At 70.9% G+C, this 57,476-nt stretch carries 50 protein-coding genes (2 of these 50 running past the window's edge); 25 read left to right on the forward strand and 25 right to left on the reverse strand.

The genetic code is table 11. From position 1 onward, the window contains the following. Nucleotides 1-1,814 carry the 3' portion of a polysaccharide lyase 8 family protein gene (locus tag H4W80_RS28685; RefSeq protein WP_192787926.1) on the forward strand. It extends 526 nt beyond the left edge of the window, so the window shows 1,814 of its 2,340 coding nt (coding positions 527-2,340); its start codon lies off the left edge, out of view; it ends in the stop codon at nt 1,812-1,814. Here the strand turns inward: H4W80_RS28685 and H4W80_RS28690 are convergent. The 6 genes from H4W80_RS28690 to H4W80_RS28715 all read right to left on the reverse strand — a co-directional run bounded on the left by H4W80_RS28690 (nt 1,774) and on the right by H4W80_RS28715 (nt 6,669). Then, nucleotides 1,774-2,328, reverse strand: a complete 555-nt coding sequence (locus H4W80_RS28690; protein WP_192787927.1) for a DNA-3-methyladenine glycosylase I — start codon at nt 2,326-2,328, stop codon at nt 1,774-1,776. The two genes, H4W80_RS28685 and H4W80_RS28690, sit on opposite strands and share 41 nt — an antisense overlap. Further along, entirely contained in the window at nt 2,325-3,104 is a 780-nt protein-coding gene (locus H4W80_RS28695; RefSeq protein ID WP_192787928.1) for a hypothetical protein, read from the reverse strand. The genes H4W80_RS28690 and H4W80_RS28695 overlap by 4 nt, the downstream gene beginning before the upstream one ends. An 82-nt stretch (nt 3,105-3,186) precedes the next feature. Next, nucleotides 3,187-3,771, reverse strand: a complete 585-nt coding sequence (locus tag H4W80_RS28700; protein ID WP_192787929.1) for an LOG family protein — start codon at nt 3,769-3,771, stop codon at nt 3,187-3,189. Nucleotides 3,772-3,782: 11 nt separating this feature from the next. Continuing rightward, a complete protein-coding gene (locus H4W80_RS28705) occupies nt 3,783-4,580 on the reverse strand; it encodes an LOG family protein (protein ID WP_192787930.1) in 798 nt (265 codons plus the stop codon). A 200-nt stretch (nt 4,581-4,780) separates the two neighbouring features. After that, nucleotides 4,781-5,836 carry a succinyl-diaminopimelate desuccinylase gene (dapE, locus tag H4W80_RS28710; RefSeq protein ID WP_192787931.1) on the reverse strand — a complete coding sequence of 352 codons (1,056 nt, stop codon included), beginning with the start codon at nt 5,834-5,836 and terminating at the stop codon, nt 4,781-4,783. Then, entirely contained in the window at nt 5,836-6,669 is an 834-nt protein-coding gene (locus H4W80_RS28715) for a 2,3,4,5-tetrahydropyridine-2,6-dicarboxylate N-succinyltransferase (protein ID WP_192787932.1), read from the reverse strand. Before H4W80_RS28715 ends, dapE begins: the two co-directional genes overlap by 1 nt. A 38-nt stretch (nt 6,670-6,707) precedes the next feature. On the opposite strand from H4W80_RS28715, the gene H4W80_RS28720 reads away from it, so the two are divergent. After that, nucleotides 6,708-7,529, forward strand: a complete 822-nt coding sequence (locus H4W80_RS28720; protein ID WP_318787102.1) for a hypothetical protein — start codon at nt 6,708-6,710, stop codon at nt 7,527-7,529. On the opposite strand, the gene H4W80_RS28725 is transcribed toward H4W80_RS28720, so the two are convergent. The 3 genes from H4W80_RS28725 to fdxA all read right to left on the reverse strand — a co-directional run bounded on the left by H4W80_RS28725 (nt 7,526) and on the right by fdxA (nt 9,766). Next, nucleotides 7,526-8,182 (reverse strand): DUF4178 domain-containing protein, encoded by a 657-nt coding sequence (locus H4W80_RS28725; RefSeq protein ID WP_225963715.1) that lies wholly within the window; start codon nt 8,180-8,182, stop codon nt 7,526-7,528. The two genes, H4W80_RS28720 and H4W80_RS28725, sit on opposite strands and share 4 nt — an antisense overlap. Nucleotides 8,183-8,273: 91 nt before the next feature. Then, nucleotides 8,274-9,344, reverse strand: a complete 1,071-nt coding sequence (gene dapC, locus H4W80_RS28730) for a succinyldiaminopimelate transaminase (RefSeq protein ID WP_192787933.1) — start codon at nt 9,342-9,344, stop codon at nt 8,274-8,276. A gap of 95 nt (nt 9,345-9,439) precedes the next feature. Continuing rightward, the gene (fdxA, locus tag H4W80_RS28735; RefSeq protein ID WP_106240826.1) at nt 9,440-9,766 is read right to left on the reverse strand and encodes a ferredoxin; all 327 of its coding nucleotides are present in this window, start codon (nt 9,764-9,766) and stop codon (nt 9,440-9,442) included. 105 nt (nt 9,767-9,871) lie between these two features. Between fdxA and H4W80_RS28740 the strand changes: the two genes are divergently transcribed. The 7 genes from H4W80_RS28740 to cysS all read left to right on the forward strand — a co-directional run bounded on the left by H4W80_RS28740 (nt 9,872) and on the right by cysS (nt 19,646). Continuing rightward, on the forward strand, nt 9,872-10,102 hold the full coding sequence (locus H4W80_RS28740; protein ID WP_192787934.1) for a putative acetyltransferase: 231 nt from the start codon (nt 9,872-9,874) through the stop codon (nt 10,100-10,102). A gap of 17 nt (nt 10,103-10,119) precedes the next feature. Next, nucleotides 10,120-11,190 (forward strand): ABC transporter substrate-binding protein, encoded by a 1,071-nt coding sequence (locus H4W80_RS28745; protein WP_318787103.1) that lies wholly within the window; start codon nt 10,120-10,122, stop codon nt 11,188-11,190. A gap of 102 nt (nt 11,191-11,292) precedes the next feature. Beyond that, nucleotides 11,293-12,069, forward strand: coding sequence for a class I SAM-dependent methyltransferase (locus H4W80_RS28750; RefSeq protein ID WP_192787935.1), 777 nt, complete (start codon nt 11,293-11,295; stop codon nt 12,067-12,069). 112 nt (nt 12,070-12,181) lie between these two features. Beyond that, nucleotides 12,182-14,521, forward strand: coding sequence for a hypothetical protein (locus H4W80_RS61165; RefSeq protein ID WP_225963716.1), 2,340 nt, complete (start codon nt 12,182-12,184; stop codon nt 14,519-14,521). A 4-nt stretch (nt 14,522-14,525) separates the two neighbouring features. Beyond that, nucleotides 14,526-16,346 (forward strand): UvrD-helicase domain-containing protein, encoded by a 1,821-nt coding sequence (locus H4W80_RS28765; protein WP_192787938.1) that lies wholly within the window; start codon nt 14,526-14,528, stop codon nt 16,344-16,346. Between the two features lie 50 nt (nt 16,347-16,396). Beyond that, complete coding sequence (locus H4W80_RS28770) at nt 16,397-18,241, forward strand: sigma factor-like helix-turn-helix DNA-binding protein (protein ID WP_192787939.1); 1,845 nt, start codon at nt 16,397-16,399, stop codon at nt 18,239-18,241. A 49-nt stretch (nt 18,242-18,290) separates the two neighbouring features. Then, the gene (gene cysS, locus H4W80_RS28775) at nt 18,291-19,646 is read left to right on the forward strand and encodes a cysteine--tRNA ligase (protein ID WP_192787940.1); all 1,356 of its coding nucleotides are present in this window, start codon (nt 18,291-18,293) and stop codon (nt 19,644-19,646) included. A 37-nt stretch (nt 19,647-19,683) separates the two neighbouring features. On the opposite strand, the gene H4W80_RS28780 is transcribed toward cysS, so the two are convergent. Further along, nucleotides 19,684-20,913, reverse strand: a complete 1,230-nt coding sequence (locus H4W80_RS28780; RefSeq protein WP_192787941.1) for a serine hydrolase domain-containing protein — start codon at nt 20,911-20,913, stop codon at nt 19,684-19,686. A 654-nt stretch (nt 20,914-21,567) separates the two neighbouring features. Between H4W80_RS28780 and H4W80_RS28785 the strand changes: the two genes are divergently transcribed. Beyond that, nucleotides 21,568-24,054, forward strand: a complete 2,487-nt coding sequence (locus H4W80_RS28785; protein ID WP_225965364.1) for a penicillin acylase family protein — start codon at nt 21,568-21,570, stop codon at nt 24,052-24,054. 78 nt (nt 24,055-24,132) lie between these two features. Continuing rightward, nucleotides 24,133-24,984, forward strand: coding sequence for a hypothetical protein (locus tag H4W80_RS28790; protein WP_192787943.1), 852 nt, complete (start codon nt 24,133-24,135; stop codon nt 24,982-24,984). Between the two features lie 8 nt (nt 24,985-24,992). On the opposite strand, the gene H4W80_RS28795 is transcribed toward H4W80_RS28790, so the two are convergent. From H4W80_RS28795 to mshB, 5 genes are all read right to left on the reverse strand, one after another. Next, on the reverse strand, nt 24,993-25,415 hold the full coding sequence (locus H4W80_RS28795) for a hypothetical protein (RefSeq protein WP_192787944.1): 423 nt from the start codon (nt 25,413-25,415) through the stop codon (nt 24,993-24,995). A gap of 313 nt (nt 25,416-25,728) precedes the next feature. Continuing rightward, nucleotides 25,729-26,460, reverse strand: a complete 732-nt coding sequence (locus H4W80_RS28800; protein ID WP_192787945.1) for a hypothetical protein — start codon at nt 26,458-26,460, stop codon at nt 25,729-25,731. A 91-nt stretch (nt 26,461-26,551) separates the two neighbouring features. Then, nucleotides 26,552-27,046, reverse strand: a complete 495-nt coding sequence (locus tag H4W80_RS28805; RefSeq protein WP_318787104.1) for a flavin reductase family protein — start codon at nt 27,044-27,046, stop codon at nt 26,552-26,554. A gap of 18 nt (nt 27,047-27,064) precedes the next feature. Beyond that, a complete protein-coding gene (locus H4W80_RS28810; RefSeq protein ID WP_192787946.1) occupies nt 27,065-27,481 on the reverse strand; it encodes a DUF6113 family protein in 417 nt (138 codons plus the stop codon). Nucleotides 27,482-27,492: 11 nt separating this feature from the next. After that, a complete protein-coding gene (gene mshB, locus H4W80_RS28815) occupies nt 27,493-28,398 on the reverse strand; it encodes an N-acetyl-1-D-myo-inositol-2-amino-2-deoxy-alpha-D-glucopyranoside deacetylase (protein WP_192787947.1) in 906 nt (301 codons plus the stop codon). A 71-nt stretch (nt 28,399-28,469) separates the two neighbouring features. Between mshB and H4W80_RS28820 the strand changes: the two genes are divergently transcribed. The 3 genes from H4W80_RS28820 to H4W80_RS63815 all read left to right on the forward strand — a co-directional run bounded on the left by H4W80_RS28820 (nt 28,470) and on the right by H4W80_RS63815 (nt 34,437). Next, nucleotides 28,470-30,533 (forward strand): S9 family peptidase, encoded by a 2,064-nt coding sequence (locus tag H4W80_RS28820; RefSeq protein ID WP_192787948.1) that lies wholly within the window; start codon nt 28,470-28,472, stop codon nt 30,531-30,533. 977 nt (nt 30,534-31,510) lie between these two features. Further along, complete coding sequence (locus H4W80_RS28825) at nt 31,511-32,938, forward strand: alpha/beta fold hydrolase (protein WP_192787949.1); 1,428 nt, start codon at nt 31,511-31,513, stop codon at nt 32,936-32,938. Nucleotides 32,939-33,297: 359 nt separating this feature from the next. Next, nucleotides 33,298-34,437, forward strand: a complete 1,140-nt coding sequence (locus H4W80_RS63815) for a WD40 repeat domain-containing protein (protein ID WP_192787950.1) — start codon at nt 33,298-33,300, stop codon at nt 34,435-34,437. Nucleotides 34,438-34,826: 389 nt separating this feature from the next. Here H4W80_RS63815 and H4W80_RS63820 read toward each other — a convergent pair whose 3' ends face one another. After that, nucleotides 34,827-35,546: a MarR family winged helix-turn-helix transcriptional regulator gene (locus H4W80_RS63820; RefSeq protein WP_318787105.1), complete on the reverse strand. Its 720-nt coding sequence runs from the start codon at nt 35,544-35,546 to the stop codon at nt 34,827-34,829. A gap of 66 nt (nt 35,547-35,612) precedes the next feature. Here H4W80_RS63820 and H4W80_RS28840 point away from each other — a divergent pair, with 66 nt between their 5' ends. Then, complete coding sequence (locus H4W80_RS28840) at nt 35,613-36,497, forward strand: MBL fold metallo-hydrolase (protein WP_192787951.1); 885 nt, start codon at nt 35,613-35,615, stop codon at nt 36,495-36,497. 717 nt (nt 36,498-37,214) lie between these two features. Here H4W80_RS28840 and H4W80_RS28845 read toward each other — a convergent pair. The 3 genes from H4W80_RS28845 to H4W80_RS28855 form a co-directional block, all read right to left on the reverse strand. Further along, on the reverse strand, nt 37,215-39,104 hold the full coding sequence (locus H4W80_RS28845) for an ABC transporter ATP-binding protein (RefSeq protein ID WP_192787952.1): 1,890 nt from the start codon (nt 39,102-39,104) through the stop codon (nt 37,215-37,217). Nucleotides 39,105-39,258: 154 nt separating this feature from the next. After that, entirely contained in the window at nt 39,259-40,947 is a 1,689-nt protein-coding gene (locus H4W80_RS28850) for an ABC transporter transmembrane domain-containing protein (protein WP_192787953.1), read from the reverse strand. Nucleotides 40,948-41,024: 77 nt separating this feature from the next. Beyond that, nucleotides 41,025-42,227 (reverse strand): MFS transporter, encoded by a 1,203-nt coding sequence (locus tag H4W80_RS28855; protein ID WP_192787954.1) that lies wholly within the window; start codon nt 42,225-42,227, stop codon nt 41,025-41,027. A gap of 45 nt (nt 42,228-42,272) precedes the next feature. On the opposite strand from H4W80_RS28855, the gene H4W80_RS28860 reads away from it, so the two are divergent. Genes H4W80_RS28860 through H4W80_RS28880 form a run of 5 tightly spaced genes read left to right on the forward strand, consistent with a single transcriptional unit; the run spans nt 42,273 to nt 49,271 of the window. Further along, on the forward strand, nt 42,273-45,767 hold the full coding sequence (locus H4W80_RS28860; protein WP_192787955.1) for a nitrate reductase subunit alpha: 3,495 nt from the start codon (nt 42,273-42,275) through the stop codon (nt 45,765-45,767). Next, nucleotides 45,767-47,374 (forward strand): nitrate reductase subunit beta, encoded by a 1,608-nt coding sequence (gene narH, locus H4W80_RS28865; RefSeq protein WP_192787956.1) that lies wholly within the window; start codon nt 45,767-45,769, stop codon nt 47,372-47,374. Before H4W80_RS28860 ends, narH begins: the two co-directional genes overlap by 1 nt. Further along, on the forward strand, nt 47,371-47,925 hold the full coding sequence (narJ, locus tag H4W80_RS28870) for a nitrate reductase molybdenum cofactor assembly chaperone (RefSeq protein WP_192787957.1): 555 nt from the start codon (nt 47,371-47,373) through the stop codon (nt 47,923-47,925). Before narH ends, narJ begins: the two co-directional genes overlap by 4 nt. Then, nucleotides 47,922-48,602, forward strand: a complete 681-nt coding sequence (narI, locus tag H4W80_RS28875) for a respiratory nitrate reductase subunit gamma (protein ID WP_192787958.1) — start codon at nt 47,922-47,924, stop codon at nt 48,600-48,602. Before narJ ends, narI begins: the two co-directional genes overlap by 4 nt. 48 nt (nt 48,603-48,650) lie before the next feature. Further along, nucleotides 48,651-49,271 (forward strand): phosphotransferase, encoded by a 621-nt coding sequence (locus tag H4W80_RS28880; RefSeq protein ID WP_192787959.1) that lies wholly within the window; start codon nt 48,651-48,653, stop codon nt 49,269-49,271. 7 nt (nt 49,272-49,278) lie between these two features. Here the strand turns inward: H4W80_RS28880 and H4W80_RS28885 are convergent, their stop codons facing one another. After that, complete coding sequence (locus H4W80_RS28885) at nt 49,279-49,944, reverse strand: phosphotransferase (RefSeq protein WP_192787960.1); 666 nt, start codon at nt 49,942-49,944, stop codon at nt 49,279-49,281. A 10-nt stretch (nt 49,945-49,954) separates the two neighbouring features. Then, nucleotides 49,955-50,455: a GNAT family N-acetyltransferase gene (locus H4W80_RS28890; RefSeq protein ID WP_192787961.1), complete on the reverse strand. Its 501-nt coding sequence runs from the start codon at nt 50,453-50,455 to the stop codon at nt 49,955-49,957. 61 nt (nt 50,456-50,516) lie between these two features. Between H4W80_RS28890 and H4W80_RS28895 the strand changes: the two genes are divergently transcribed. Both H4W80_RS28895 and H4W80_RS28900 read left to right on the forward strand, forming a co-directional pair. Continuing rightward, complete coding sequence (locus tag H4W80_RS28895; RefSeq protein WP_192787962.1) at nt 50,517-51,596, forward strand: serine hydrolase domain-containing protein; 1,080 nt, start codon at nt 50,517-50,519, stop codon at nt 51,594-51,596. 86 nt (nt 51,597-51,682) lie between these two features. Next, entirely contained in the window at nt 51,683-51,898 is a 216-nt protein-coding gene (locus H4W80_RS28900; protein ID WP_192787963.1) for a hypothetical protein, read from the forward strand. Nucleotides 51,899-51,959: 61 nt separating this feature from the next. Here H4W80_RS28900 and H4W80_RS28905 read toward each other — a convergent pair whose 3' ends face one another. Next, nucleotides 51,960-52,202: a hypothetical protein gene (locus H4W80_RS28905; RefSeq protein ID WP_192787964.1), complete on the reverse strand. Its 243-nt coding sequence runs from the start codon at nt 52,200-52,202 to the stop codon at nt 51,960-51,962. Between the two features lie 18 nt (nt 52,203-52,220). Then, a complete protein-coding gene (locus H4W80_RS28910; protein WP_192787965.1) occupies nt 52,221-52,844 on the reverse strand; it encodes a TetR/AcrR family transcriptional regulator in 624 nt (207 codons plus the stop codon). A gap of 80 nt (nt 52,845-52,924) precedes the next feature. Between H4W80_RS28910 and H4W80_RS28915 the strand changes: the two genes are divergently transcribed. Both H4W80_RS28915 and H4W80_RS28920 read left to right on the forward strand, forming a co-directional pair. Continuing rightward, entirely contained in the window at nt 52,925-54,391 is a 1,467-nt protein-coding gene (locus tag H4W80_RS28915) for a DHA2 family efflux MFS transporter permease subunit (protein WP_192787966.1), read from the forward strand. Next, nucleotides 54,388-55,182: an SDR family NAD(P)-dependent oxidoreductase gene (locus tag H4W80_RS28920; protein ID WP_192787967.1), complete on the forward strand. Its 795-nt coding sequence runs from the start codon at nt 54,388-54,390 to the stop codon at nt 55,180-55,182. The genes H4W80_RS28915 and H4W80_RS28920 overlap by 4 nt, the downstream gene beginning before the upstream one ends. Here H4W80_RS28920 and H4W80_RS28925 read toward each other — a convergent pair. Together H4W80_RS28925 and H4W80_RS28930 are read right to left on the reverse strand one after the other, a co-directional pair. After that, nucleotides 55,170-56,324 (reverse strand): RtcB family protein, encoded by a 1,155-nt coding sequence (locus H4W80_RS28925; RefSeq protein WP_318787106.1) that lies wholly within the window; start codon nt 56,322-56,324, stop codon nt 55,170-55,172. The two genes, H4W80_RS28920 and H4W80_RS28925, sit on opposite strands and share 13 nt — an antisense overlap. A 153-nt stretch (nt 56,325-56,477) precedes the next feature. Continuing rightward, on the reverse strand, nt 56,478-56,765 hold the full coding sequence (locus H4W80_RS28930; RefSeq protein ID WP_192787968.1) for a DUF4287 domain-containing protein: 288 nt from the start codon (nt 56,763-56,765) through the stop codon (nt 56,478-56,480). Between the two features lie 92 nt (nt 56,766-56,857). Between H4W80_RS28930 and H4W80_RS28935 the strand changes: the two genes are divergently transcribed. Further along, nucleotides 56,858-57,476, forward strand: the 5' portion of a protein-coding gene (locus H4W80_RS28935; protein ID WP_192787969.1) for a winged helix-turn-helix transcriptional regulator. The gene runs 29 nt beyond the window's last position; only the first 619 of its 648 coding nucleotides appear in the window; it begins with the start codon at nt 56,858-56,860; its stop codon lies off the right edge, out of view.

Here is a 57,476-nt window from a genome sequence, read left to right on the forward strand (position 1 = left end):
CCGCCAGGCTCGACGCCTACCTGGCGGCCGTGGACCGGTTCTGCCCGGACGCCGACCGCCGGACCGGCAACCCGCAGGCGGGCGAGAGCGGCGCCAACCGGGCCGACAAGGCCTCCATCGTCGCCTTCCGCGGCATCGCGGGGCGCAGCGCGGACAAGCTGGCGCTGGCCCGCGACGGCCTGTCGGACGTGCGCGACGGCGGGCTCAGGAGCGTGTTCCGCCACGTCGAGTCCGGCGACGGCTTCTACCGCGACGGGTCGTTCATCCAGCACGAGTGCGTCGCCTACACCGGCTCCTACGGCCTGTCGCTGCTCGTCGCGGTCGCCGAGGCGCTCGCGCTCCTGGGCGGTTCGCCGTGGCAGGTCCGCGATCCGGGCCTGCCCGTGGTCCTGGACGCGGTCGAGCGGTCGTACGCGCCGTTCGTCCACGACGGGCTGCTCATGGACACGGTCAGGGGGCGGGCGGCCACGCGGCAGGCGTTCTCCGACGCCGTGGCCGGCCACGGCCTGATCGGCGCCGTCCTGCTGCTGGCCGGGAGCGCGCCCGAGCCGTACGCCGGCCGGTTCAAGGAGCTGGCCAAGGGGTGGATCGAGCGCGGCAAGGCCCGCCCGTACCTGGAGCACGCGGACGTGCCGGAGACCCGGCGGGCGGTCGCGGTGCTGCGTGACGGGAGCGTCGAGGCCGCGCCCGGGCCCATCGGGCACTTCGTGTTCCCCTCGATGGACCGGATCGTGCACCGGCGGCCCACCTGGTCGTTCGCGCTCAGCCTGTCGTCACGCCGGATCGCCGCGTACGAGGCGATCAACGGGGAGAACCTGCACGGCTGGTACACCGGCGACGGCATGACCTACCTCTACACGAGCGACCTGGGCCAGTTCGGAGAGGACTTCTGGCCGACGGTGGACCCGTATCGGCTGCCCGGGACCACCGTCGACGACCGCGAGCGCGCGGACCTCTCCTTCCGCGCCCACTGCCCGCCCGGCGCGTGGGCCGGCGGCGCGGTGCTCGGCGGCCGGTACGGGGCCGCCGTCATGGAGGTGACGAGCGAGGGCGTGAGCCTGCGGGCGCGCAAGTCGTGGTTCTTCCTCGACGCGGCCGTGGTGGCGCTCGGCAGCGGCATCACCGGCTCGGACGGGCGCCGGGTGGTGACCGTGGTGGAGAACCGCGCCACGGACGCGACGCCGCACGTCGGCGACGGCTGGGCGCACCTGCCCGGAGTCGCGGGCTACGTGCTGGACGGCGCTCAGTGCGCCGTGGAGACGCGTACGGGCAGGTGGCGCGACATCAACGCGGGCGACGACACCGGCGGCGCGGTCGAGCCCGTCACGCGGCGCTACGCGAGCCTCTGGATCGACCACGGCGTCAACCCCGTGAACGCCTCCTACGCGTACACGGTGCTGCCGGGCGCGGCGCGCGAGCAGACGCGGAGGTACCGGGGGCGGCGTCCCGTGCGGGTGGCCGCCAACACCGCCGAGTTGCAGGCCGTGCGGGCGCGGGGGCTGCTCGCGGCCGTGTTCTGGACGGCCGGGACCATCGGGGAGATCGCGGTGGACGCGCCGTGCGTGGTGATCGTGCGGCGCGCCGGCGGGCGGGTGGCCGTTGCGGTGGCCGACCCGAGCCGGACGGTGGACGTCGTGACGATCACGCTCGGCCACCCGGTGCGCGGGCTCATCAGGGCGGACGAAACCGTCACGGCACGGGCCGGGGAGCCGACCGCCGTGACCGTCGAGCTCGGCGGGTCGCTCGGCGCGACCCACACCTTCGAGTTCGGGCTCAGCGCGAACGGGCCACGCAGCCCTCGATGTGATCGTTGACCAGGCCGATGGCCTGCATCAACGCGTAGGCCGTGGTCGGGCCGACGAACCTGAAGCCGTGCTTCTTCAGCTCCTTGGCCAGCGCCTTGGAGCCGGGCGTGGTGGCGGGCACGTCGGCCATGCTCCTCGGCACGGGCGCGTCCGGGTCGGCGTAGCGCCACACCAGGTCCGACAGGCCCTCGGACAGGTCCATGGCGGCCCTGGCGTTGCCGACCACGGCCTCGATCTTTGCCCGGTTGCGCACGATGCCCTCGTCGCCGAGCAGGCGCTCGACGTCCTGCTCGGTGTACGCGGCCACCTTGACGATCGAGAACCGGTCGAAGGCCGCGCGGAAGTTCTCCCGCTTGCGCAGGATCGTCAGCCACGACAGGCCCGACTGGAACGCCTCCAGGGCCACTCGCTCGAAGACCGCGTCGTCGCCCGTGAGCGGGCGGCCCCACTCGTCGTCGTGGTAGGCGATGTAGGCGGCGTTGCCCGCCATGCCCGTCCAGGAGCAGCGGATCAGCTCGGTCACGGGCGCCGGTCCCCGTCCTTGCCCTGCGGGGCGGCCGGTGTGGCCTCCGCGCCGTCCTTGGACTCACCCACCGGCTCGGCGACCTCGCCTGTCTCGGCTTTCACGGTCTCGTCGGGCTTCTCGTCCGGATCTTCCTCCGGCTGCTCGTCGGCGGACGGCTTCACAACGGCAGCGGCTTCCTCAGCCGTTGTGGCCTCGGGCGTTGTGGTCTCGGGCGCGGTGGCCTCGCTGTGGGGAGACTCGGCCTCGGCCTTGTCGTCCGGGGCTGCCTGCTCGCCGTCGCCCGGCGGGATCCGCCACTCCGGCTCCTCCGGCGCCCGCCGCAGGTCCGGCGTGCCGTCCCAGGACACCGTGGCGCCGCTCACCTCCACAGGATCGCCGGACTCCGGCAGCTCGCGCGCCACCGCCGGGGCCTCGGGCGCGTGGTCGGTACGCAGCCCCGCCCCCGGCGCGGCGTAGATCTCCTGGCGCGCGTGCAACCGGCTCGACAGCAGCTCGGAGACCCGCTGCTCCAGCACCGCGATCCGCGTGTCACGCGCGCTGATCGCGTTGGCGGCCCTGCGCAGGGTCTCGTCGACGCTCGCCGTGTGGTAGCCGACCAGGTTGACCGGCAGTTGGAGCGCCATGAAGTCGACCGCCGTCAGCTGTCCGGGCTCGGGCAGGTCGAGGGGCGGCACATCCGGCGGGAACTCGGTCAGCTCACCGCCCCTACCGAGGGAGACCAAGACCACACACGCCAAGATGGCGATGGCGGCGATGGCGAGAATGACCAGCACATTGGCATCGTACTCACACCATCGGGGCATGAGGTCCCGCACTTGCCGCAGTCCGTGCCTCTCCGGGCGGTGAGCGCGCCGGTCAGCCGACCGCCTCGCCGAGTTCGGCGACGCTGGGCCGGACCGGCTGCGCACGCGCCTCCAGGTGGGCGAACGCCTCCTCCACCGTGGAGGTCCAGGAGATCGCGTCGAAGACGTCGGGCCGGGTGAAGCCCTCGTCGTACAGGTGGTTCATCAGCTGCTTGAGCGGGTCGTACAGACCCCAGGGGTCGAGGATCACCAGGGGGCGGTCGTGCATGCCGAGCACCCGCGCGGTCCAGATCTCGAACAGCTCCTCCAGCGTGCCGATGCCACCGGGCAGCACGAGGAACGCGTCGGAGCGGGCGTCCATGATCCCCTTGCGCTCGCGCATGTCGGTGGTGACGATCAGCTCGTCGGACTCCTCGTCCGCCACCTCGATGTCCACCAGCACCTGCGGGATCACGCCGATCGTGCGTCCGCCGCCCGCGCGGGCCGCGGAGCCGACCGCGCCCATGCAGGAGACGGTGGCGCCGCCGCTCACCAGGGTGTGGCCCCGCTTGGCGAGCTCGGCGCCCACGTGTCCGGCCAGGTCGATGTACTTCTTGTCGATGTTCAGGCTGGAGGCGCAGAAGACGCAGATATTCACATCGGGGAAGCCTACTGGGGCTCGGCGAACTGGGCCGCGGCGGCTTCCAGCTCCTCCTCGCGCTGCCTGGAGCGGGCCAGGTCGGCGTCCACGATGATGCGCACGGCCTCGTTCACGTCGTCGGTGACGGTGATCAGGTCGAGGTCCTGGGGGGCGATCTTGCCGGTGCCGAGCAGGGTGCCCTTGATCCAGTCGAGCAGCCCGCCCCAGAACTCCGAGCCCATCAGGACCACGGGGAAGGAGGTGACCTTGTGGGTCTGCACCAGCGTCAGCGCCTCGAACAGCTCGTCCAGCGTGCCGAAGCCGCCGGGCAGGGCGATGAAGCCGCACGAGTACTTGACGAACATCGTCTTGCGCACGAAGAAGTAGCGGAACTCGATGCCGAGGTCGACATAGTCGTTCATGCGCTGCTCGAACGGGAGCTCGATGCCGAGCCCGACCGACATCGCGCCGTCCACCTCGCTCGCGCCGCGGTTGGCGGCCTCCATGACGCCCGGGCCGCCGCCCGTGATCACCGCGTAGCCCGCCTCGGCCAGCGCCTGGCCGAGCTCGCGGCCCTGCCGGTATTCGGGCGTCCCGTCGGGGGTGCGGGCGGAGCCGAAGACCGTGACCGCCGGCGGCAGCTCGGCGAGCTGGCCGAACCCCTCCACGAACTCGGCCTGGATCCGCAGCACCCGCCACGGGTCCATGTGAACCCAGTCGGACGACCCCTGGCGGGCGAGCAGGCGCTGGTCGTGCGTGGAGCTGGGCACCAGGCGGCCGCGTACGACCGCCTGGCCCTGACGGCGTTCAGGACGTGACTGTTCCATGCTGGTCACGCTAGCCCTCTTCGGGCGGGATGGGCGTCCTGAGCGCGAACACCGCAGGTCAGGCCGGTGAACCCCGCCTCTAAAAAATCTTGAAAAAACCAGGGAACCGGATTTCGACCCCCCTGCGTCTAACGGACGAGGGTGCTGCTCGGGACTGAAAGTGGTCTTCCCCGCCAAATGGCCGGCGAGGAAGGCCACTTTCATTTTGTGAGCCAGTCGAGCATGGCCCGCTCGCTCTCGACGATCTTCGTCAGCGACACGTACTCGCCCTGCTGGTGCGCCAGGTTCGGATCCCCGGGACCGTAGTTCACGGCGGGCACCCCGAGCGCGGAGAAACGGGCGACGTCCGTCCAGCCCAGCTTGGCGCGCGGCGTGCCGCCGACGGCCGCGGTGAAGGCCGCCGCCACCGGGTGCGTCAGCCCCGGCCTGGCCCCGGGCGCGGCGTCCACGAAGCTCACCTCGAACCCGTCGAAGACCTCGCGTACGTGCTCCTGCGCCTGCTCGACCGTCAGATCGGGAGCGAACCGGTAGTTGACGGACACCACGCACAGGTCGGGGATGACGTTGCCCGCGACCCCGCCCCGGACGCCGACGGCGTTGAGGCCCTCGTGGTATTCGAGGCCGTCGACCACCGGCAGCCGCGCCTCGTACGCGTTCAGCCTGGCCAGGACCGGCTCGATCCCGTGAATGGCGTTGACCCCGAACCACGACCTGGCGCTGTGGGCCCGCTTGCCCCTGACGGTGACATCGGCGCGCAGCGTGCCCTGGCAGCCGCCCTCGATCGTCCCGTCGGTCGGCTCCATGAGCACCGCGAAGTCGGCCGCCAGCCAGTCGGGGTGGTCCCTGGCCACGCGGTTGAGGCCGTTGCGCTCGGCCTCGACCTCCTCGCAGTCGTAGAAGACGTACGTGACGTCCTTGTTGGGGGCGGGGACGGTGGCCGCGAGCTTGAGCGCGACCGCCACGCCGGCCTTCATGTCGGACGTGCCGCACCCGTAGAGCAGGTCGCCCTCCACCCGGCTGGGCAGGTTGGCGGCGACGGGGACGGTGTCGAGGTGCCCGGCGATCAGCACCCGCTCGGACCTGCCCAGCTCGGTGCGGGCCACGACCGTCTCGCCCGACCTGTCGACCTTGAGGTGCGGCAGCGCGGACAGCGCCACCTCGACCGCGTCGGCCAGCGCCCGCTCGTCGCCGCTCACCGACTCGATGTCCACGATCGCCGCGGTCAGCGCGCGTACGTCCTGTGTGAGATCAAGCATCAGGTGTTCACTCCGTGTTCGCGCAGCACGTCGTTGAGCGCCGCCTTGTCGTGTCGCTGCCCCGGCTCCAGGCGCTTGAGCACCAGCACGCACGGCAGGCCGAACGTGCCGCCGGGGAACTCCTTCTGCCGGGTGCCGCCGACCGCCACGCACCACGCAGGGACGTGGCCGCGGGCCAGCTCCTCGCCGGTCTGCACGTCGATCACCGGGATCGAGCCGGACAGGATCGTGCCGGCGCCGACGACCGCGCCCTCGCCCACCCGGGCGCCCTCGACGATCATCGAGCGGCTGCCGATCAGCGCGCCGTCGCCGACGACGACCGGCACGGCGTTGGGCGGCTCCAGCACGCCGCCGATGCCCGCCCCGCCCGACAGGTGGACGTTCTTCCCGATCTGCGCGCACGAGCCGACGGTGGCCCAGGTGTCCACCATGGTCCCCTCGTCCACGTACGCGCCGATGTTCGTGAACGACGGCATCAGCACCACCCCGGGCGCCAGGTACGAGCCCCAGCGGGCGATCGCGCCGGGCACCACACGCACGCCGTCGAGCGAGCTCTTGAGCGGGACCCGGTCGTGATGCTGGAAGTCGCCCACCTGCGAGCGCGCCATGCCGAGCACCTTGAAGCTGAGCAGGATGGCCCGTTTGGCGCGTTCGTCCACGACCACCTCGCCACCCTCCAGGCGCGCGGCCCTGGCCTCGCCCCTGTCGAGCAGGTCGACGGCGCCGACGATCAGCCGGCGCGCCTCGGCGTCGGCCGGCGACAGCTCCGCCCGGCGCTCCCACAACTCGTCCACCACCGGGGAAATCGCTGAGGTGGTGCTCACGTCACTCATGGCCACGGAGCTTATCCGCCACGGGTAGGTTCTTCAGGGTGCGCCTGCGCTTCTCCCGTGGAGTCATCACCATCGCGATCATCGTCATCGTGCTCGCCGTGGGCATCTCCGTGGGCCTGTTCCACCTGCTGAAGAAGACCAAGCCGCTGGCGGTGGCGCCGGAGCCGCACTGCACCGTGCGCACCCCGCTGGGCGAGCGCTATCTCGACTTCGAGCAGGCCGAGATCTCCGCCACCATCGCGGCCGTCGCGGCCCGCCGCCGGCTGCCCGAGCGGGCCGTCGTGATCGCGTACGCCACGGCGCTCCAGGAGTCCAAGATCTACAACCTCGACTACGGCGACCGTGACTCGGTGGGCGTGTTCCAGCAGCGGGAGTCGCAGGGCTGGGGCAGCAAGAAGCAGCTCATGGACCCCGTCTACGCCACGAACAAGTTCTTCGCCGCGCTGGAGAAGGTCAAGAACTACCGCAAGATGCCGCTGGCCGAAGCGGCCCAGGAGGTGCAGCGCTCGGCGGGCGGCTACGCGTACGCGCAGCACGAGGAGGAGGCCAAACTGCTCGCCGCCGCCTTCACCGGGCGGGTCCCGCGCGCCGTCCACTGCTGGTATCCGCCGGGCAAGAAGACCCCGGCGCCGCAGCCCCGTACCGCCGAGGCCCGCAAGCAGCTGGCCAGGGCGCTCGGCAGCACGGCCGTCACCTCGGAGCGGCGGGGCTGGTTGATCGCCGCCTGGTCGGTCTCCTACTCGCAGAAGTACGCGCTACGCCAGGTCGGGTTCGCGGGGGCGACGTGGAAGAACGACGTGGAGCTCGAGAGCTGGCAGACCGGCGGCAAGGCCGGCACCCGCGAGGTCGAGCTCTCCTAAGAGGCGCGGCGGACGATGGTGATGGAGCCCGGCGGCAGGGGCTGGGCGTAACTGGCCGTCCACGACTGCCCCTGGATGCGTTCGAACGACAGCAGCCGCCCGTCCGAGGCGCGATAGTCCGCGAAGTCCAGCAGGCCCCGCTCGGGATGGCCGGTGTCGCCCTCGCTCCGGAACGCCGCCGTGCCCCGCTCGATCGGGGAGAACTCCACGCCCTCCATGACCAGCGTGCTCTTGGCCGGGACCATCCCCTGCGTGGGCACGTCCGTCCAGAGCTGGACCTCCAGATGGGGCGAATCACCCTCGTGCGCCTCGACCGAGAGCCACTGGAAGCGGCGGGCGCTGTCTCTGAGCAGGTATTCGACCCACTGCTGCCCCTGCCAGGAGACGAACATCGCGCCGAGCACCCGGCGGGGGGACCCGTGCACCTCGATCCGGTCGCCGACCCGGATCGTGCGAGGGTCGGTGTAGTCGGTGCCGGCATGCCCGGGCGCGATCACCGGCGCCGGCAGCGGGGTCTCGACGGGGGCGACCTCGACCGGCGGCGCGCTCGTACGGCCCTTCCTGTCCTGCCGCATGGTGGCCAGAAAAGCCCCAAGCAGCAGAAGGACGGTGGCGATGCTCAGCCCGAGTACGACCATGGAGGTCATGCTCATCGATCAGCTCGCTCCACTCGCGGTCTGCCTCGGCAAAAGCCCTTATCAATTTATGCGTATCAGCCGGATTGCCCGGCTATGACGGGCGATCCTACTGGAGGCGGCGCACCGCCGCAGCGATCCGCTCATCAGTCGCGGTAACCGCGATGCGGATGTGCCGCTCACCTGCCGATCCGTAGAACTCGCCCGGCGCGACCAAAATGCCGATTTCGGAAAGCTTCCCGACCTGATCCCAGGCGCTCTGCCCGTTCGACGCCCAGAAGTACAGCCCGGCCGTCGAATGGTCGATGTGCCACCCCGCCCGCTCCAGCGCGGGCCGCAGCAGGGCGCGGCGGGCGGAGTACAGCTCGCGCTGCCGGTCGGCGTGCTCGTCGTCGCCGAGCGCGACCGTCATGGCGGCCTGTACGGGCTGGGGCATGATCATGCCCGCGTGCTTGCGCGTCTCCAGCAGCCGCTTGACCAGGACGGGATCTCCCGTCACGAACCCGGCGCGGTAGCCGGCCAGGTTGGAGCGCTTGGAGAGCGAGTGGACCGCGAGCAGCCCCTCGTGGGAGCCGCCGCAGACGTCGGGGTGGAGGATCGAGACCGGCTCCGCCTCCCAGCCGAGCTCGATGTAGCACTCGTCGGAGGCCACCACGGCGCCGCGCTCGCGGGCCCAGGAGACCACCTTGCGCAGGTGTTCGGCGGGCAGCACCCGGCCCGTGGGGTTGCCCGGGGAGTTGACCCAGATGAGGTCGACGCGCTCGGGGCCGAGCGCGAGCGTGCTGTCGGAGGCCGTGCCCACGGCACCGGCCAGCCGGGCGCCCACGTCGTAGGTGGGGTAGGCCAGCTCGGGGAAGACCACCCGCCGCGCGCCCAGGTAGGTGGGCAGCCAGGCGACGAACTCCTTGGAGCCGATCAGCGGGAGCACGTCCTGCTGGTCGACGGTGACACCGTGCCTGCGCCGCAGCCACCCGGCCGCGGCCTCGCGCAGCGCCTTGGTGCCGTGCGTGAAGGGGTAACCGGGGCTGTCGGCCGCCCCCGCGAGAGCGTCCTGGACGATCCGCGGCACGGGATCGACGGGCGTGCCGATCGAGAGGTCGACGATGCCGTCGGGATGTGCGAGCGCGCGCTCCTTGTACGGCTCCAGCCGGTCCCAGGGGAAGTCGGGCAACTTGTTCACGGTTCTCCAGGGTTGTCGGTCGCCGTACTCAAAAAGCGCACGCCGACGGGGCGCATCCGAACCGGATGCCCCCGTGTACGGCGTGACAGGATCGTCTAGTGGTCCTCACCCTGCGGCGGCAGGGCTGCCACCACCGGGTGGTCCTTTTCGATCTTGCCGACCTTCGAGGCGCCACCGGGCGAGCCGAGGTCCTCGAAGAAGTCCACGTTCGCCTTGTAGAAGTCCTTCCACTGCTCGGGAAGGTCGTCCTCATAGAAAATCGCCTCGACGGGGCATACAGGCTCACACGCGCCGCAGTCCACGCACTCGTCGGGGTGGATGTAAAGCATGCGCTCGCCCTCGTAGATGCAATCGACGGGGCACTCCTCGATGCACGCCTTGTCCAGGACGTCCACGCAAGGCTGCGCGATGACGTAGGTCACCTCGAGCTCCTTCTTCTCCGCACCATGGCATGACTCTGACCGCGGTTTGCTACGCCCTAGTATTGCCGTGCTTGCCAGCTGGCCGAAACGGAGGGTGGCAAAGTCGTGGCCGCACGTCTCATCATCGCGATCACAAGTCAGGATATAGGTGCACGCATCACCACCCGCAGGCGCGTTCCTGGGGGATTTCGAGATGCGGTGGGCATCCTCGTGTCGTGGGAGAACGGACTACTCAAAGTTCGCAAAAGAGACGGCACCGTGGTGGAGATACCGGAAGAGACGCTGGTGGCCGCCAAGGTGGTTCCGGCCGCGCCTCCTCGACCTGAACGAATGTAACGGTAAGTATTTGTTGTGTGACTGTACGTACCTGCGCCGCCGCAGCAGCCATCCTCGCCAGCGCCGGATGCGGCGCGTCGTCCACCCACTCCACCTCTGCCCAGCCCAAGAACCTGCCGCCGGTCAACGTCCAGGCGAGCTCCATGAAGGCCGGCTTCGCCACCATGGACCGGCTGGTCGAGGCGGCCAAGCGTGAGGGCCAGCTCAACGTGATCGCGCTGCCTCACGACTGGGTCAACTACGGCGAGATCATCGAGGCGTTCGCCGACAAGTACGGGCTCAAGGTCAACGAGCTGGAGCCGACCGCCGGCAGCAAGCGCGAGCTGGACGCCGCCGCGCAGCTCAAGCCCGACGTCTTCGACCTGACCCTGGACGCGGCCGTCTCCGGGGCCGACCGGTTCGCCCCGTACAAGGTGCAGGTCTGGCAGGACCTGCCCGACGACGTCAAGGACCCGGCCGGCGCCTGGTACGCCGCCTACGGCGGCTACATGTCCATCGGGTACGACCCGCGCGAGGTCAAGCCCCCGGCCTCCTTCGCCGACCTGCTCAATCCCGGCTACCGGGTCGCGCTCGACGGCGACCCGCTGCGGTCGGAGGGGGCGTTCGACGGCGTGATGGCCGCCTCCATGCGCTCGGGCGTGCCGCAGCCGTCGCAGGGGGTGGCGCTGTTCGCCAAACTCAAGCAGGCCGGGCGGCTCACCGACCTGGCCAAGGCCAACACCGTCATCGCCTGGGACCACCTGAACGCGGCCCGCAGCGCCGCCCACGCCGACGCGTGGAAGGTCACGATCCCCAAGGACGCGCCACTCGGCGGCTACCACATGCAGGCCATCAACAAGGCGGCCCCGCATCCGGCCGCGGCCCGCCTGTGGCAGGAGTTCCTGTTCTCGAACGAGGGCCAGAACCTCTTCCAGAAGGGTTTCGCCCGCCCGGCGCGCAGCGAGGCGATGATCATGAAGGGCACGCTCGACGCCGAGCAGGCCGCGAAACTTCCCAAGGCTCCGGGCCCGCCGGTCCTCATGACAATCCCGCAGGCAGACGCGGCGAAGGCGTATCTCAACCGGGAATGGACCAAGAGTGTCGGATGAGTCCCATGTGACTTGATATGTCGTAGGGACGTTCAGGCTCTAAAGTGAGCAGACAGCACGGCCAGGGGGGCCCGTTGTCTGATCGAATGTGAGCTGATCGTCTTGCGATATGACACACCGAGCTTGGAGCGGTGGAACAGTCGCGCCTACGACAGCAGCTTCGGCTACGTCTCTACTCAGGGCGCGCCACTGGTCGACCTGCTGGATCCGCGTCCCGGCGAGCGGGTGCTCGACCTCGGCTGCGGCACGGGCGTGCTCACCGCGCAGATCGCCTTCAGGGGCGCGGACGTGCTGGGCATCGACGGCTCCCCCGCGATGATCGAAAAGGCCCTCGCGCAGTACCCGGGGATCAACTTCATCGTCGGCGACGGGCACGACTTCAACGTCGTGAACCCGTACGACGCGGTGTTCTCCAACGCGGCGCTGCACTGGATGAGCCGCGACCCCGGTCTGGTGATCGCCCGGGTGCGCGAGGCGCTGACGCCCGGCGGGCGCTTCGTCGCCGAGATGGGCGGGGCCGGCAACTGCGCCGAGCTGACCGCCGCGATGCTGACGGCCTGGCGCGAGTACGGCCTGCGCGAACCCGATCTCCCGTGGTACTTTCCCTCGCCTGCCGAGTACGCCCGCCGCCTGGAGCAGGAGGGCTTCGTCGTCAGGTTGCTGGAATACTTCGACCGGCCGACCCCCCTGGACGAGTGCCCCGGCGGGGCCGCCGACTGGGTGCGCATGTTCGCCTCGTCGGTGCTCGAAGGACTCCCGCCGGAGATCGTGGAGCCCCTGCTTCATCGCGTGAACGAGTTGGCCGCGCCCGCGCTTCGCAGGGAGACTGGCTGGATGGCCGACTACGTGCGTCTACGCTTTGCCGCTGTTCGGCGTTGATGCGTAGTACATGATGCGTAGGGCTGATTTGCCGGACTATGGTCTGTTCCGTGGGCGGCGAGATTATGGCTGCACCGCTGCGGCGGCGTGAGGGGCTGGTGAACGGAACGGGATGAACTTCTGCCTGAGCGACCTCGTACCACCGTTGAGGTGGAGCGACGCCACGACGATCACGCTGCTCACCGGGCAGCCTGAGCTGCCCGACGCGTGGTGGCGCAGTCTGCCCATGCCACACGTCCTGGCTGCCATCGGCCCCGAGTCGTTGGGCGAGCTGCTGACGGAGATCGCCCTGGAGCACTGGCCCGCGGCGGCGGTGGGTGACGTCCTGCCGGCGCTGTACGTGCTGGACCCGGAGGAGGCCGACGAGCCCGCCGTCGCGATCGCCCTCGACCGGGCCGGATCGTGGGCCGGGCTGCTGACGTTGACCAGCAGGGAGCTGGTGGACCAGCCCTTCATCCAGGCCCGGCCGGTGCTGAACACGCTGTTCTCGGCGGTCCTGGTGCGTCTGGCGCACCCGCGCACGGCCGAGCCGGAGCCCGTGGCCGAGGAGCGGGCCCCCGAGCCGGTCGAGGAGCCCGACCCCGTGGTCCGGTTCGCCGCCGTCGGGTCGGTGATCGACGACCCCGAGCCCGACGCCCACTTCGTCCCCGCCGGTTCCGTCATCGACGACCCCGAGCCCGACGAGGGCGCGGCCGCTCCCGAGCCCGCCGAGGCCCCGCACGCCGCCGAGGCCGAGCACCCGAGGGACGAGGAGGCCGTCGCGTCCCACGAGGGTGCGCCCGCTCCCCAGGAGGACGAGCCCCAGGCCGCCGCGCCGCGCGAGGGCACGCCGGAGGGCGCCGCGGCACACGAGGACGTGCCCGAGGACGCCCCGGCACACGAGGACGTGCCCGAGGACGCCCCGGCACACGAGGACGTGCCCGAGGACGCCGCTCCCCAGGAGGGCGCCCCCGAGGTCGCCGCGTCCCACGAGGGCGCGCCCGAGGATGCCGCTCCCCAGCAGGACGAGCCCGAGGCCGTCGCCCCCCAGCACGACGAGCCTGAGGCCGTCGCCCCCCAGCAGGATGTGCCCGAGGCCGTCTCGCACGAGGGGGCGCCCGAGGCCGCCGCTTCGCCCGAGAGCGAGCCCGAAGGCGTCGCTGCGGAGCAGGGTGCGTCCGAGGGCGCTGAGCCGGTGCTCGACGCCGCGCCGGACGCCGGCGAGGCGCCTGAACGCGAGCCGCAACCCGAGCCCCAGTCCGAGCCGCAGCGCGTGCTCGACGCCGCCGAGGAGCCCGTCCCCGAACCGGCCGCCCAGGAGGCGCCCGCCCAGGAGGTCCCGGCTCAGGAGGTGGCCGTCCTGGAAGCGGCGGCTCAGGAGGCGCCGGAAGGGGCCGAGGCGCCCGAGCCGGAGCCCGCCCCGTCGCAGCAGCAGGACGGGCAGCCGCTGCCGGACCTCATCGAGGCCGCGTTCGCGGGGCTCGACGACAAGAGCTGGGCCGTGGCCCAGAACCGCGTCTTCACCGACGAGCCCTCCGCCGTGGACCAGCTGGCCAAGCTCTTCGCCGTCCCCCCGGCCGAGATCTCCGCCACCGAGGACGAGCTCCGTACCCGGCTCGACCACTGGCTGGCGAGCGAGGAGGCGGCCCCGTACCGGGCCCATCTGGAGGAGCTGCGCAAGACCCTGGGCCCGGCCGCCCGCAAGGAGCAGCTCATCGGCGCGGCCGACTGGCACAACGTGGAGATCCGCGCCCTGGAAGTCCCGGCCTGGCAGTTCGTGCTGGCGACGCTGTCGCCCCAGCCCCAGCCGCAGCCCCAGTTGCAGCCGCAGTCGGCGTTCGGCTCGCCGCAGCTGCCGCCGTCCCCTCCCCCGGGCCCGCCGCAGTTCCAGGCGTTCACCCCGGCCGCCCCGCAGGTGGAGGAGTCGAACGGCGGCTCCGGGGAGCACAAGCCGTACCAGCCACTGAAGGACGTCTCGCAGACCAGGCGCTGCTTCAGGCAGCCCGACGGACGCTGGTGGCTGCGCATCGACGTGACGGCCGAGCAGCTGGCCGGCGGCGAGTGCGCGCTGCCGACGGGGTTCGCCTCGTACCTGGGCCTGTCCCCGGGCGAGAGCCGGACGGTCAGGAGCGCCGCGGGCGAGCTGACCATGACGTGGCACGGCAAGCCGGTGCTCGAATCCATCGAACGCCTCCTGGTGGACGTGGGCGCGCGAGAGGGCGGGCACCTGTTCCTGACGCTGTCGGACGAGGGGGTGCTCAGGGCCAGGCACCTCCCGGTCGCCGCGCAGGGCGCCGAGAAGATCACCAAGGCGCTCCGGCTGGTGGGGTACACGGCCCCGGGCGGCACCCGAGATCAGGCGGCCAGGGTGATCGCCACCAGGATCGGCATGACGGGACCGGTCGCGCTCCCCGACCTGCTCACCAGGCTCCGCGAACGCGGGGACCGCGACCTGCTCGCCCTCCTGGACTGAGCCGGTGCCGCGGCTCGCGATCGGCCCTGAGTTTCCCAGGGAGCTCAGCGCACTGGCCCAGCCGGTGCGCAGGGACGCCGTTGTCGCGCTGCGCAGGTTCCTGCTGAACGTGGCCGGCGCCCCGCACCCCCAGCGGGTCAGGGGCTGCCGGGATCCGCGGGTCGCGACGCTGCGGCTGGCCGAGGGTCATCGCGGGGTGGTGGTGCGGCAGCGGGAGGTGTACTGGCTGCGCACGGTGCTGCCCGACCCCGAGGCCTGGTCGTACGCGCGACGCTTCAGGTTCGGGGTCAACCCGGTGATCGGCGTGGTCGAGGAGTGGGACGCCGAGGCGCTCGAACGCGTCGAGCCCGCATTACGCCGCTCGGCCAGGTCGTCCGGGCTGTTCGACCCGATCTGCGACGGCGACCTGATGGGGCTCGGCCTCGACGTGCACGCGCTGCCGCTGTTCAGGCTGATCACGACCGAGGCCGACGTGGCCGCGCTCGAACCGCTGCTCCCGCCGACCCAGCACGTCCCGCTCGCCGTGCTGGCCCGCGGCGGCACGCTCGCCGAGGCGTGGCGGGAGCTGGACGCCTGGCGCGCCTCCGACGAGGAGACCGGGCCGATCGACCCCGAGGACCTGCACGCGGCGCTGCGCCGCAGCCCCGACCGGGCGGCGTTCGTCGCGGACAAGGTGGAGCTCGACCGGGTGCTCGGGGCGCCCGCCTGGTGCACGTTTCTCGACCCGCCGCAGCACCGGCTGGCCAGGGCCGCCCGCTTCGAGCAGCCGGTGCTGGTCGTGGGCGGGGCGGGCACCGGCAAGACGGTCGTCGCCCTGCAGCGGGCCGCTCACCTGGCCGCGCACGGCTCGGGGCCCGTGCTGCTCGTGACGTTCTCCCAGGCGCTGGCCGAGGACCTGTCGGCGAAGCTGGACCTGCTGATCGAGGACGAGGTGGTCCGCAAGCGGGTCGAGGTCGGCAACACCGAGCGCCTGGCCCTGCGCATCGTGGCCGACGCCGAGGGCCGCCGCCCCGCGCTGGTCGGACCGGGGGCGCGGACGCTGGCCCAGCTCACGGACGAGGCGCTCAGGCTGCTCTCCCTGGCGACGGGCGGCCTGCTCGACGACGTGGACCCGGGGCGCAAGCCGTACCGTCACATCGTCGTGGACGAGGCGCAGGACATCAGCCCGTCGCAGTGGCGGCTGCTGCGCGCGGCGGTGCCGCGGGCGCGCGACGACCTGTTCGTGGTCGGCGACCCGCACCAGCGGATCACCGACACGCGGGTGGCGCTCGGCGCGGTCGGCATCCCCGCCGCCCAGCACACGCTGCGGCGCTCCTACCGGCTGTCCCAGGAGCTGCTGTCCTTCGTGGTACGGCTGCGCGGCGGCGGCCCGGCCAGCGGCCTGGTCAAGGGCACGACCAACATGTACGGCTTCCACTCGACGCGCAACGGCGACCGGCCCGTCGTCAGGGCCTACGAGACGCCGGAGTCGGAGCTGGCCGGGCTGCGGAGCACGGTCGAGTCCTGGCTGGCGGACGGCGTACCCGCCGATGAGATCGCCGTCGGCGCGCGCAGTCCGCGGCTCGTGCGGGATGCCAGGCGGGCGCTGGAGGGGCTGGACGTACGGGCCTCGACGTTCCAACATCTCAAGGGGCTGGAATTCGAGCGGGTGGCGCTCATCGGCGTGGCGGAGGGCGTGGTGCCCGAGCCGCCGCCCGAGGAACCGGACGCTCGGGCTCGTGCCCTGCAACGTGAACGGAGCATACTGTTCGTCGCCTGCACGCGGGCTCGTGCGATGCTCTATATCTCCCATTCCGGAAGAGGCAGCCCGTTTTTGTCACTCTAATCACATAGTCTGAACTGCGGATATATCTTCCCTTTGCCGGTTGGACGTCAATGAACCTCAGCCTGAGCGACCTCGCGCCACCCCTGCGATGGACCTCCCCTGGTCAGATCGCGCCGATCGTGGAGGAGCCACAGCTGCCCGAGGCCTGGTGGCAGGCGATCCCCCTCGATCGCGCGTGCGCCATGGTCGGGACGCCGGCCGTGGCCGGCCGCCTGGCCGACCTCGCCGTGGCCTGCTGGGGTCATCTGATGGTCGGCGACATCCTCCCCCTGCTGCGCTTCTCCGACCCCGCCGAGGCCGAGCGGACGCCGGAGACGCTGGGCAAGGACGTGGTGCAGAAGCTGTTCAGCGGCGTGTTCGAGCGGCTGCTCGAACCGGCTCCCGAGGTCGTGCCCGCGCCGTCCAGGCCGGACCGGCCGCTGCCCGAGCCGATCGACGACCTGTTCGGGGCGCTGGACGACCGGCAGCGGGCCATCGCCCGCGACCGGCTCTACGCCGCGCAGCGGGCCACGCTGGACGAGCTGGCCCAGCGTTTCTCGGTCACGCGCGAACGGATCCGGCAGATCGAACGCGACCTGCGCGACCACGTGGAGGCCTGGCTCGGCAAGCCGGACGCCTCCGCCCTCGTCGCGCACGTCTCCTGGCTGCGCGGCCGGCTCGGCTCCGCGGTCCCGGCCGACGACCTGCAGGCCGCCGTGCCGTGGCACCGGGCCGAGCTGCGCTCGCTGGGGATCCCGGCGTGGCGGTTCGTGCGTACGCTGCTGACCGGCTACGAGCAGTCCGACGGGTGGCTGGTGGCGGGCGGGGCCGACGAGCTCCGGGAGAAGACGCGGCAGCTGTTCGCCGACGGGCCGCGGCCGCTCGGCGAGGCGGTGTCCATGGTCTCCCAGCTCGGCGTGCGCGAGGACGTGGCCGAGCGGTGGATCCTCGCGGTGCCGCAGCTTCGCGTGCTGGGCCAGCACGTCGTGCCGTGGCCGCGCAGCATCAACGAGAAGGCCGAGGCGGTGCTGGCGGTGGCGGGCGCGCCGCTGTCGCCCGAGGAGATCCAGGAGCGCATCGGCGAGGACTACAGCCTGGTCGGCATCCGCAACCAGCTCACCGCCGACGAGCGCTTCCGCCGGGTCGACCGCAACAAGTACGGCCTGACGCGATGGGGCGGCGACGAATACCTGGGGATCAGGGAGATGATCGCCAGGGAGATCGAGCGGGCCGGCGGCGAGGCCTCGGTGAGCACGATCGTCACCAACCTGACCGCCAAGTACGACGTCAGCGAGAGCTCGGTGCGGGCGTACTCGGGCGGGCCGGGCTTCGAGCGGACGCAGCGGGGCTGGATCCGGGTGGCCGGCACCTCGCCGACCGGGGAGGCGGAGCCGTACCAGCCGCGCAAGGACGTGTCGGAGACGCGGCGCAGCTTCCGCTCCCGCGACGGCCGCTGGTGGCACCGGGTGGACGTCAACGCCGAGCACCTGCGCGGGTCCGGTTCGCCGCTGCCCACGGGGTTCGCGGCGTACCTGGGGATGGCGCCGGGCGGGCAGCTCACCGCCTCGACCCCGTCCGGTGACGTGGTGATCAGCTGGCACAACCAGCCGACCATGGGGTCGATCCGCAACGTGCTGGCCGACTTCAAGGCGAGCGAGGGCGACCACGTGTTCCTGACCGTGTCGGACGGGGGCGAGCTGCTGACCCGCTACCTGCCGGCCGCGCCCGTCGGGATGCCGCCCGTCAACCGCGCCCTCTACCTCATCGGCTACACCGCTCCCGTGAGCTCGGAGCTGGAGGGGCTGCGGCTGATCGGGGCCAGGATCGGGATGCCCGACACGGCCGCGCGCGAGGAGGTGCTGGGCAGGCTGCGCGAGCGCGGCGACCGGGACATCCTCGGCTTCCTCGGAGGCTGACGCGGCTGGGCTCGGCTTGCGGGGATGCCGGCGCGGCTAGGCTCGGAGCATGCTCCGGATCTACGACACGCGTGCCCGGCAGGTCGAGCAGATCGCCGCGGGGCGGGCGGTGCGCATGTACACGTGCGGGCCGACCGTCTACCGCCACGCGCACGTGGGCAACCTCCGTACGTACCTGCTGTCCGACCTGATCAGGCGGGTGCTCGAACGGCGGCGGGTGCGCGTGCTGGCCTGCCAGAACATCACCGACGTGGGCCACTTGACCGACGCCGGCTCCGACAAGGTCCTGGAGCAGGCTCGGGCGGAGGGGCGCTCGGTGGGCGAGCTCGCCCGCTTCTACGAGGACGCCTTCAGGAACGACACCTCGGCGCTCAACATCCGCCCGCCGGAGCACACGCCCCGGGCGAGCGAGACCGTCGACCTGATGATCGAGCTGATCGCCAAGCTGATCGAGCGGGGGCACGCGTACGAGGTGCCGGATGGGTCGGTGTTCTTCGACGCCCAAACCTTCCCCACTTACGGCGAAATTTCGGGAAATCGCCTGGATTCGCTCAAGCCCGCCCACCGCATCGACGCCGTCGACCCGCGCAAGCGCTTCCACGCCGACTGGGCCCTGTGGAAGCCCTCCTCGGGAGACCTCACGTGGGACGCGCCCTGGGGCCGCGGCTTCCCCGGGTGGCACGTGGAGTGCTCGGCCATGTCCCTCCGCTTCCTCGGCTCCAGCTTCGAGATCCACGTCGGCGGGATCGACCTTCGTTTCCCGCACCACGAGGACGAGCGGGCCCAGTCCAACTCGGCGACCGGGCACGAGGTGGTGCGGCACTGGGTGCACGGGGAGCACCTGCTGTTCGACGGCCGCAAGATGGCCAAGTCCACGGGGAACGTCGTGCTGCTGCCGGACGTGGCCGCGGCCGGGCTCGACCCGCTCGCCGTACGCCTGGCGTTCCTGGAGCACCGCTACCGGCAGCAGCTGAACCTGACCTGGGACACCCTGCGAGCGGCCGACCGTACGGTGCGGCGGTGGCGCGCCCGGGTGGCCGAGTGGTCGGAGTCGCCCAGCGCGCCGATGGCCGCGGACTACGCCGAACGGGTGGAGGCCGCCTTCTCCGACGACCTGGACACGCCGTCCGCGCTGCGGACCCTCCGGGACCTCGAACGCGACGAGTCCGTCGCGCCCGGGGCCAAGTTCGAGACGTTCCTGCATCTGGACCAGGTGCTGGGGCTCGACCTCTCGACGGAGATCGGCAAGGCGCGGGTGCTGCCGCCCGGGGCCGGAGAGCTCCTGGAGGCGCGGGGACGGGCGCGGGAGGCTCAGGACTGGGAGGAGGCGGACCGGATCCGGGAGGAGCTGGCGGAGATGGGGGTACGCGTCGCGGACACCCCGGACGGCCAGACCTGGACCTGACCCTCACCCGCCCGCTCGGGCACGCGCGCGAGACGCGTCATGCGCCGGCTGATCGGGAGAAGGCGGCCAGGGCGATGCGCAGCGTTCTGTCATTCTGGCCGGATGCCTTGGCGTCGGTGGAGTTGACCGAGTAGACGAGGGTCCGGCTCAGGTCGCGGGTCGCGCCGACCCCGGCGGCGTAGCCGTAGCGGGCGCCGGTCTTGCCGTACGCGACGATCCCGCCCGGCAGCACGAGCCTCGTCATGCCCGAGGTGTAGACGGCCGGCTGGTTGCCGCACTCGTCGTACATCGTCACGTCCGGGACCGTGAACATCGGCTCCAGCTGCGCTGGCGGCACGACCTTCCCCGAGAACAGCGCCTTGACGAACTTCTCCAGGTCCGCGGCGGTGGAGATGAGATCACCCGACGCCCAGGTCGAGGTGACACTGGTCTCGGTCATGTCCACCACCTGGCCCGCACCGTAGGCGATGGCGCCGTCGAAGCCCGCGGGCACGGACTGGTAGCCCTTGTGGTGCGGGCCGCGGATGCGGGGCGAAGCTCCGGGCAGGTAGCTGTCCCGCATGCCGAGCGGGCGCAGGATCCTGGACGTGACCTCGCGCTCGTACGAGCGTCCGGTGATCTTCTCGATCAGCAGGCCGGCCACGAACGTGTTGGTGTTGAGGTAGTGCTGCCTGGTGCCGGGCGCGAACTCGATCGGGTTGCGCACGGCCAGCCCGACGTACTCCTCCGGCGTCCAGGTCTTGAACCGGGTCCGGTAGACCCAGTCGAACGTGCCGGGCAGGTCGGGCGCCGGCAGCCCGCTGGTGTGGTTGAGCAGCTGGCCGACGCGGACCTCGGGGTAGGACTCGGGCAGCAGGCCGGGCAGGTGGTCCTGGACGGCTCCGTCCAGTGAGAGCCTGCCCTCGGCCACGAGCTGCAGCACGACCGCGGTGGTGAACATCTTGGTCACGCTGCCCGCCCGGAAGCGTACGCCTGCGGAGGCCTTGCGCCCGGTGGTGATGTCGGCCACGCCGGTCACGCCCCGCCACGAGCCCTTCGTGCCGCCCACCCGCACGATCGCGGCAGTGGCATCGGCAGCGGGCAGGTCCTTGACGGCCTGCTCCAGCGCGGCGGCGTTGACGGGAGGAACCGGAGCGCCGGGATCGGGCTGGACCACGGCCGGTGGCGGGCAGACACTCGACGCGGGGGCCGGGGTTGTGGCGGTCGCTTGAGCGGGTGTCGCCACGAGGAGGGTGGCGAGGGCGAGGCAGGCGGCTGACAGCTTCATCGGAGTATCTCCAAGGGAGAGGGGTTCAGGTGGAATGCGCCCATCCTGTCGATCAGCACCACCGCCGCGGATCGCCGGTGCGATCGATTTCTCACTCCCTCTTACGAGGGATCGCCCAGGTCGTCGTTGCCGGCGATGCCCGCCATCCCCCCGCAACCCACCACGCCCTCCGCGCCCATCCCGCCCCTCGCCCGCACAACCGCGACCCCACCGCCCGGCCGCGCCCTCGCCCGTACAACCGCGACCCCAGGCGACGCCGTCCCCCTCGTAAGGCCCCGCGCCTTCCTCCGCCCTCCGGATGCGGCTGCTTCCCCCGCCGCCGCCACCGGCGCCGGGTCGGCGAGGAGCGGAACGGCGCGGCCCGGCGCAACGCGCACGGCGCCCGGCCAACCCGCCCGCACCGCGGCCAGTGCGACGCCCACGACGCCCGCCAGCCCACCCGACCGACCGCCCGGCCCAACGCGCGTGCCGCCCACTCCGGCCCGCCCTCGCCTGGCTGGATGCGGCGAGTGAGGGAGGGGTGATCGGCCGTGATCAGGCCCCCCGAAGTCCGCCTCCCAGGGTTGCGGAAGGCGGCCGGAGGAGTGATCGCGGGCTGACAGACTTAGTGCCAGTTCGGCGGAGATGGAGGTGTCGGTGAGGCCCTATGCGTGGATGCCGCGGCCGTTGCGGTGGTTCGCTCGGGTGCTGTCCGTAGTGCTCGCGCTGGTCCTCGTGCTGGCAGGGGTCCTCGTCTACACGGTGCGGAAATCGTTCCCGCAGGTGGACGGATCCCTGCGGCTGCCCGGCCTAAACGGGAATGTGGAGATTTATCGGGATAAATACGGAATCCCGCACATCTACGCCGACACCGCAGCGGACCTGTTCATGGCCCAGGGGTTCGTCCACGCCCAGGATCGCTTCTACGAGATGGACTTCCGCCGCCACCTGACCTCCGGCCGCCTCTCGGAGCTCTTCGGCAAGGCCACCGTCGAGAACGACAAGGCCATCAGGACCATGGGCTGGCGCAAGGTCGCCGAGGAGGAGCTCCCCGAGCTCGCCCAGGACACCCGGGACTACCTGGACGCGTACGCGAGAGGCGTGAACGCCTGGCTCAGCGCCAACCCGAACGCCTCCGACCGCAGCCTCGAATACTCCATCCTGAAGATCCAGAACGGCGCGTACCAGCCGGAGAAGTGGACCGCGGCCGACTCCGTGGCCTGGCTGAAGGCCATGGCCTGGGACCTGCGTTCCAACATGGAGGACGAGATCGACCGCGCGCTGGCGCTGACCAAACTGCCCAAGGAGCGCGTCGAGCAGCTCTACCCCGGCTATCCGTACGACCGGCACAGCCCGATCGTCACCGAGGGCACCATCGACCAGGGGCGCTTCAACCAGCACGCCGAGCCCCAGCTGCGCGCCGACCGCGCGATCGCCCAGGCGGCCAGGACCCTGGACGCCGTCCCGAACACGATGGGCACGGAGGACCGCGAGGGCATCGGGTCGAACTCGTGGGTGGTCTCCGGCGAGTACACCAAGAGCGGCAAGCCGCTGCTGGCCAACGACCCGCACCTGTCGCCGCAGATGCCCTCCGTCTGGTACCAGGCGGGGCTGCACTGCAGGAAGATCACGGAGGCGTGCCCGTACGACGTGACCGGGTTCACGTTCTCGGGCGTCCCGGGTGTGGTCATCGGGCGCACGGACAAGATCGCGTGGGGCTTCACCAACCTGGGCCCCGACGTGGCCGACCTCTTCCTGGAGCAGGTGCAGGGCGACACGTACCTGTACAAGGGCCAGCAGGTGAAGCTGGAGACCAGGAAGGAGCAGATCAAGGTCGCGGGCGGCGCCCCGGTCACGATCACGGTCAAAAGCACCCGGCACGGGCCGCTGATCAACGACGTCATCGGCAGCGCCAAACCCAGCGGCGAGGCCAACGCGGTGGCGCTGCAGTGGACGGCGCTGACGCCGGGCCGGACGGCCGACGCCATCTTCGCGCTGAACAAGGCGGGCGACTGGCAGGAGTTCAGGGCGGCGGCGGCGCTGTTCGACGTGCCGTCCCAGAACCTGGTCTACGCCGACACCACGGGCAAGATCGGCTACCAGGCTCCCGGGCGCATCCCCGTGCGGGCCAAGGGTGACGGCACCTGGCCCGTCCCGGGGTGGACGGGCGAGTACGACTGGATGACGGCCCCCATCCCGTACGACCAGTTACCTTCGGTGGAGGACCCGGCCGACGGGTTCATCGTCACGGCCAACAACGCCGTCATCGACCCCAAGCGGTACAAACCCCTGCTGACCAAGGACTGGGCGCACGGCTACCGCTCCGAACGCATCCGCGACCGCATCAAGGAAGCGCTCAAGAAGGGCCCGATCGACGCGGCGACCATGTCGGCGATCCAGCAGGACACGTACAACGGCTTCGCCGAGACGCTGATCCCGGCCCTGATGCAGGTGGACCTGGCGGGGCCCAGCGGCGAGGCCAGGCAGCTGCTGAAGACGTGGGACCGCATGCAGGGCCTCGACTCCACCGCCGCCGCCTACTTCAACGCGGTGTGGCGGCAGGTGCTCACGCTGACGTTCGACGACGATCTGCCGGAGGCGGCGCGGCCGGCCGGAGAAGACCGCTGGTACGAGGTCGTCAGACGCCTGCTCGACGCCCCTGACGACCCCTTCTGGGACGACGTCACCACCAGGAACATCAAGGAGACCCGCGACGACATCCTCCGCCAGGCGCTCGCCTCGGCGTACCAGGAGCTGTCGGACCGGCTCGGGCCGGAGGTCAAGTCCTGGCGCTGGGGCGACCTGCACCAGCTGGAGCTGGTCAACGGCTCGCTGGGGACCTCGGGGATAGCCCCGGTGGAGGCCCTGTTCAACCGCGGGCCGCTGGCCGTGGCGGGGGGCAAGGACGCCGTGAACGCCACGGGGTGGAACGTCCAGAAGGGGTACGAGATCACCGCCGTCCCGTCGATGCGCATGGTCGTCGACCTGTCGGACATGGACAAGTCCCGATGGATCAACCTGACGGGCGCCTCCGGGCACGCCTTCCACGACAACTACTGGGATCAGGCGGAGACCTGGGCCAAGGGCGACCTGCTGCCGATGTACGGGAAGCCCGAGTCGGTCAAAAAGGCGGCCGTCCACACCCTCAGGCTCACGCCGTGACCGTACGACCAGCGCTGTAGAGGCGATTCAAACCCTGGGGCGACGCGCCGGCCCCCGCCGCCTTGCCACCATGGCGGCATGAATCGCCTCTGGTACCTCATCGGAGTCCTGCTGGTGCTCGCGGGCCTCGTTCACCTGGGCGTGTTCGTCGTGGACGGCGGGCCGTGGGAGGGCGCGGTGTCGTGGCGCAAGCCGTTCACGTTCGGCGTGTCGTTCGGGCTGAGCGTGCTGACCCTCACCTGGGTCGCCCAGTTCGTCCGGCTCCGCGCCCGCCCGCTCCTGGTCGGCGCCTTCGCGGTGGCGTCCACGCTGGAGGTGGCGCTGATCACCCTCCAGGCGTGGCGAGGCGTCCCGTCCCACTTCAACATGGAGACCGCCTTCGACACGGCCGTGGCGAGGACCCTGGCGGCGGGCGGCGGCGTCCTCGTCGCCATCGGGATCGTCATGACGATCGCCGCGTTCCGCCCCGATCCGGACCTCGCCCCGAGCACGCGCCTGGCCGTGCGCGCGGGCTTCGCCACGCTGCTCGCCGCCATGGCGTTCGGCGCCGTCATGATCGCTCGCGGCGTCGTCGCGGTGGTGACGGGAGACCAGCAGCTCGCGTACACGGTGGCCACCGCGCTGAAGCCCGCCCACGCGATCTTCATGCACGGCGTCCTCCTCCTGCCGGCCCTGTCCTGGCTGCTGTCGCGCACGCTGCCTTCCGAGGGCTCCCGCGTCCGCTGGATCCGCCTGGCCACCTGGCTCTATGTGGCCACCGCCACCGCCGTCTCGGCCCTCGCCCTGGCGGGCATCGAGCCCGTGTCCCCCTCCACCGCCTCCGTCCTGTGCGCCGGCGCCGTCTCCGGCCTGGCCATCGCCTCGCTCATGCTGGGCCGGCTGAAGGGCTCGTCAAGACGCGCCCCCGCACCGCGGGGATCGCTCACCTGACACCGGCCTCACTCGCCGCCGCGCCGCCGTCGCCACCACAGCGGGGCTCGGGGGTAGCCGCCGTCCTCCAGGTCGGCCAGGCGCTCGAAGAGGTTGTACGTGGCCTGGTTGCCGCAGACCATCACCGACACGAGCATCGACAGCAGGTAGAGCGGCAGCATGGGGAGGCCCACGCACCAGGCCCACTGGGTGGCGTGCCGGCCCTCGTGGCGCACGAGGTGGTCGGGGAGCGCGTCCCACCTGGTCAGGACGACGTTTCCCACGGTGAACGCCCCCGCGACGGGGAAGCGGTAGCGGTAGCCGAAGGCCAGGATGAGCCCGTCGGGGCCGGGGTTCCTGGTCGCGCCGCCGATGATCGAGATCAGCAAACCGAGCGGCGTGGCGAGGTTGACGTAGTTCGCCACCCGCCGGAACCGGAAGCGCCTATTCATGCGTCTCAGTCTTGACCAATCTTGACAAGTCGGAATAATGATCCCCGTCCTGAAATCTCCTACAGAGCAGGATTATGAGATTCTCCATCCTGGGCGCGCTGCTCGGCACCGTCGCACTGGCAGGAGCCGGCGGAGTCGCGATCACCCAGACGTCAGCGACCGATCCCCTACGATCCCCTGACAACCCACTAGGCGCTCTAGGCGCGCACGTGGCGTTAACCACCGTCCCGACCACGAGTCCGGCACCCTCGGAGACTCCCACGGTCGGGGAGTACACCGCCACGACGAAGGTAGTCAAGAGGCGAGGCGTCTCCTACCTGAATGTATCGATCACAGACGCGCAAGCTGCTCTCTTCTCGATCAAGCAGCGCGTGTGCAAGGGCAGATCCTGCCAGACGACCAGCGTCGACCTGCCGGTGACCGAGGGCTCGGGAGAGTCCACGAAGCGGCTCGGCCGGGGCACGTACAAGAAGAAGGGCAAGCCGGCGGTCAGCCTGACGCCCCTTCCGACGGTGACGGTGAAGGAGCAGGTCACGGTCACGGTCACCGAGCCGGGGCCGACGGTCACGCAGACGGTGACGTTCACCTGCCAGCCGAGCGCCGAGCCGACGGAGACCCCGCCGACGGAGACCCTGCCGCCGCCGACGAGCGTCCCGACGGAGACCCCTCCGCCGGCGACCGGCCCGACGGGCACGGTGACGCCCACCGCCACGGGCACGGATTCCCCGCCGGCCACGGGCACGGAGTCCCCGCCGGTCACCGAAACGCCGGCGCCGACCCCGACCCTGACTGACACCGGGACCGAAACTCCGCCGGCAACTCCGACCGAAACCCCGACCACGACCCCGACCGAGACATCCACCACGGCCCCGACGGACTCCGTGACACCGACGGAGAGCGCACCGGGGATCCCCACCTGTCCGCCACCGGCGGAGGAGACGCCGACAGAGCTCCCCTCCGAGACCCCCACGGACACGGCGACGCCGACCGACAGCAGCGTCCCGACGGACACCGCGTCCACCACGCCGTCGCCCAGCGCTACCACTCAGTAGCGACCGGGGAAGCGAGCAAGTGAGCGGGCCAGGCCACGCGCCTGGCCCGACTCATGCCGGCGCGGCCACGCGCACCGAAAGCTTCTAAAGGGTCTTGTACTGCCCCTCGTGGTACAGAAGCGGCGCCCCGTCCGAAGGTGTGTCCAGGGCCGTCACCTCGCCCACCACGATCGAGTGGTCCCCGCCGTCGTGCACCGCCGTCGTCACGCACTCCACCGTCGCGATGGCCCCGTCGAACAACGCCACCCCCGACTCCCCCAGGTGATGCGGCCACCGCGCGAGCTGCCCGTTCAACGGCCGGCCCCGGTGGGCGAAGAAGCGCGAGGCGTCCTCCATCGAGGCGGGCAGCACGGAGACCCCCCACACCCCCGCCTCCAGCACCGCGTCGTGGAACCGGGCCACCTTCTCCGCGCAGAACAGCACGAGGAGCGGATCAAGGGAGACAGAGGTGAACGAATTCACCGTCATCGCATGATCGACGTCGTCCAGCCTGGTGGTGACGATCGCGACTCCGGTGGCGAAGCGACCGACGACCTTGCGGTAAGTCCCGGGGTCCACTGGCCGCTCGATGGAATGCACGAACGCTACTTTATGCCGCTACATAGAGTTTTTCTGAGGGTACCCATGCAAGAGCCATGATCCCCCCTCTGACGAGGGCGAAAGCAAATAGGCCGCCACGATGGCCGTCAACCCTCCGTAGAGGTAGACGTACCCGGGCAGACCATCCGCGATCACCAGATCGCCCGCGCTCAGCTTCAGCGTGAACGGCATCGTCACCAGCAGCCACCCGACCGCCGTCATGAAAGCCCCGAGCTTGCCCCGCATCAGCTTGCCCGCCCCCAGGCACACCGCGAACAGCGCCAGCACCCACACGATCGCCGCGATCGGGACGGGCCCCAGCTGCCGTACCGCATGCGTGAAGCCGCCCACGACCCCCATGACGACGCCGAGCACGAACAGCATGCCGTACGCCGCTCCACCCAGCGCCGACTCGGCCTGGCTGCGATGTTCCATGTCGCCAGAGGTTAGTGGATGCCCGCGAAGAGATCGTTCTCGCGGGTGTGCGGTTCGCCCAGGCCGCCCGCCTCGATGGGCGGGCCGGGCACGGCGGACCCGGGCACGCCGATGGCCAGCCTGTAGTGCTCGACGCCCAGGACCTCCTGGCCGATGTTGTTGGACAGCGCGAACCACGGGTCGTCCACGACGATCTGCGTGGCGTGCGCCCGCATGGCCTCCATCTTGTGGCCGATCCACGGGCGGGCGTCGATCTCGGTGGTGACGTCCTCGTCCGCGTTGCCGAACGGCATGTCGTCCACGTCCTCCACCAGGAAGCCGACGTCGGCCTCGCGCAGCGCCTCGGTCGTGCGCCGCATGACGGATCGGGCGAGGGCCGTGTGGTAGAACTTCGCGATCTGCCACGGTTCGCCCTCGCCGAAGTCCGGTTTCGCGGCCAGCTCGAACGCCCTGCGCGAAACCCGGTGCGCCTGGATGTGGTCGGGGTGCCCGTAGAAGCCGTTGTCGTCGTACGTGACGAGGACCTGCGGGCGTACCTCCCGGATGACCTTGACGAGCTCCCCCGCCGCCTCGTCGAGGTCGGCGCGCCAGAACGCCTTCGGGTGGTCGTTGGACGCCACCCCCATCATCCCCGAGTCCCGCCAGCGGCCCGGCGCGCCCAGGAAGCGGTGGTCCTCGACGCCGAGCGCCCGGCAGGCGGCGGCGAGCTCGTCGATCCGGTACGGCCCGAGCGCGTCGTCCTGGTCGGCGGCCAGGTGGGCGAGATCGGCGGGAATGATCTCGCCTTCCTCGCCGAGAGTGCAGGTCACCAGCGTGACGTGGGCGCCCTCGGCGGCGTACTTGGCCATGGTCGCCCCGGTGCCGATCGACTCGTCGTCCGGATGGGCGTGTACGAGGAGGAGCCGTCGATCAGTCATAGGACGAGCGTACCGACGGGCCCCGGACGCCATTGCTCAGGTTCCTCATCGGCGGTGGCAGGATTGGGCCCATGAGCGAGAGCTTCCCGCGACTGTCTGCCAGGACCCGCCGGTTCACCCTCGGAGTGCCCAGGAGCTTCACGATCACTCCGGACGGCGGCCGGGTGGTCTTCCTCCGCACGAAATCGGGCACCGACCCGGTGACGTGCCTGTGGGAGCTCGACACCGACACCCACGTCGAGCGCCTGGTCGTCGACCCGCGCGCGCTCGACGCCGACGAGGAGAACCTGCCGCCGGAGGAGCGAGCCAGGCGCGAGCGCAGCCGGGAGGCGGCGGGCGGCGTGGTCGCGTACGCCGCCGACAGGGACGTCACGCGGGCCTGTTTCGCCCTGTCCGGCGCTCTCTACGTCGTGGACCTCGCGAGCGGCCAGGCGCGTCGGCTGGACACGCCGGGCGCGGTCATCGATCCCCGTCTGTCCCCGGACGGGGGACATGTCGCGTACGTCACCGGTGGCGCGCTGCGCGTCCAGGACCTCGGGTCCGGCGAGGACCGCGCGCTGGCCACGCCGGAGTCGGAGACCGTGACGTACGGGCTGGCCGAGTTCATCGCCGCCGAGGAGATGAGCCGGATGCGCGGCCACTGGTGGGCGCCGTCGGGCGACGCGCTGCTGGTCGAACGCGTCGACGAGGCCCCGGTCCACGTCTGGCACATCGCCGACCCGGCCAACCCCGGCCGTCCCGCGTCGGTCCAGCGCTATCCGGCCGCAGGCACGCCCAACGCGGTCACCGAGCTGTTCGTGCTGGGGCTCGACGGGTCGCGGGTCGCGGTGCCGTACGAGGAGGAATACCTCACCACGGCGGCCTGGGACTCCCACGCCCTGTCGATCGTGACCCTGACGCGCGACCAGCGCACGCTGCGGCTGTTCACGGTCGACCCGGCGACGGGCGCGTCCACGCTGGTGCGCGAGGACACCGATCCGGCCTGGGTCGACATCGTGCCCGGCGTGCCCGCGCACCTCGACGACGGGTCGCTGGTGTGGGTGGCCGCCTCGGAGGGCGGCAACCGGCTGTTCGTGGGCGACCGCGCGGTCACCCCGCCCACGCTGCAGGTGCGGGCGGTGCTCGACGTCGACCACGACAGCGTGCTGTTCAGCGCGAGCGGCGATCCGACCGAGGTTCACCTGTGGACGTGGGACGGTCATTCGCTGCTGCCCGTCTCGACCCGTTCCGGGGTGTTCTCGGGGCGCATGTCGGGCGGCGTGGGCGTGCTGACCGAGCAGAGCCTCGACGCCGAGGGCGTGTCGACCACGGTCGTGCGGCGCGACGGCATGGCGGTGCCGATCCCGTCGTTCGCCGAGCGGCCCGGCCTCGACCTGCGCGTCTCGCTCGGCCGTTCCGGCCGTCGCGAGCTGGCCACCGCCGTGGTGCTGCCCTCGTGGCACGAGCAGGGCTCCGGGAAGCTGCCGGTCCTCATGGACCCGTACGGCGGGCCGCACGCGCAGCGCGTGCTCAACCGGCGCGGCGCGTTCCTGGAGAGCCAGTGGTTCGCCGAGCAGGGCTTCGCGGTCATCGTGGCCGACGGGCGCGGCACCCCCGGCCGGGGCCCCGAGTTCGAGCGCTCCGTCCTGAACGACCTGGCGACCCCGGCGCTCGAGGACCAGATCGACGCCCTGCAGGGGGTGGCCGAGCAGTATCCCGACGATCTCGACCTGACCAGGGTGGCCATTCGCGGCTGGTCGTTCGGCGGCTTCCTGGCCGCGCTGGCGGTGCTGCGGCGACCGGACGTGTTCCACGCGGCGGTGGCGGGCGCGCCGGTGACCGACTGGCGGCTGTACGACACGTGCTACACGGAGCGATACCTGGGCCATCCGGACGAGCAGCCCGAGGTGTACGAGAACTCTTCGCTGTTCGCGGACGCGCCCAAGCTCGAACGCCCGCTCCTGCTGATCCACGGCCTGGCCGACGACAACGTGGTGGCCGCCCACACGCTGCGCCTGTCCTCCGCCCTGCTCGCGGCGGGCCGGCAGCACAGCGTGCTCCCGCTCTCCGGGGTGACGCACATGACGCCGCAGGAGGTGGTGGCGGAAAACCTGCTGCTGCTCCAGGTCGACTTCCTGAAGAAGTCACTGGGCTGACCCACTGACGCGGGGGCTCCGCCGGCACGAGGCTCACCAGCACAGAGCTTCACCCGTACGGAGCCCCACCCAGCCCCGGGCCCTGCCGGCACGCGCCCCCACCGGCACCCGGCCCCATCAGCCCGGGCCCCACCGGCACGGAGCTCCGCCGGCGCGGCCCCGCCGGGCACGGGCCTTCCAGGCCTTCCGGGTGGGATCCTTCTTCCGAACGGCGCCCCCCTTCCGAGCGGTAGCCCCCTTCCGCCGAACGGCAGCCCCCTTCCGAACGGTGCCGGCGTGGCGAGCGCGGTGGTCGTCGGAGGGCGTGGGGGCGTCGTAGGCGCCTTGCTCGCCGTGCTCATCCTGGCGATCGCGCAGGGTGAGCTCGCCCTGCTGGCCGTGCCCACGTACGTCATCATGATCGTCCTGGGTGGCGTCGTGATCGCCGGTCTCGCCGTGTCCCGAGCGCTCGACGCCCCTACGCCAGTGAAGTTACGTGCCGCTGGGGCTCGGTGCCAGTGGAGCCCCGTGCGAGTGGAGCTTTGTGCTGGCAGGGCCCGGGGCTGGTGGGACCCCCGCGCCGGTGAAGCTCCGTGCCCGGCGGGGCCGCGCCGGTGAAGCTCCGTGCCCGGCGGGGCCGCGCCGGTGAAGCTCCGTGCCCGGCGGGGCCGCGCCGGCGGAGCTCTGTGCCGGTGGGGCCCGGGCTGATGGGGCCGGGTGCCGGTGGGGGCGCGTGCTGGCAGGGCCCGGGGCTGGTGGGACCCCGCGCCGGTGAAGCTCAGCGCGCCTTCCCAGACCACTGCCATTTGGTCACGCCGTCGATCGTGACAACGCCACCCCACCACCGCAAGACCCGTCCCGCCCGCAAATCCCCACAGACCCCCTCCAACCGGTCGAGGCGCGCAGCGGTCTGACAACCCCTGGTAGGACCCGCACCCCCCAAAGACCAAACCCTGGTCCGACGCGTTTCCACTTCCCCCTCCGGCATCGTGAACGCCATGCTCAAGCCCCTCACCATCACCCTCGCCTTGCTGGGCATGGGGACCTTGCCGACCACCTCGGCGTCCGCGACCACCATGGCGACCACAGCGGCCGCGGCGACCACCGCCGGCGGCCCGCAGCAGTGGCAGACCTGCCCCAATGACAAGATCGGCATGGAGTGCAGCGACCTCCAGGTCCCGGCCGACTGGCAGAAGCCGGACGGCCGCAAGATCACCCTCAAGCTGGGCCGCCTGAAAGCCACCGGCAAGTCCGAAGGCTCGGTCCTGATCGCCTACGGCGGCCCTGGCGGCCCCGGCATCGGCATCACCCAGTCCGCCCCCGACTGGTGGGCCAAGCTCCGCGAACGCATGGACATCGTCACGTGGGACACCCGCGGCTACGGCGAGCAGTTCAGGGGCCTCAGCACGGGCCTGCAGTGTGCCTGGACCCGCGTTCCCATCCCCGACTCACCCCGTGACGACGCCGACTTCGGCCGCCTGTCCGACACCAACCGCGGCTACGCCGAGGCCTGCCGGCTCAAGGATCCCGAGCTGTTCGCCAACATGAGCTCGGCAGACCAGGCCAGAGACATGGAGGCGATCAGAAAGGCCCTCGGCGACGACAAGCTCAACTACTACGGCGCCTCCTACGCGGGCTTCTACGGCCAGGCCTACGCCCGCCTCTTCCCTGACCGGATCCGCACGATGGTCCTCGACGGCACGTGGAGCCACAGTGCCACCGACTGGGAGCGCGAGCTGGAGGAGATGGCCAAGTCCAACGAGCAGTTCCTGCGACGCTTCTTCACCTGGTGCGCCTCCAACGACTGCGCGGACGTCCCCGCCCTCTGGCGCACCCTGATCGCCCGAGCCGACCGCACCCCCATCCCCACGAAGACCGCCAACGTCGCCTACAAGACCCGCGACCTCCAGAGCTTCGCCCTGGGCCTGGCCCGCCAGGGCACCGCCGCCTGGCCCAAACTGGCCCAGGCGATCCGCAAGGCCGCCGACGGTGACGCCTCCGACTTCGTCCCCCAACGCGGCGCCCGCTACCCCGACCAGGCCACCGGCGTCACCGAATGCGCCGACTGGCCCCGCTTCGCCAACCGCAAGGAGATGACCGCCACCATCAATCGCCTGCAACGCGTGGCCCCCAACACCGGCACGGCCAACACCCTCGCCTCAGCGACCCTGGGCTGCATCGGCTGGCCCCAGCCGGTCACCAACCCACCCACCCCGCTCCCCAAGGGCCTCCCTCCCATGCTGGGCGCAGGCGCCTGGGGCGAGTCGGACGCGGTGACCCGCGTCCTCTCCCAGGTGCCCGGCAGCGCCACCATCCGCCACGACGGCCCCGGCCACACGCTCTACGGCACCAACCCCTGCGCCCGAGACCACATCAACCGCTACTTCACCGACCGCACTATGCCCCCCACCAAAACAGAATGCTGACCCCACAACCCTGACCCCCACACCCGGACACACTCCCTCGCGATGTTCCCACCGAACAACCCTCGGAGATGCCTGTGCCAGGGGGATGGCTGCGCCGAGGGGATGCCTGTGCCGAGGGGATGCCTGTGCCAACGCGAGCAGACGACGCGCCGGTTGGGCCGCCCGCACAGCAGTTGGGCGGCCCGCTGTCGGCGTACTCCAGATGCAGAGTGAGTACGGGTCAACGTGCAGGCGTGAGCGGCGTGTCAGCGGCACCAGCGCATCGACGTCCCCACGCCCTGGCTTTTGGTCCGAGGCTCCCGCGATTTAGGGTGTGTTACCCATCCCGCCACCGAGGCCGGGTACCCGCTGGAGGTCTGGTGGCCGATCACCGCCCCTTATCCACTGATGACGTCCCGCTGCCACCGCATCCGCCAGCATCGGCGTCGGCATCAGGCGGCCCTGGACGTCTGCGACGCTGGGGGCTGATTGCCGCTGCGGTCGTGGTCGTGGCGGCGGGCTCCTTCGTGGCTGCATGGCCGCCGGATTCGGCTCCATCGTTCCGGGCGATAGGCAAGCCGATCGTCGGCGACGGCAAGTGGGCTGGGGCCGTGGCACTGACGGAGCTGAACGGCCGAACGGTCGCCGTTGTCGCGCACAATAACCTGGCGCAGGCATGGGACCTGTCCACCGGTGAAAGCCTCGGCAGGCCGTTCGGCGGAGACGAGGATCAATTCATCGACGCCCTGGCGGTCGGGCAGATGAACAGTAGACAGATCGTCGTCAGCGGTGGCGGCAGCGACCTCGCGCAGGTGTGGGATCTGACCTCGGGCAAGCAGATCGGCGCCTTTGTCGGAGCCGGCTCCCCCCTCTCACTCGGGCAGATGAACGGCAAGACGATCGCGATCTCCGGAGATCAGCTCGGCCGGGTGGGAGTGTGGGACCTGGCGGCGGGACGACTGCCGGGCACCCTGCTCATTGGCCACAGCCGGGCCGTTTACGCAGTGGCGTTGGGGCAACTCGAGGGTAAGACGATCGCAGTCTCCGGCGGCAACGACGGCACCGTTCGAGTATGGGACCTGACCGTCGGCAAACAGCTGGGAAGCGAGCTCACCGGCCACACCGACTACGTCTTCTCCGTAGCGATCGGACAGCTCAACGGTAGAACGATCGCGGTGTCGGGGAGCAAGGACGGCACCGTGCGGGTGTGGGATCTGGCAGCACACAAACAACTGGGCGAACCGCTGACCGGCCACACCGGCGAAGTCCGCTCAGTCGCCGTGGGCCTGCTGGACGACCGGACGATCGCGGTGTCGGGGAGCAAGGACGGCACCGTGCGGGTGTGGGATCTGGCAGCACACAAACAACTGGGCGAACCGCTGACCGGCCACACCAGCGAAGTCCGCTCAGTCGCGGTCGGCCGCCTGGGCGGCGAAACGATCGCGATTTCCGCCGGCGGTGACGACGGCACCGTACGGCTATGGGGTCTGGGGTCCGCGCCGGTGTCGTCAGGCGGCTGAGGCAGGCGTGTCAGGGTCCTTGCGCGCGGCTGTTGAGGGGGTGCGCACGTCCGCCATGGGCAGTGTGCGGGCCTTAATTTGATCATGTCCTCCCGGCGCATGTTGGCCGCTCTCTGACAGTGGAGGCAGGCCACGCTGCCCTTCTTGGCCGCGCGGGTCGAACTCAAGCTCCAGCTCTGCACGATTAGCCGTGCCTGACTCTGCACATGACCCTGTACCCCGACCCCGCACAGCGGTTGGAAGGGCCCGCACAGCGGTTGGAACGTCTGCGCAGGGATTGGGCTGCCTGCGCTGGGGTTGGGCTGCCTGCGGCGTTTTGGGCAACGCGGGTGCGTGACGCGTCGAGGCGGATGTCGATCGAAGGGCGAGTGCTGGAGCTGGAGCTCCGGTTATCGCACCACGCGCGCGAGGAGGTCGTTGAGGGCGGCCTGCTCCTCCGAAGTGAGCCGGGCCAAGGGTGAAGCCTCGGTGAGCAGGTCGATCAGCCGCTCGCGGAGTGCGGCGCCTTCGGGGGTCAGCACGAGTTGCTTGGCACGGCGGTCACCGGGATGAGGGCGCCGTTCGACGATGCCCTGCTCCTCCAGCCGATCGACGACGAAGGTCGCGTTCGACGGCTCGCAACTCATCCGCTCGGCCAGGTCGCGCATGGTCATCGGGCCGGTGAGTTCGCGCAGCGCCACCGCCTGGGCCGCCGTCAGGTCCAGCGCCCCCGCCCGCTCCCTGATATGGCCCTCGATCTGCTTGGCCAACGCGCCGACAAGACCGCACAGGTTCCGCTCAGCAATGGCCCGCTCCGCGCTGCCAACGGCACCGCCGCTGGTGGCGCCCACGCCGGCGGCATCACCACTGGTGGCCCCACCACCGCTGGCGTCACCGCTGGTGGCGCCAAGGCTGGCGGCGTCACCACCGGTCGCGTCAGCGCCGTTGGCAAGGCCGGGGGCGTCACCACCGGTCGCGTCACGGCTAGCGGCGTCACGGTTCGCGGCGTCACCGCCGGTGACGTCAGCGCTGGTGATGGCAAGGCTGGCGGCGTCATGGCTGGTGACGTTACCGCCGCTGGTGGCAAGGGTGGCGTCATCAGCGCTGGTGGCGGGGTGGGGCGACTTCACAGGGCCAGGATAGCTCAAGCATGCATATTTGCAGCTTTAATAGTTCTAGTTGTAAGTTTCTCTGCCATGAACAGCTACGAAGAGCGTCTGCGTCGGCCGTCCTCTGCTCGTTCCCTTCAGCTTGGCGAGCTCAAGATCAGCTATGTGCCGGACGGTGCGGTGCAGCTCAAGCCGTACGGGTGGTTGCTCAGGACGACAGAGCAGGATTGGAAGGACAACGCCGCCTTCCTCGACCACACGGGAAACCTTGTGGGGAGCATCGGTGCGCTGTTGGTGGAGTACGGCGAGAGGGCCTTGTTGATCGATGCCGGAGTGGGGCCGGTGTCCGTGCCCGACGATCCGGAGAACCCGAAGATCGGCTCCATCCGTGGTGGCGAGTTGCTCGACAGCCTTGCCAAGCTGGGTCGGCGGCCCAACGAGATCGAGGCGGTGGCCTTCACTCACCTGCACCTCGACCATCTCGGCTGGGCCTGGCACCCCGCGCCTGGCCGCGACCGGCCCGCGTTCACCGAGGCCGACTACCTGATCTCTGAGCCCGAATGGGAGCAGCGGCACCTGAGCCTTGAGCAGGGGACGACCGACGAGATGCTCGCCGCTCTGGCGCCTCGGGCGCGTACCGTGCGGGATGACGAGGAGATCTTCCCGGGAGTGCGGGTGGCGCTGGCTCCTGGGCATACGTTCGGGCACGCCACCTACACGATCACGTCCGGCGGGCAGCGGTTGATCGCGTTCGGTGACGCGCTGCACTCCTCAGTCCAGATCCGGCATCCCGAGTGGTTCGCCGGTTCGGACCTGGACTCGGTGGAGTCGACGGTGCACCGGCACCGGCTGGTCAACGAGTTGCAGCGTCCGGACACGATCGGCTTCGGCGTGCACTTCGCCGACGTGGTGTTCGGCCGCGTCGACCACACCGCCGACGACGACGGCCCGACCTGGGTGCCCGTAGCATGAACCCCCATTTGCCTAACGCCCGCGCGTCGTCGCCGTCTGATGTCCCCGGTGCAGCGCGTAGACCATCTCGCCGCCGAACGCCCCCTGTACAGCGCGTAGACCATCTCGCCGCCGAACGCCCCCTGTACAGCGCGTAGACCATCTCGCCGCCGAACGCCCCCTGTACAGCGCGTAGACCATCTCGCCGCCGAACGCCCCCTGTGCAGCGTGTGGGCATCACCACCTGACGTCGTGGTGCAACGGGCCTGACGTCCCGGCGCGGCGCATGACGTCCAACACAGCGGTGCCCGATGTCCCGGCGCGGTGCGCCACCCTCAGTGCCCGATGTTCGAGTGCAGCGGGAAGCCACCACACCACCCAACGTCCGGCCGGGCGCCACCTGATGTCCCGGCGCGACGCCCAGGCCTCACCACCCGACGCCCAGGCCCGAATACCCGGCCGGACGCCCAGGCCTCACCAACCGACACCCGGGCGCCCGACGTCCGGTACGCGTACCGGGAGGGCCAGGGCTTGCTGCACGGCATGTCCCTGACCGTCCGCCCCGGCGCGACGCGCAGGCCTCACCACCCGACGCCCGGGCCCGAATGTCGCGGTGCGACGCGCAGGCCTCACCACCCGACGCCCGGGCCCGAATGTCGCGGTGCGACGCGCAGGCCTCACCACCCGACGCCCGGGGTCGGCGGCGCGGGGGGCGCACCGGCTATTGGGGTGGGTGGGTCAGGAGTGGGTGGTGGTTGGGGTGCCGTGCCAGCTGGTCCATAGGGCGGCGTAGGAGCCGCCCTCCGCGACCAGGTCGTCGTGGGAGCCCAGCTCGCTGATCCGGCCGTCCTCCACGACGGCCACCCGGTCGGCGTCGTGGGCGGTGTGGAGGCGGTGGGCGATTGCGATCACGGTGCGGCCGTCGAGGACGGCGGCCAGTGAGCGTTCGAGGTGGCGGGCCGCGCGGGGGTCGATGAGGGAGGTGGCCTCGTCCAGGACCAGGGTGTGCGGGTCGGCGAGCACCAGGCGGGCCAGGGCGAGTTGCTGCGCCTGGGCGGGCGACACTGCCAGGCCGCCGGAGCCCACCTCCGTCTCCAGGCCCGCGGGCAGGGCGAGGACCCAGTCGAGGGCGTCCACTGCCTCCAGCGCCTGGCGTACGGCCGCGTCGGAGGCGTGCGGGCGGGCGATCAGCAGGTTGTCGCGCAGCGAGCCCTTGAACACGTGGTGCTCCTGCGTCACCAGCGCCACGTGGCCGCGCAGTTCGTCGAGCGGCAGGTCCACGAGCGGGACCCCGCCCACGGTCACCGAGCCGGTACGCGGTCCGTGGATGCCCGCCAGCAGCCGGCCCAGCGTGGACTTGCCGGCTCCTGAAGGGCCCACCATGGCGAGTCGTTCGCCGGGGCGGACGGTCAGGGACACGCCGTGCAGCACGTCCCGGCCCTCCCGGTACGCGTACCGGACGTCGGACGCCTCCAGCAGCTCGCTCGAAGGACGGGAGGACGCCTCCAGCAGCTTGCCCCCGGGACCGGAAGACGCCTTCAGCAGCTTGCCCGCCGGACCGGAAGACGCCTCCAGCAGCTCGCCCGCGGGACCGGAGGGCGCCTCCAGCAGCTCGCCCGAGGGGCGGGAGGAGCCGAGCGCGCGGTCGTCGGGGACGTTGGCCACGCCCAGCAGCCGGGCCATGGACGCCCCGCCCACCTGCAGCTCGTCGATCCACATCAGGAACCTGTCCAGCGGGTCGATCAGCTGCTGCGCGTAGAGCGTGGCGGTGGCCACCTGGGAGAGCGCCACCCAGCCGTTGGTGTAGAACAGGCCCCCGACCAGCAGCGTGGTCACGACCGGGATCACGTAGCCCAGCTCGACGGCGGGGAACCACACCGTGCGGAGCCCGAGCGTGTAGCGTTCGGCGGCGAAGGAGCGGCTGATGTCGGCGTCGGTACGGGAGCGGCGGCGCTCCTGCAGGCCGAGCGCCTCCACGGCGCGGGCGCCCTCGACGGTTTCGGCCAGCCCTTCCGTCATGTCGGCATAGGCGGCGTTCTCGCGGAGATAGCCGTCTCGCGCCCGCCTCAGGTACCAGCGCGTGGCGACCCAGATCACCGGCCCGGCGATCAGCATCGGCAGCATGAGCAGGGGGCTGACCAGGAGCAGCGCGCCGACCGTGATCAGGAAGGTGACCAGGGCGATCAGCGTCTCCGGGACGGCTTTGCGTACGGTGCGGGAGAGCGAGTCCACGTCACGGGAGGTGCGGGTGATCAGGTCGCCGGACCCGGCCCGCTCGACGGTGGACAGCGGCAGCGCGAGCACCCGGTCCACGAACTCCTCGCGCAGCTCCGCCAGCACCTTCTCGCCGAGCTTGGCCGAGGCCAGCACCGCGAACCGCATGAGCGCACCCTGCAGCAGCAGGAAGCCGCCGATGGCGGCGGCCACGAGGGTGACGTTGACCTCGATGCCGTACTGGACGTCCTCCACCAGCCCGCCGAGCTGCCACGGCACCACCAGCCCCGCGACGGCCGCCAGGCCGTGCAGGGCCAGCGCGATCGTGAGCTGTCGCGGGTAGCGGAGGGTGAGCCGCCTGGCATAGGCACGCACCTGTTTTCGATCGGCGACCGGCAAGATCTCGCGAGCCATCCTGCTTCACCCCTTCCCGGACGAACGAGCCAGCGAGCATCCCGAATGTGCGCCGTGCCGCCCGCGAGTGGTCCCATCCGGCCCAGAGTGGAGGCGGGTCTGGGAGCCGAGAGTGGGCAGGGGGCAGCGCTTCCCGTGGGTCCGGGGCATGAGGTCAGTCCTCTCCGCGGGTCACGGTGGCGGCGTAGTGTGGTGAGCTGTCCAGCAGTTGGCGGTGCGTGCCCTCGGCGAGCACCCGCCCGTCCTGCACGTAGACGACGTGGTCGGTGCGGTCGAGCACCAGCGGGCTGGTCGTGCAGATCAGCGTGGTCTTGCCGGCCCGGGCCTTGGCGAGGCGTTCGGCGATGCGGGCCTCGCTGTGGGCGTCGACGGCGCTGGTGGGCTCGACCAGGATGAGCACCTCGGGGTCGGCCAGCAGCGCGCGGGCCAGGCGCAGCCGCTGCTGCTGCCCACCCGAGAACTCCCGCCCCGCCTCGGCCACCGTGGCCGACAGCCCGTCGGGCAGCGCCTCCACGATGTCCTCGGCGCAGGCCGCGTGCAGAGCCTCGCGCAGTTGCGCGTCGGAGGCCTCGCCGCGCACGTCGAGCTCGTCGCGCAGGCGGCCGGTGAACAGCCGGGCGCCGTTGTCGGCGACCAGGATGCGGGCGCGGACCTCGTCGATGGGCAGCGTGGACAGGTCGGCCGGGCCGAACGTGACGTCGCCGTCGGCGTAGCGGCCGAGCCGGTCGGCGATGGCGATGGCGTCATCGGAGGTGTCCGCCGCGACCGCCGTGAGGCAGCCGGGCTGGAGGGTCACGCCGCTGTAGGAGTCGCGCAGCACGCCGCCCGCGCTGGCGCCGGTGCCGCCGGTGACCTCGGGCTGGATGGACAGGATCCGGATCACGCGCCCGGCCGCCACGTGGCCCTTGGTGAGCTTGTCGGCGGCCTCGGTGAGCGTCCGCATGGGGCCGATCAGGAAGACCGCGTAGAGGTAGAACGCGACGAGCTGCCCGGTGGGGATCTCCCCGGCGACGGCGAACGAGGCGCCGACGCCGGTGACGACCGCGATGAGCAGGCCGGGCAGCACGATCTGGGCGCCTTCGAGCACGGACTCGATCCCGGCCACGCTCACCCCGGCCCGCCGCACCCGCTGCGACTCGGCCCGGTAGCGGTCGGAGAACACCTGCTCCCCGCCGATCCCGCGCAGCACCCGCAGGCCCGCCACGATGTCGGCGGCCCTGGTGGACAGCTCGCCGGACAGCTCGCGCTGGCCCGCCTGACGCTTGTGCAGGGGCCTGAGCAGCGGCCCCACGGCCGCGGTCATGAGCGGCACGCCGAACAGGACCAGCAGCCCGAGCGGCAGCGAGGTCGAGATGAGGATCACCGTGACGGTGACGATGGCCACGATGGCGCCGGTGCCGCGCAGCAGGATGTCGATGGAGTTGCCGATGTGGGCGATGTCGGAGTTGCCGACGCTGACGACCTCACCGGTCGAGAGCCGCTTCGGCAGCGTGGCGCCCAGCCTGGCGGACTGCCTGGCGGTCAGCTGCACGGTGCGGTAGGCGGCGGCCAGCCAGTTGTAGACGGCCATCCGGTGCCGCATGATCCCGGTGAACGCCTGCATCAGCCCCAGCCCGAACAGGACCGACGCCCAGAGCAGCAGCCCCTCGGTGTCCTTGGCGGTGACGGCGTCGATGCCCTTGCCGAGCGCAGCCGGCATCAGCGCCTGCACCAGCCACCACAGCGTGGCGAAGCCGATGCCCGCGAGAAGGGGTGCCGACTGCCGCCGCGCGTTCCACCACAGGTAGCGGAGCGGGCTGCGGATGTCGGGCACGCCGGGATCGGCTTCAGGAAGGGATCGCATGGCCTGACAAGGTTGACAAGGCGCACCCCGGCTCGGCAAACGGTTTTCGAGCTGCTGGAACGTACGAAAACCCGCCACTAAAGCGTCCGGAATGCCCGGTACGTGTACGTGAGCGCCGCCAGCGCAGTCACCGCCAGCAGCAAATATCCCACCGTGTACGCCCCCGTCACGGTGAAGACGACCCCCATCACCAACGGCGGGAAGTACCCGCCCAGCCCTCCGGCCGCCCCGACGAGCCCGGTCACCGCCCCCACCCTGGACGCCTCGACCAGCCTGGCCACCAGGGCGAACACGCCGCCGGTCCCGAGGCCCAGGAAGAACGCCATGAGCACGAAGCTCACCCCGGCGGGCACCTCGGGCGGCGGCCGCAGGGCCAGCACCAGCGCCATCACCACGATCCCGCCGAGCGAGCCGAACAGCACCCTGACCGGCCCGATCCGGTCGGAGATCGCCCCGCCCAGCGGTCTCGCCAGCACGGCCGCGATGGAGAACCCGGCCGTACGCAGCCCGGCGTCGGTCTGGGCGAAGCGGTACACGTTCTGCAGCAATGTCGGCAGATAAGTGGAAAAGGCTACGAAACCACCAAAAGTCACTGCATAGAGGAACGCGCACTGCCAGGTCGCCTTGATCCGCGCCGCCTCCCGTATCCCACGCAAGGCGGACGCCCCCGCGGCCGACCCAGCAGGCGACCCAGCAGGCGACCCAGCAGGCGACCACGCGGGTGAGTCCCGGCTTCCGCCCAGCATGATCACTCCCATCAGCGCCAGCACCGCCGCCATCAGCACATGCGCCCCCGCCCGCCCGAACTCCTCCACCAGTCGCGGCGTGAAGAACGACGACAGCGCCGTCCCACCCATGCCCGCCCCGAAGACGCCGGTCGCGAACCCCCGGCGCGCGGGCTCGTACCAGGCGTTCACGAACGGGATGCCGACCGCGAACGACGTCCCCGCAATCCCCAGCAGGAACCCCCAGAACAGCAGCCACCCGTACGAACCGGACCACCCGACGAGCAGCACCGGCACGATCGACACGAAACAGATGACCGCGAACATCCGCCGCCCGCCGAGCCGGTCCGTCAGCACCCCCACCGGGATCCGCCCCAGCGCCCCGACGACCACCGGGATCGCCACCAGCAGCGAGGTCTGGGTCGGCGACAGCCCCAACTGCCCGCTGTAGCTCCCGGACAGGGGCCCTATGAGGTTCCAGGCCCAGAACGTCACCGCGAACGCCGCAGTGGCCAGGGCCAGGTTCGGCACCTGACCTTTACGAAGCTCAGACATACACCCTGTGTAACAGAGAGTCACTATGTGTGATGAAGTGGGGGTATGAGTGCGGAGGAGCTTTTGCTGAAGACCGGTCGCTATCTGCGCAGATCGGTCACCAGCGCCGATCTGCACACCCTCTACCTGAAAGGCGGCGTCGAGGGAGACATCTTCTACCGCGACCGGTGGAGTCACGACAAGGTGGTCCGCTCCACGCACGGCGTGAACTGCACGGGCTCGTGCTCCTGGAAGGTGTTCGTCAAGGACGGCATCATCACCTGGGAGGCGCAGGAGACCGACTACCCGAGCGTGGGCCCCGACCGCCCCGAGTACGAGCCGCGCGGCTGCCCGCGCGGCGCCGCCTTCTCCTGGTACACCTACTCGCCGACCCGGGTCCGCTACCCGTACGCCCGGCGCGTCCTGGTCGAGATGTACCTGGAAGCGAAGAAACGCCTGAACGGCGACCCGGTCGACGCATGGGCATATGTCGTGAAAAATCCGGTGAAACGGCGTCGCTACCAGTCCGCCCGGGGCACCGGCGGCCTCGTCCGCGTCACCTGGGACCTCGCCACCGAGATGATCGCCGCCGCCCACGTCCACACCATCCAGCGGTACGGTCCCGACCGGATCGCCGGCTTCTCCCCTATCCCCGCCATGTCGATGGTCTCCCAGGCGGTCGGCTCCCGGTTCCTGTCGCTGATCGGGGGCGCCATGCTCTCCTTCTACGACTGGTACGCCGACCTGCCCGTGGCCTCCCCCCAGGTCTTCGGCGACCAGACCGACGTGCCGGAGTCGGCCGACTGGTGGGACGCCGCGTACCTGATGATGTGGGGCGCGAACGTCCCCGTCACCCGCACCCCCGACGCGCACTGGATGGCCGAGGCCCGCTACCGGGGCCAGAAGGTCGTCGTGGTCTCCCCCGACTACAGCGACGCCGCCAAGTTCGCCGACGAGTTCGTCAGCGTGCGGCCCGGCACGGACGGCGCGCTGGCCATGGCCATGGGGCACGTGCTGCTCAAGGAGTTCTTCGTCGAGCGCGGGACGCCCTACTTCACCGACTACGTCAAGCGCTTCACCGACCTGCCCTTCCTCGTCCGCCTCGAGGAGCGCGCGGGCGCGTACGTGCCCGGCAGGTTCCTCACCGCCAAGGACCTGGGCTCCGAGGAGGAGGCGGCCGAGTGGAAGACCGTGCTCATGTCGGAGGCCGGCGAGCCCGTCGTGCCGAACGGCTCGGCCGGCTTCCGCTGGACCGAGTCCGGCAAGGGCCGCTGGAACCTCGACCTCGGCACCGACCCCAAGCTCACCCTGTACGGGGGCGAGCCGGCCGAGGTCCTGCTGCCCCGCTTCGACGGCGGCCCTTCGGCGCGCAGGGGCGTCCCGGTGACCCGGGTCGGGGAGCACCTGGTGACCACGGTGTTCGACCTGCTGCTGGCCCAGTACGGGGTGGCGCGCGACGGGCTCCCCGGCGTCTGGCCGGCGGGCTACGAGGACGCCGGGGAGCCGTACACGCCGGCCTGGCAGGAGGGGATCACGGGCGTGCCCGCCGGGAGGGCGGTGAAGATCGCCCGGGAGTTCGCGCGGACGGCCGAGTCGACCCGGGGCAGATGCATGATCATCCTCGGGGCGGGCACCACGCAGTGGTTCCACGGCGACACGATCTACCGGGCGTTCCTGTCGCTCCTCCTGCTGACCGGCTGCCAGGGCCGCAACGGCGGCGGCTGGGCGCACTACGTGGGCCAGGAGAAATGCCGGCCTCTGGCCGGCTGGGCGCTGCTGGCGGGCGCCCTCGACTGGGCCCGGCCGCCGCGGCAGGTTCCGGGCACGCCGTACTGGTACCTGCACACCGACCAGTGGCGCTACGACCACTTCGACGCGGGCGACCTGGCCTCGCCGCTCGGCCCCGGCACGTTCCGCGGCAAGCGCACCTCGGACCTGGTGGTGGAGGCCGTCAAGAACGGCTGGATGCCGATGGCCCCGACGTTCGACCGCAACCCCCTGGAGCTGGGCGACGCCGACGACCCCATCGCCTTCACCCGCGAGGAGCTCCGCTCGGGCCGGCTCGGCTACGCCGCCGAACGCCCGGACGACCCGCGCAACTGGCCCCGCGTGCTCATGCTCTGGCGCTCGAACCTCTTCGGCTCCTCCGCCAAGGGCAGCGAGTACTTCCAGCACCACCTCCTCGGCGCCATCTCCAACCTGGAGGACCCCGACGACCGGGCCCCGAGCGGCAAGCTGGACCTCCTGGTCACGCTGGACTTCAGGATGACGTCCTCGACGATCTTCTCCGACATCGTGCTCCCGGCCGCCACCTGGTACGAGAAGCACGACCTGTCGTCCACGGACATGCACCCGTTCGTGCACGCGTTCAACCCGGCGATCAGCCCACCCTGGGAGACAAAGACCGATTTTTCGGCCTTTCATGCCATCGCTCGCACCTTCAGCAAGCTCGGCGAGAAGCACCTCGGCGTCCGCCGGGACGTGGTCGCGACGGCGTACCAGCACGACACCCCGGGCGAGCTGGCGACGGGCGGCGGGCCCGAGCTCAAGGTGGTGGAGCGCGACTACGGCGCCATCGCCGAGAAGCTGGCGGCGCTCGGCCCCCTCACGGAGAAGCTGGGGATCCCGGTCAAGGGCGTGACGTTCATGCCCGACGAGGAGGTGACCTGGCTGGGCCAGTCGTGCGGCCTGGTGCCGCGCGGCGCGGCCAAGGGCCGGCCGGAGCTCGACACCGACGCCAAGGCGTGCGAGGCGATCCTGGCCCTGTCGGGCGTCAGCAACGGCAGGCTGGCCGCGCAGGGCTTCAGGCAGCTCGCCGAGCGTACGGGCACCGACTTCGAGGACCTGGTCAGCGTCTGGCACCGGATCGTCTTCTCCGACACCCAGGCCAGGCCGGTGCAGGTCGCCGCCAGCCCCGAGTGGTCGGGCAAGGAGTCGCACGAGCGCCGCTACTCCCCCTTCACGATCAACGTCGAGAACGGCAAGCCCTGGCACACGCTCACCGGCCGCATGCACTTCTTCCTCGACCACGACTGGATGCACGAGTACGGCGAGTCGCTGCCGGTCTACCGCCCGCCGCTGGACCTGGCAGCACTGTTCGGGGAGGCGGGCACGCTGCGCTACCTGACCCCGCACAGCAAGTGGTCGATCCACTCCGAGTTCCAGGACAACCTGCTCATGCTGTCGCTGTCGAGGGGCGGCCCGACGATCTGGATGTCGGTCGAGGACGCGGCCGGGCTCGGGATCGCCGACAACGACTGGATCGAGGCGGTCAACCGCAACGGCGTGGTCGTGGCCAGGGCGATCGTCTCGCACCGCATGCCGAAGGGCACGGTGTACATGTACCACGCGCAGGAGCGCCTGATCGACGTGCCCAAGTCGGAGGCGACCGGCCGCAGGGGCGGCATCCACAACGCGCTGACGAGGGTGCTCATCAAGCCCACCCACATGATCGGCGGCTACGCCCAGCTCTCGTACGGCTTCAACTACTTCGGCCCCACCGGCAACCAGCGCGACGAGATCACCACCATCCGCCGCAGATCACAGGAGGTGCGCTTCTGATGGCGAAGATCATGGCCCAGATCGCCATGGTGATGAACCTGGACAAGTGCATCGGCTGCCACACCTGCTCGGTCACCTGCAAGCAGACCTGGACCAACCGGGCGGGCGTCGAGTACGTCTGGTTCAACAACGTCGAGACCCGCCCCGGCCAGGGCTACCCGAGGCGCTACGAGGACCAGGAGCGCTGGCGCGGCGGCTGGACGCTCGACAAGCGGGGCAGGCTCAAGCTCAGGGCGGGCGGCCGGCTCCGCAAGCTGCTCACCATCTTCGCCAGCCCCCTCATGCCCGCGCTCCGGGACTACTACGAGCCCTGGACGTACGACTACGAGAACCTCATCAAAGCGCCCCTCTCCGAGGACGTCCCCGTCGCGCCGCCCAGGTCGCTCATCAGCAACCGGCCCACCAAGATCGAGTGGAGCGCCAACTGGGACGACGACCTCGGCGGCGACCCCTCGCCCGACCCCGTGCTCGCCAAGGTCTCGGACCAGGTCAAGCTGGCCTTCGAGCAGGCGTTCATGTTCTACCTGCCGCGCATCTGCGAGCACTGCCTCAACCCGTCGTGCGTGGCCTCGTGCCCCTCGGGCGCCCTGTACAAGCGGGCCGAGGACGGCATCGTGCTCGTGGACCAGGACAGGTGCCGGGGCTGGCGCATGTGCGTGACGGGCTGCCCGTACAAGAAGGTGTACTTCAACCACAAGACCGGCAAAGCGGAGAAGTGCACGTTCTGCTACCCGCGCGTGGAGGTCGGGCTGCCGACGGTCTGCTCGGAGACCTGCGTGGGGCGCCTGCGCTACCTGGGGGTCCTGCTGTACGACGCCGACCGCGTGGCGGCGGCCGCCTCGGTGGCCAACGAGCGCGACCTGTACGAGGCCCAGCTCGACCTGTTCGTCGACCCGTACGACCCGGCGGTGGACGCCGCGGACCTGCCTGCCGACTGGGTGGAGGCCGCGCGGAGATCCCCGGTGTACGACCTGATCAAGAAATATCGGATAGCGCTGCCGTTGCACCCGGAGTACCGCACCCTCCCGATGGTCTGGTACGTCCCGCCGCTCTCCCCCGTCGTGGACGCGCTCGCCGAAGGAGGCCACGACGGCGAGGACGCGGTCAACCTGTTCGCCGCCATCGAGTCGCTCCGCATCCCCGTCGGCTACCTGGCCGAGCTGTTCACCGCCGGCGACCCGACGCCCGTGACCGCCGCGCTGCGCCGGCTCGCGGCGATGCGCTCGTACATGCGCTCCGTCAACCTGGGCGAGCCGCCCGTCCTGGCGGACACGGGCCTGCCGGAGGACCAGGTACGCGACATGTACCGGCTGCTGGCGCTGGCCAAGTACGAGGAGCGGTACGTGATCCCGACCGCCTTCGGGAACATCCCGCCCGGGATCGTGGAGGAGGGCGGCTGCAGCCTCGACTACGACGGGGGGCCGGGGATGCAGGCCCCGTTCGGCGAGGGGTCGGGCCGGCCCGTCCCGGTCTCGGTGGAGACCTTCCACAGCCTGAAGCAGCGCCAGACCAGTGACGAGATCACCCACGACCGGGTGAACCTACTCAACTGGGACGGCCGCGGCGTCCCCGCCGGCCTGTTCCCGACCAAGAGGAGAAGATCATGAGCAGCGCCGTCGTCTGGCAGGCCGCCGCCCACCTCCTCGCCTATCCCGACGAGCGCTTCTGGCACCGGCTCCCGCTCATCAAGGAGGCCGCCGAGCCGCACTTCGGGGCGTTCCTGACGCGCGCCTCCGACCTCGGGCCCGGCGAGCTGGCCGCGCACTACGTGGAGACGTTCGACCTGCACCGGCGCTGCTGCCTCTACCTCACCTACTACGCCGACGGCGACACCCGCCGCCGCGGCCGGTCGCTGGCCGCGCTGAAACAGCGCTACCGGGCGGCCGGGTGGGAGCTGATGGACGACGAACTGCCCGATTTCCTGCCGGTGATGCTGGAGTTCGCCGCGCTCGATCCCTCGGGCGCCGAGCTCCTCAGGGAGCACAGGCCGGGGCTGGAGCTGCTGCTCACGGCCCTGACCGATCGCGACTCGCCGTACGCGTGCGTGATCGGCGCGGTGTGCGCGGCCCTGCCGCCGATCACCGCCGCCGAGCGGCTCCAGGCCACGCGCCTGGCCCAGGCCGGGCCGCCGGCCGAGACCGTGGGAGGTTACCTGTGAGCTGGGCGGAGAGCACGCTCTGGGTGGTCCTGCCGTACCTGACCCTGCTGGTCTTCGTGGGCGGGCTGATCTGGCGCTACCGCTACGACAAGTTCGGCTGGACGACCCGCTCGTCCCAGCTCTACGAGGGTCCGCTGCTGCGCGTGGCCAGCCCACTGTTCCACTACGGCCTGGTCTTCGTGATCGTCGGCCACGTGACCGGCCTGCTCGTCCCGGTGAGCTGGACCGACGCGATCGGCGTGTCCAACGCCGCCTACCACCTGAACGCCCTCGTCTGGGGCGGGCTCGCGGGCCTGGCCACGCTGGTGGGGCTGGCCCTGCTGATCTACCGCCGCCGCGCCACCGGCCCGGTGTTCCTGGCGACCACGGCCAACGACAAGACGATGTACGCGGTGCTGGCCGCCTCGATCGTGGCGGGCGTGGTGACGACGGTCGCGGGGTTCGTGCCGAGCGACGTCAGCTACCGGACCACGGTCGCGCCCTGGTTCCGCGGCATCTTCGTCCTCCAGCCGGACGCCACCGCGATGCGTCAGGCCGACATCCTTTACAAGGTGCACACGCTCATCGGGATGGCGCTGTTCGTACTTTTCCCGTTCAGCCGCCTGGTGCATGCTCTTTCCGCCCCGTTGGGCTATTTGTTCCGTCCTTACATCGTGTATCGGAGTCGCACCCGATAGCGTGCCGGGGCGTCTGGCAGGGGCGGGAGTAGGCCAGAATCGACCCTTGTGAAGCACGGGTACACCAACAGCACAGTCGGCGACGGCGCCCTGATCGTGAAGTGCTACCAGGGCCCGGAGGCGGCGTTCCGGCTGGGCACGGAGAGCAGATACCTGCGCCGGCTGCGCGGCCGGCTCCCGGTCCCCCGCGTTCACCAGGTCACCTCGACCAGCCTGACCACCCGCTTCGTCTCCGGCGCCCACGGCCAGGACCTCATCGACGAGGGGCACGGCGCCGAGGTGCTCGCCGAGTGCGGCCGGGTCCTGTCGGGCATCCACCGGCTGGGCATCGTGCACGGCGACTTCGGCCCGCAGAACATGCTGTTCGACCCGGCCACGTTCCGGACGACCGCGATCCTCGACTGGGAGTGGGCCCACCCCGGGCGCCCGGTCGAGGACCTCGCGTGGTGCGAGTGGATCATCCGCAGCCACCACGCGGAGCACGTACCGCTGCTCTCGCGCTTCTTCGCCGCGTACGACGGGCCCGTCCCCTCGTGGGCGGAGCGCCAGGAGGCCATGGTGGAGCGCTGCCGCAGTCTGATCGACTTCTGCGGCCGCTGGGAGCCCGGCGGGGCGGGCGAGAAGCTCTGGCACGAACGCCTCGACACCACGGCCGCCTGGACGGAGTAACGGCGCCTTACCGTAAGCCGCGGATCAGCTCCACCGCCGCGTCCACCAGCCCGGCCTCCCGCTCGGTGAGCGCCCTGTCGGCGGCCCGGCGCGCCCTGGCCCGGTCGAGCCCTTCGCCGAAGTCCATGGCGGAGCCCAGCCCGGCGACCAGCGCGACGAGGCCCCGCCGCGCCACCTCGGCGAACTCGACCTCGTCCACGGCCGCCTGCGCGAAGATCACCGCGGACATCGCGCAGTCGAACCCGGGCGGCCCGTCCTGGCTGTTGCACCAGTCGATCACGACCGGACCGCGGGGCGTCAGCATGACGTTGTCGGGGTGCAGGTCCAGATGCAGCACCCGGTCACCGGGATCGGCGGACGCCAGCGCCGGGATCTCGTGCAGGCGCCGCAGCAGCCCGGCGATGATCCCGCCCGCCTCCTCGGCCGTGATCTCCCCGTCGAACAGCGCCCGCAACATCGTCGGCCCCGGCAGCCGCCCCATCACCAGCTCGGTGGCCGACCCCGCGTCGGGGTAGAGCTCGGGCACCGGATATCCGTGGCCGGCCACGTGCGCGATGACCGCCGCCTCCCGCCGCGCGTCGATCGGTATCCGGTAGCGGCGTAAGACCCGCTCGTCGTCGATCGCGTACACGTCCGCGGTGCGCCCGGACCCCAGCAGCTCGCCGACCTCCATGCGGCGCAGCCTACCGACGCTGGCCGTAGACGTGGACCTGCTGTCCTCGGTACTCGGTATCGCGCAGGTGGGAGTGGCCGATGCGTTCGGCGACGGAGACGGACCGCGCGTTGCCGGGCAGGATGAGAGAGATCACTTCCGTCGCGCCGAGCGTGCCGAAGCAGTAGTCGAGGGCCGCCCGCGCCGCCTCGGTGGCATAGCCCTTGCCCCAGTGGTCGCGGGCCAGGCACCAGCCGACTCCCAGCCCCGGGAAGCCATAGGGCCGCCAGGGCCCCGCCCGCCCGGCGAACCGGCCCGTGGCCTTCTCGACCAGCGCCCAATGCGAGTAGCCGCGGATCTCCCTGTGCCCGATGAACGTGGCGAGGCTCCGCCAGGCGTCGGCCCGGGAGGTCCCCACGCTCTCCGCCAGCCCGTCCGCGACCTCGGGATCGGCGAGCATCCTGGCGTAGTCGTCGAAGTCATCACCCGTCAGCGGCCTCATGACAAGTCGTTCCGTCTCGAGCACGACCATGACCAGGAGTATGCCAAAAAATCCGTGGCCCGCCCGCGGGGACCCGGGCTACGTTCCGTCCATGGCCGAGATCCATGGTGTGTGCGAGGACCGCTTCGCCGAGGTGCGCGAGCTGCTGGCCGCCTCCCTGGACAAGGACGACGTCGGCGCCTCGGTGGCCGTCCACGTGGACGGCGAGCCGGTGGTGGACATCTGGGGCGGGTACGCCGACGCGGCCCGCACCGTCCCCTGGGAGCGCGACACCATCACCAACGTCTGGTCCACCACCAAGCCGATGACGGCGCTGTGCGCGCTGATCCTCGCCGACCGGGGTGAGCTCGACCTGGCCGCGCCGGTCGCCGCCTACTGGCCGGAGTTCGCCGCCGCGGGCAAGGAGCGGGTGCTCGTACGCCACCTGCTCTCCCACACCGCCGGCCTGCCCACCTGGGACGAGCCGATGACGGTCGAGGACCTCTACGACTGGCGGCTGGCCACGACGCGGCTGGCCGGGCAGGCGCCGCGCTGGGAGCCCGGCGCCGAGGCCGGATACCACGCGATCACCCAGGGTTTCCTGGTCGGGGAGGTCGTCCGCCGCGTCACCGGGCGCAGCCTGGGCGCCTTCTTCGCCGAGGAGGTGGCCGGGCCGCTGGGGGCGGACTTCCACATCGGCCTCGCCGCCGAGCACGACCCCCGGGTCGCCCCCGTCATCCCGCCCCCGACGCCCATGGAAGCCCCGCCCGACCTGCCCGCCAATCCCGCGCTGCGGCCCGAGGAGGCCAACACCACCCCCTGGCGGCGCGCCGAGATCCCGGCCGGCAACGGGCACGGCAACGCCCGCTCGGTCGGCCTCGTACAGTCGGTCCTGGCCTGCGGCGGGACGCTGCGCGGCGTGCGGCTGCTGTCGGAGGAGGGCTGCGCGCGGGCCGTCGAGGAGCAGTTCCGGGGCTTCGACCGGGTCCTGGGCACGCGGATGTGGTACGGCATGGGCTACGGGCTGCTGGAGCCGCGTACGTGCTTCTGGGGCGGGATGGGCGGCTCGCTGGTCGTGATCGACCTCGACGCCCGCATGACGGTGGCGTACGTGATGAACCGGATGCTCAGCCAGGGCGACGACCGCGGCATGGGTTTCCTGCTGGCCGCCTACCAGGCGCTGTCCTCCTGACGCATTTGTGGCCGCTCTATAGCGGTCTTGTAGGGCCGTCCATGATCGTTGTATGCGGAACCCCCCGGAGGAAGGAAAGATCACGCATGCGCGTTCGTGCAGGTATCGTCGCCGCGGGCATCGCGGCGCTGGCCGCCATCGGCGTCGCCGCCCCCGCCCAGGCGGCCAGCTGGACATACATCGGCGAATACACCAGCTACAGCAAGTGTGTGGACATGGGCCAGTCGTACAAGCGTGAGGGCTGGAACGAGTACAAGTGCTCGCTCAACGGCACCGGCTGGTACTACCTCTGGGTCAGGTAGTCCCCGTTTCCCGGCGGCGCCTCCTCGCGAGAGGGGGCGCCGTTCGCGTGCCGAGACGCCGCTAGGAGACCTGGCGGGACTCGTCGTTCGCGCTGCTGCGGATCTGCTGGATGCGCTGCTTGGTCAGGCCGAGCAGCTCGCCGATGTCCCCGTCCGACAGGCCGGGCAGCGCGTGGTGGAAGACGGGCTTGGGCGGCTGCGCCCGGTCGGCGAAGAGGAACGGCAGCCCCTCGGAGTCCACCAGGTGCGGGGTCTCCCCGGGGTAGAGCGGGACGATCGCGCGGGGCTTGCCCGCTACCGACAAGGGACCTTGTCGGCGAGATTAGTCAGCGCTCCAGGCATCGAGGAACGCCCGGACCGCGGCGCGCGCCAGCTCTCGCAGCTCGCCCTCCGGGATCGTCCGGGTGCCCATCTGCGAACGGGCCTCCAGCGGGCCGACGAGCAGGGCCATGAACTGCTCGGCCGCGAGGTCGGGATCGGCGGCGCGCAGGCGCCCCGCGAGCGCGAGCCGGGCCATCCGGTCGGCGAGGGCCTGGTTGAGGCGGTCGGGGCCGCTCTCCTTGACGATGTCGAGGATGTCGGGAAAGCGGGTGATCTCCGAGTAGAGCAGCCGGCGCAGCGCGCACGAGCGCCCGTCGGTGTGCAGGCGCAGCAGCTCGTCGGCGACGCCCTCCAGCGTGGCACGCAGGTCCTCGCCCGGATCGGCCAGCGGCTCCAGGGCGGCCAGGCGGGCGTTCAGCGTCATCTGCGCGGCGGCCTCGACGGCGCCCCTGAACAGGGTGGCCTTGTCCGTCATGTGGTTGTAGACCGTCGGCTTGGCGACGCCCGCCTCGTCCGCGATGTCCTGCACGCAGGCCTGCGCGTAGCCGAGCCGGGCGAACACGGCGAACGCGCCCTCCAGGATCGCCTGCCGCTTGTCGATGCGCCCGCGCGTGGTGGTGGCCATGCCTCCGAATTGTACCCGCCAGTTCAACTTCATGGACGTACGGGTTGCGGGCAAACGCATGAGGTAACTACTTTGAACCCATGAGTTCAAATACGCCGGACGACCGGATGGACGCGCGGCTGCTGGGCATGATCGGCGTGATCCTGCTCGGCGGCCTGCTGGGCATCCTCAACAGCACGATGGCCGCCGTCGCCATCGACACCCTGGCCGCGACCTTCGAGACCTCGCTGAGCACGATCGGCTGGACGTCCACCGGGTTCCTGCTGGCCGTGACGGCCACCATCCCGTTCACCACCTGGGCCGTCGACCGGTTCGGCGGCAAGCGGCTGTGGCTGGCCGGGCTGGCGCTGTTCCTCGCCGGATCGCTCGGGGCCGGGGCGGCCTGGGACGTGGGCGCCCTGATCGTGTTCCGCGTGGTGCAGGGGTTCGGGGCCGGGCTGCTCGACCCCCTCGTGCTGATCCTGCTGGCCCGCGCCGCCGGGCCGCGCCGGGCCGGACGGGTGATGGGCCTGATGGGCGTGGTCCTGTCCCTGGGGCCCGTGCTCGGGCCGATCGCGGGCGGCGCCGTGCTGGCCGGCCTGTCGTGGCGCTGGATGTTCCTGCTCAGCGTGCCCTTCGGCCTGGTGGCGCTGCTGCTCGCGCTGCGCGTGATCCCCGCCGACGAGCCGTCCGCCGGGCCGCCGGCACGCCTCGACGTCGTGGGGCTGGCGCTGCTCGGGCCCGGGTTCGCGGCCGTCGTCCTGGCCCTGTCGCAGACGGCCGAACAGGGCGCGTTCACCGCCTGGCAGGCGCTCCTCCCGCTGGGCGCGGGCCTGGCGCTGCTGCTCGCCTATGCCCTACACGCCCTGCGCGCCCCCGCCGTCGCGTCCGGAGGCTTGGGCACCTCCGGCAACCGCCGAACTCCCCCCTTGATCGACCTGCGGCTGTTCACCAACCGGGGCTTCACCGCCAGCGTCGCGATCATGGGCCTCGGCGGGCTGGCCCTCTTCGCCGCCCTGTTCGCCCTGCCCCTGTACTACCAGCAGGCCCACGGGCACGGCGTGCTCGCCGCCGGGCTGCTGATGGCGCCGCTCGGGCTCGGCGGCGCGCTCGCCATGCCGCTGGCCGGGCGGCTCTCGGACCGCGTCGGCGCCCGCGGCCTGGCCGTCGGCGGCGCGCTCGTGGCCGGGCTCAGCGCCCTCGCCTTCACCCGGATCGGCGCGGACACGCCCGAGCTCTGGCCGGCGCTGGCGGCGTTCACGATCGGGCTGGGCAGCGGGTGCTTCAGCGCGCCCACGATGGGCTCCCTCTACCGGGCGCTGCCACCGTCCATGGTGGCGCAGGGCAGCTCGGTGCTCTACATGCTCAACCAGCTCGGCGCGGCGCTCGGCGTCGCCGTGGTCACGCTCATCCTCCAGACCGCCGGAGACGTGATCAGCGGCTTCCACGGCATCTTCTGGCTCGTCGTGGCGGTGATCGTGATCATCCTGGCCGCCGTCCCGCTGCTGCCGGGCCGGCCCCGTACGCAGGCCGTACCGGCAGCCGAGCCTGCGAGGAGCACGTCATGAGGACACTGGTGATCAGCGGCGGCACGGACGGCATGGGACGGGCGCTCGCCCGCACCTACCTCGAACGGGGCGACACCGTGGTCGTCATCGGCCGCGACAGGTCCAAGGCCCTCCCCGGGGCGGTGTTCATCCCGGCGGACCTGAGCCTGATCAGCGAGAACCTGCGGGTGATCGACGAGATCAACGCCAGGTTCCCCGTCGTGGACGCGCTCGTGTTGTGCGCGCGCTACTTCCGTACGCACCGGTTCGTGACGGCGGAGGGCGTGGAGGGGACGTTCGCGCTGGACTACCTGAGCCGCTTCCTGCTCAGCTACGGCCTCACGGCGCCCCGCCTCATCGTGAACGTGTCAGGCCCGGGCGAGCCGACCGATCTCATCCACTGGAACGACCTCATGCTCGAACGCCGGTACGACGGCATGACCGCCCAGTTCCAGGCCGGCAAGGCGAACGACCTGCTCGGCGTGGCCTTCGCCGCCCGGCACGGCAGCCGCACCCGCTATGTCCTCATGCACCCCAAAGGCGTCTCGACGAGCGTCGCCGGCGAGTTCGACGCGACGACCGCCGCGCACGTGGAGGCGCTCAAGAAGCACGGACTGCCGGTCGAGGAGGGCATCAAGCCGATCGTCGCCCGCCTCGACGACCCGCCCGCCGAGCCGCTCAGCGCCTTCATCCGAGAACGCCGGATCGCCCTCGCCCCCAGGCCCTTCGACCCGGCCGCCGCGGAACGACTCCACGAGCTCACGCTGAAGGTGATCGACTCGACGGGGAATCGAGTGTCCTACCCCTTGTAGTTGAAGATCTGGCGGAGCGTGTGCTGGACCTCCACGAGATCCCGCTGGTCCGCCATCACCTGGTCGATCGACTTGTACGCCTCGGGGTGCTCGTCCACCAGCGCGGCGGCCCGATCCGCGTTCCAGGTGCGGCCGCTCATGGCCGCGGTGAGCGAAGCTGCGGACAGCTCCCGCTTCGCCTTCGTCCGCGACATGCGGCGGCCCGCGCCGTGGGAGCACGAGTTGTACGACTCGGGGTTGCCGCGACCGCGCACGATGTACGAGCGCGTGCCCATCGAACCCGGGATCACGCCCTCGTCACCGGTGTCGGCCTTGATGGCGCCCTTGCGGGTGATCCACAACGTCTTGCCGTAGTGAGTCTCCTGCTGCGTAAAGTTATGGTGACAATTGATAGTACGTACCCGTTCGCCCTTGCCGACGACCTTGAACAGGGCGTTGATCAGGACCCGGTCCATCCGCGCCCGCGAGGCCATGGCGTAGTGCTGCGCCCACAGCATGTCCTCGATGTACGCGGTGAACTCCGGCGTGCTCTGCACGAGATACGCCAGGTCCGGGTCCTCGAGGGTCGCCTCCTGCTTCTTCATCAGCTTCTTCGCGCCCGTGATGTGCATCTGGGCGAGCTGGTTGCCGATGCCGCGCGAGCCCGAGTGGAGCACCGTCCAGACGTGGTCGCGCTCGTCCAGGCAGACCTCGACGAAGTGGTTGCCCGAGCCGAGCGTGCCGAACTGGTCGCTCACCTTCTTGGCCTGCTTGGGGGTGAGGTCGGTGTGCGGGAGCCCCAGGTCGCTGAGCGCACGGTCGACCGCCGGGTCCTCGTGCCCCTTGCCGACGCCGGCGGGGATGCGGTGCTCCACCATCGGCATCAGGGCGGCGAGGGTCTGGGGCAGGTCGGCGGCCGTGAGCGTCGTCTCGGTCGCCACCATGCCGCAGCCGATGTCCACGCCGACGGCGGCCGGGATGATCGCGTTCTCCGTGGGGATCACCGAGCCGACCGTCGCACCGATGCCGACGTGCGCGTCGGGCATGAGAGCGACGTGGCCGGAGATGAACGGCAGGCGGGCGGTGCGAGCGGCCTGCATGATCGCGCCTTCGTCGATCTCGCTGGCCCATGACAGCAGGTTCGGTGCGGGCTGGTTCGGCACGGGTGAAATCTCCTCACTGGTTCTTGATCAGTGTGGCGTGACCAGGAAGGATTTCCCACCCAATTTTATCGAGGACAGGGCGATTCTGCGGGTTGCGAGCACGTGCGGCCCCCAGACGCCCATGCCCTTGCTCCGGGCTACCGGGTCGACTCGTCAGGGCCGGCTGTCCTTGCCGTCCAGCCATAGCGTGTCGGACTCATCGCGATGGGAACCCGAGCTGCCGACGTGTTTGGCGTCGATCTTCGGCCCCTTTTTGATCACGTGCACCAACGCCATCGCGTGCCCACGTCCAAGGTCGTAGTCCTGCTTCAGCCAGTCAACGATCGCTCCGGCTTTCACGGACGGTTCGTCGAAGCCACGCTCCTTCGCCAGAGCGATGAACTCACGTGGAGTCAGTCCGGTCTTGTCCTCGATGTTGTCGAGGTACGCCTGGAACGACATGCGTTTCTCCATTTCATGGGAGGCCTGTGAGCAGCAAGCTTGTCTTTTGCAAGTATAGTTTGTCAACTGAAGCATGCTGTAAGATCTGCATCATGGCGTCTCGGGAGTACGGACAGTTCTGCGGCCTGGCCCGCGCGATGGAGATGGTCGGCGAACGGTGGAGCATGCTGATCATCCGCAACCTCCTCACCGGGGCCCAGCGCTTCACGGACCTGCACAAGGGCTTGCCCGCCATCCCGACCAACATCCTGTCGGCCCGCCTCAAACAACTCGAAGAGACAGGACTGGCCACCCGTCGCGCGCTCCCGCATCCCGAACGCGCGGTCGTCTACGAGCTCACCGACTACGGACGCGACCTCGAACCGGCGCTGATCGCGCTGGGTCGCTGGGGCGCGCGGACACTCACCGAGCCTCGCCCCGGCGAGCTTGTCACCGCCGAGTCGGTCGCCATGTCCTTCCGCACTACTTACCGGCCGGAAGCAGCCCTTGGAGTCACCGTCGGCTACGAGGTCCGCATGGGCGATCTCACGCTCCGCCTGCAGATCACCGATGGAACGCTCACGGTCGGCATCGGCCGGCACCCCGCCCCCGACCTCGTCATCGAACGGCTCACCGGCCACCCCATCCGCGAACTGATGAGTGGCAGCAGGACCCCCGGCGAAGTACTCCACGACGGCAGCGTGCGCGTAGAAGGCGATCCCGCGCTGCTCG

It is taken from the genome of Nonomuraea angiospora (assembly GCF_014873145.1).
GTDB classification, from domain to species: domain Bacteria; phylum Actinomycetota; class Actinomycetes; order Streptosporangiales; family Streptosporangiaceae; genus Nonomuraea; species Nonomuraea angiospora.

Excerpts from the sequence above, each read along its gene's own strand:
- H4W80_RS28705 (WP_192787930.1), bottom strand. The coding sequence starts at position 4,580 with ATGGAACAGTCACGTCCTGAACGCCGTCAGGGCCAGGCGGTCGTACGC.
- dapE (WP_192787931.1), bottom strand. The coding sequence starts at position 5,836 with ATGCTTGATCTCACACAGGACGTACGCGCGCTGACCGCGGCGATCGTG.
- H4W80_RS28715 (WP_192787932.1), bottom strand. The coding sequence starts at position 6,669 with ATGAGTGACGTGAGCACCACCTCAGCGATTTCCCCGGTGGTGGACGAG.
- H4W80_RS28725 (WP_225963715.1), bottom strand. The coding sequence starts at position 8,182 with ATGAGCATGACCTCCATGGTCGTACTCGGGCTGAGCATCGCCACCGTC.
- H4W80_RS61165 (WP_225963716.1), top strand. The coding sequence starts at position 12,182 with ATGAACTTCTGCCTGAGCGACCTCGTACCACCGTTGAGGTGGAGCGAC.
- H4W80_RS28770 (WP_192787939.1), top strand. The coding sequence starts at position 16,397 with ATGAACCTCAGCCTGAGCGACCTCGCGCCACCCCTGCGATGGACCTCC.
- cysS (WP_192787940.1), top strand. The coding sequence starts at position 18,291 with ATGCTCCGGATCTACGACACGCGTGCCCGGCAGGTCGAGCAGATCGCC.
- H4W80_RS28780 (WP_192787941.1), bottom strand. The coding sequence starts at position 20,913 with ATGAAGCTGTCAGCCGCCTGCCTCGCCCTCGCCACCCTCCTCGTGGCG.
- H4W80_RS28785 (WP_225965364.1), top strand. The coding sequence starts at position 21,568 with ATGCCGCGGCCGTTGCGGTGGTTCGCTCGGGTGCTGTCCGTAGTGCTC.
- H4W80_RS28790 (WP_192787943.1), top strand. The coding sequence starts at position 24,133 with ATGAATCGCCTCTGGTACCTCATCGGAGTCCTGCTGGTGCTCGCGGGC.
- H4W80_RS28795 (WP_192787944.1), bottom strand. The coding sequence starts at position 25,415 with ATGAATAGGCGCTTCCGGTTCCGGCGGGTGGCGAACTACGTCAACCTC.
- H4W80_RS28810 (WP_192787946.1), bottom strand. The coding sequence starts at position 27,481 with ATGGAACATCGCAGCCAGGCCGAGTCGGCGCTGGGTGGAGCGGCGTAC.
- mshB (WP_192787947.1), bottom strand. The coding sequence starts at position 28,398 with ATGACTGATCGACGGCTCCTCCTCGTACACGCCCATCCGGACGACGAG.
- H4W80_RS28820 (WP_192787948.1), top strand. The coding sequence starts at position 28,470 with ATGAGCGAGAGCTTCCCGCGACTGTCTGCCAGGACCCGCCGGTTCACC.
- H4W80_RS28825 (WP_192787949.1), top strand. The coding sequence starts at position 31,511 with ATGCTCAAGCCCCTCACCATCACCCTCGCCTTGCTGGGCATGGGGACC.
- H4W80_RS28840 (WP_192787951.1), top strand. The coding sequence starts at position 35,613 with ATGAACAGCTACGAAGAGCGTCTGCGTCGGCCGTCCTCTGCTCGTTCC.
- H4W80_RS28845 (WP_192787952.1), bottom strand. The coding sequence starts at position 39,104 with ATGGCTCGCGAGATCTTGCCGGTCGCCGATCGAAAACAGGTGCGTGCC.
- H4W80_RS28850 (WP_192787953.1), bottom strand. The coding sequence starts at position 40,947 with ATGCGATCCCTTCCTGAAGCCGATCCCGGCGTGCCCGACATCCGCAGC.
- H4W80_RS28855 (WP_192787954.1), bottom strand. The coding sequence starts at position 42,227 with ATGTCTGAGCTTCGTAAAGGTCAGGTGCCGAACCTGGCCCTGGCCACT.
- H4W80_RS28860 (WP_192787955.1), top strand. The coding sequence starts at position 42,273 with ATGAGTGCGGAGGAGCTTTTGCTGAAGACCGGTCGCTATCTGCGCAGA.
- narH (WP_192787956.1), top strand. The coding sequence starts at position 45,767 with ATGGCGAAGATCATGGCCCAGATCGCCATGGTGATGAACCTGGACAAG.
- narJ (WP_192787957.1), top strand. The coding sequence starts at position 47,371 with ATGAGCAGCGCCGTCGTCTGGCAGGCCGCCGCCCACCTCCTCGCCTAT.
- H4W80_RS28885 (WP_192787960.1), bottom strand. The coding sequence starts at position 49,944 with ATGGAGGTCGGCGAGCTGCTGGGGTCCGGGCGCACCGCGGACGTGTAC.
- H4W80_RS28890 (WP_192787961.1), bottom strand. The coding sequence starts at position 50,455 with ATGGTCGTGCTCGAGACGGAACGACTTGTCATGAGGCCGCTGACGGGT.
- H4W80_RS28895 (WP_192787962.1), top strand. The coding sequence starts at position 50,517 with ATGGCCGAGATCCATGGTGTGTGCGAGGACCGCTTCGCCGAGGTGCGC.
- H4W80_RS28900 (WP_192787963.1), top strand. The coding sequence starts at position 51,683 with ATGCGCGTTCGTGCAGGTATCGTCGCCGCGGGCATCGCGGCGCTGGCC.
- H4W80_RS28910 (WP_192787965.1), bottom strand. The coding sequence starts at position 52,844 with ATGGCCACCACCACGCGCGGGCGCATCGACAAGCGGCAGGCGATCCTG.
- H4W80_RS28915 (WP_192787966.1), top strand. The coding sequence starts at position 52,925 with ATGAGTTCAAATACGCCGGACGACCGGATGGACGCGCGGCTGCTGGGC.
- H4W80_RS28920 (WP_192787967.1), top strand. The coding sequence starts at position 54,388 with ATGAGGACACTGGTGATCAGCGGCGGCACGGACGGCATGGGACGGGCG.
- H4W80_RS28930 (WP_192787968.1), bottom strand. The coding sequence starts at position 56,765 with ATGTCGTTCCAGGCGTACCTCGACAACATCGAGGACAAGACCGGACTG.